General features: G+C 39.5%; 49 protein-coding genes (1 of these 49 cut by a window edge). 21 read left to right on the top strand and 28 right to left on the bottom strand.

What is annotated here, in order from left to right; genetic code table 11:
• The 5 genes from ftsY to GWJ05_RS06390 form a co-directional block, all read left to right on the top strand.
• Positions 1-1,178: signal recognition particle-docking protein FtsY (gene ftsY / locus GWJ05_RS06410; RefSeq protein WP_161681193.1), on the top strand; the 1,178-nt coding region annotated here is incomplete at its 5' end.
• Between the two features lie 5 nt (positions 1,179-1,183).
• The gene (gene ftsE / locus GWJ05_RS06405; protein ID WP_023583735.1) at positions 1,184-1,849 is read left to right on the top strand and encodes a cell division ATP-binding protein FtsE; all 666 of its coding nucleotides are present in this window, start codon (positions 1,184-1,186) and stop codon (positions 1,847-1,849) included.
• Positions 1,842-2,819 (top strand): permease-like cell division protein FtsX, encoded by a 978-nt coding sequence (gene ftsX / locus GWJ05_RS06400; protein WP_036933126.1) that lies wholly within the window; start codon positions 1,842-1,844, stop codon positions 2,817-2,819. Before ftsE ends, ftsX begins: the two co-directional genes overlap by 8 nt.
• Positions 2,820-3,242: 423 nt before the next feature.
• Positions 3,243-4,097, top strand: coding sequence for an RNA polymerase sigma factor RpoH (gene rpoH, locus GWJ05_RS06395; RefSeq protein WP_087802897.1), 855 nt, complete (start codon positions 3,243-3,245; stop codon positions 4,095-4,097).
• Between the two features lie 94 nt (positions 4,098-4,191).
• Entirely contained in the window at positions 4,192-5,352 is a 1,161-nt protein-coding gene (locus tag GWJ05_RS06390; protein WP_087802899.1) for a glycerate kinase, read from the top strand.
• 80 nt (positions 5,353-5,432) lie between these two features.
• Here the strand turns inward: GWJ05_RS06390 and panM are convergent, their stop codons facing one another.
• Both panM and GWJ05_RS06380 read right to left on the bottom strand, forming a co-directional pair.
• The gene (gene panM, locus GWJ05_RS06385; protein WP_036933123.1) at positions 5,433-5,840 is read right to left on the bottom strand and encodes an aspartate 1-decarboxylase autocleavage activator PanM; all 408 of its coding nucleotides are present in this window, start codon (positions 5,838-5,840) and stop codon (positions 5,433-5,435) included.
• An 11-nt stretch (positions 5,841-5,851) separates the two neighbouring features.
• Positions 5,852-7,039, bottom strand: a complete 1,188-nt coding sequence (locus GWJ05_RS06380; RefSeq protein ID WP_087802901.1) for an MFS transporter — start codon at positions 7,037-7,039, stop codon at positions 5,852-5,854.
• A gap of 118 nt (positions 7,040-7,157) precedes the next feature.
• Here GWJ05_RS06380 and GWJ05_RS06375 point away from each other — a divergent pair, with 118 nt between their 5' ends.
• Complete coding sequence (locus GWJ05_RS06375) at positions 7,158-7,625, top strand: MarR family winged helix-turn-helix transcriptional regulator (RefSeq protein ID WP_036933121.1); 468 nt, start codon at positions 7,158-7,160, stop codon at positions 7,623-7,625.
• A 53-nt stretch (positions 7,626-7,678) separates the two neighbouring features.
• Here the strand turns inward: GWJ05_RS06375 and GWJ05_RS06370 are convergent, their stop codons facing one another.
• The 5 genes from GWJ05_RS06370 to ugpB form a co-directional block, all read right to left on the bottom strand.
• Positions 7,679-8,431 (bottom strand): M48 family metallopeptidase, encoded by a 753-nt coding sequence (locus tag GWJ05_RS06370; protein ID WP_036933120.1) that lies wholly within the window; start codon positions 8,429-8,431, stop codon positions 7,679-7,681.
• Between the two features lie 499 nt (positions 8,432-8,930).
• The gene (gene ugpC, locus GWJ05_RS06365) at positions 8,931-10,031 is read right to left on the bottom strand and encodes a sn-glycerol-3-phosphate ABC transporter ATP-binding protein UgpC (protein WP_036933119.1); all 1,101 of its coding nucleotides are present in this window, start codon (positions 10,029-10,031) and stop codon (positions 8,931-8,933) included.
• Between the two features lies 1 nt (position 10,032).
• Positions 10,033-10,881 carry a sn-glycerol-3-phosphate ABC transporter permease UgpE gene (ugpE, locus tag GWJ05_RS06360; RefSeq protein WP_036933117.1) on the bottom strand — a complete coding sequence of 283 codons (849 nt, stop codon included), beginning with the start codon at positions 10,879-10,881 and terminating at the stop codon, positions 10,033-10,035.
• Entirely contained in the window at positions 10,881-11,765 is an 885-nt protein-coding gene (ugpA, locus tag GWJ05_RS06355; protein WP_036933116.1) for a sn-glycerol-3-phosphate ABC transporter permease UgpA, read from the bottom strand. Before ugpA ends, ugpE begins: the two co-directional genes overlap by 1 nt.
• 62 nt (positions 11,766-11,827) lie before the next feature.
• Positions 11,828-13,132 (bottom strand): sn-glycerol-3-phosphate ABC transporter substrate-binding protein UgpB, encoded by a 1,305-nt coding sequence (gene ugpB, locus GWJ05_RS06350; protein WP_161681191.1) that lies wholly within the window; start codon positions 13,130-13,132, stop codon positions 11,828-11,830.
• 174 nt (positions 13,133-13,306) lie between these two features.
• Between ugpB and GWJ05_RS06345 the strand changes: the two genes are divergently transcribed.
• Both GWJ05_RS06345 and GWJ05_RS06340 read left to right on the top strand, forming a co-directional pair.
• On the top strand, positions 13,307-14,041 hold the full coding sequence (locus tag GWJ05_RS06345; protein ID WP_036933114.1) for a glycerophosphodiester phosphodiesterase family protein: 735 nt from the start codon (positions 13,307-13,309) through the stop codon (positions 14,039-14,041).
• A 319-nt stretch (positions 14,042-14,360) separates the two neighbouring features.
• Positions 14,361-15,308: a carbamate kinase family protein gene (locus tag GWJ05_RS06340; RefSeq protein WP_036933112.1), complete on the top strand. Its 948-nt coding sequence runs from the start codon at positions 14,361-14,363 to the stop codon at positions 15,306-15,308.
• An 88-nt stretch (positions 15,309-15,396) separates the two neighbouring features.
• Here the strand turns inward: GWJ05_RS06340 and GWJ05_RS06335 are convergent, their stop codons facing one another.
• The gene (locus GWJ05_RS06335; protein WP_036933111.1) at positions 15,397-16,587 is read right to left on the bottom strand and encodes a cyanate transporter; all 1,191 of its coding nucleotides are present in this window, start codon (positions 16,585-16,587) and stop codon (positions 15,397-15,399) included.
• A gap of 327 nt (positions 16,588-16,914) precedes the next feature.
• On the opposite strand from GWJ05_RS06335, the gene GWJ05_RS06330 reads away from it, so the two are divergent.
• Entirely contained in the window at positions 16,915-17,880 is a 966-nt protein-coding gene (locus tag GWJ05_RS06330) for an acetyltransferase (RefSeq protein ID WP_161681189.1), read from the top strand.
• Positions 17,881-18,017: 137 nt separating this feature from the next.
• Here the strand turns inward: GWJ05_RS06330 and GWJ05_RS06325 are convergent, their stop codons facing one another.
• Together GWJ05_RS06325 and GWJ05_RS06320 are read right to left on the bottom strand one after the other, a co-directional pair.
• Complete coding sequence (locus GWJ05_RS06325; RefSeq protein WP_072024187.1) at positions 18,018-18,248, bottom strand: autotransporter outer membrane beta-barrel domain-containing protein; 231 nt, start codon at positions 18,246-18,248, stop codon at positions 18,018-18,020.
• Positions 18,249-18,420: 172 nt separating this feature from the next.
• Positions 18,421-19,176 carry a hypothetical protein gene (locus GWJ05_RS06320; protein ID WP_036933108.1) on the bottom strand — a complete coding sequence of 252 codons (756 nt, stop codon included), beginning with the start codon at positions 19,174-19,176 and terminating at the stop codon, positions 18,421-18,423.
• 146 nt (positions 19,177-19,322) lie between these two features.
• Between GWJ05_RS06320 and GWJ05_RS06315 the strand changes: the two genes are divergently transcribed.
• Positions 19,323-19,844 carry an SMI1/KNR4 family protein gene (locus GWJ05_RS06315; RefSeq protein WP_103005003.1) on the top strand — a complete coding sequence of 174 codons (522 nt, stop codon included), beginning with the start codon at positions 19,323-19,325 and terminating at the stop codon, positions 19,842-19,844.
• A 4-nt stretch (positions 19,845-19,848) separates the two neighbouring features.
• Here GWJ05_RS06315 and GWJ05_RS06310 read toward each other — a convergent pair whose 3' ends face one another.
• The 11 genes from GWJ05_RS06310 to acuI form a co-directional block, all read right to left on the bottom strand.
• Positions 19,849-20,601 (bottom strand): DUF3307 domain-containing protein, encoded by a 753-nt coding sequence (locus GWJ05_RS06310; protein WP_161681187.1) that lies wholly within the window; start codon positions 20,599-20,601, stop codon positions 19,849-19,851.
• A 1-nt stretch (position 20,602) separates the two neighbouring features.
• Complete coding sequence (locus GWJ05_RS06305; RefSeq protein ID WP_052038408.1) at positions 20,603-21,235, bottom strand: hypothetical protein; 633 nt, start codon at positions 21,233-21,235, stop codon at positions 20,603-20,605.
• Between the two features lie 186 nt (positions 21,236-21,421).
• A complete protein-coding gene (gene fis, locus GWJ05_RS06300; protein ID WP_004245342.1) occupies positions 21,422-21,718 on the bottom strand; it encodes a DNA-binding transcriptional regulator Fis in 297 nt (98 codons plus the stop codon).
• 20 nt (positions 21,719-21,738) lie between these two features.
• Positions 21,739-22,710 (bottom strand): tRNA dihydrouridine synthase DusB, encoded by a 972-nt coding sequence (dusB, locus tag GWJ05_RS06295; RefSeq protein WP_161681200.1) that lies wholly within the window; start codon positions 22,708-22,710, stop codon positions 21,739-21,741.
• Positions 22,711-23,032: 322 nt separating this feature from the next.
• On the bottom strand, positions 23,033-23,914 hold the full coding sequence (gene prmA, locus GWJ05_RS06290; RefSeq protein ID WP_161681185.1) for a 50S ribosomal protein L11 methyltransferase: 882 nt from the start codon (positions 23,912-23,914) through the stop codon (positions 23,033-23,035).
• A gap of 24 nt (positions 23,915-23,938) precedes the next feature.
• Positions 23,939-25,384: a sodium/pantothenate symporter gene (gene panF / locus GWJ05_RS06285; protein ID WP_036938694.1), complete on the bottom strand. Its 1,446-nt coding sequence runs from the start codon at positions 25,382-25,384 to the stop codon at positions 23,939-23,941.
• Complete coding sequence (locus tag GWJ05_RS06280; RefSeq protein ID WP_036933100.1) at positions 25,374-25,622, bottom strand: YhdT family protein; 249 nt, start codon at positions 25,620-25,622, stop codon at positions 25,374-25,376. The genes panF and GWJ05_RS06280 overlap by 11 nt, the downstream gene beginning before the upstream one ends.
• 272 nt (positions 25,623-25,894) lie before the next feature.
• On the bottom strand, positions 25,895-27,244 hold the full coding sequence (gene accC / locus GWJ05_RS06275) for an acetyl-CoA carboxylase biotin carboxylase subunit (protein WP_036933098.1): 1,350 nt from the start codon (positions 27,242-27,244) through the stop codon (positions 25,895-25,897).
• A gap of 12 nt (positions 27,245-27,256) precedes the next feature.
• Positions 27,257-27,727 (bottom strand): acetyl-CoA carboxylase biotin carboxyl carrier protein, encoded by a 471-nt coding sequence (gene accB / locus GWJ05_RS06270; RefSeq protein WP_036933097.1) that lies wholly within the window; start codon positions 27,725-27,727, stop codon positions 27,257-27,259.
• A gap of 33 nt (positions 27,728-27,760) precedes the next feature.
• On the bottom strand, positions 27,761-28,204 hold the full coding sequence (gene aroQ, locus GWJ05_RS06265; protein ID WP_006535378.1) for a type II 3-dehydroquinate dehydratase: 444 nt from the start codon (positions 28,202-28,204) through the stop codon (positions 27,761-27,763).
• Between the two features lie 430 nt (positions 28,205-28,634).
• On the bottom strand, positions 28,635-29,609 hold the full coding sequence (acuI, locus tag GWJ05_RS06260) for an acrylyl-CoA reductase (NADPH) (protein WP_036933096.1): 975 nt from the start codon (positions 29,607-29,609) through the stop codon (positions 28,635-28,637).
• 687 nt (positions 29,610-30,296) lie between these two features.
• On the opposite strand from acuI, the gene mreB reads away from it, so the two are divergent.
• The 10 genes from mreB to GWJ05_RS06210 all read left to right on the top strand — a co-directional run bounded on the left by mreB (position 30,297) and on the right by GWJ05_RS06210 (position 42,085).
• On the top strand, positions 30,297-31,340 hold the full coding sequence (mreB, locus tag GWJ05_RS06255; RefSeq protein WP_023582893.1) for a rod shape-determining protein MreB: 1,044 nt from the start codon (positions 30,297-30,299) through the stop codon (positions 31,338-31,340).
• Between the two features lie 91 nt (positions 31,341-31,431).
• Complete coding sequence (mreC, locus tag GWJ05_RS06250) at positions 31,432-32,472, top strand: rod shape-determining protein MreC (protein WP_036933095.1); 1,041 nt, start codon at positions 31,432-31,434, stop codon at positions 32,470-32,472.
• Between the two features lie 5 nt (positions 32,473-32,477).
• Positions 32,478-32,966: a rod shape-determining protein MreD gene (mreD, locus tag GWJ05_RS06245; protein WP_036933094.1), complete on the top strand. Its 489-nt coding sequence runs from the start codon at positions 32,478-32,480 to the stop codon at positions 32,964-32,966.
• A 51-nt stretch (positions 32,967-33,017) separates the two neighbouring features.
• Complete coding sequence (locus tag GWJ05_RS06240; protein ID WP_036933092.1) at positions 33,018-33,605, top strand: Maf family protein; 588 nt, start codon at positions 33,018-33,020, stop codon at positions 33,603-33,605.
• Positions 33,602-35,071 carry a ribonuclease G gene (gene rng / locus GWJ05_RS06235; RefSeq protein WP_036933091.1) on the top strand — a complete coding sequence of 490 codons (1,470 nt, stop codon included), beginning with the start codon at positions 33,602-33,604 and terminating at the stop codon, positions 35,069-35,071. The genes GWJ05_RS06240 and rng overlap by 4 nt, the downstream gene beginning before the upstream one ends.
• 45 nt (positions 35,072-35,116) lie before the next feature.
• Positions 35,117-38,917, top strand: coding sequence for an AsmA2 domain-containing protein YhdP (gene yhdP, locus GWJ05_RS06230; protein ID WP_161681183.1), 3,801 nt, complete (start codon positions 35,117-35,119; stop codon positions 38,915-38,917).
• The gene (gene nit1, locus GWJ05_RS06225; protein ID WP_036933089.1) at positions 38,914-39,774 is read left to right on the top strand and encodes a deaminated glutathione amidase; all 861 of its coding nucleotides are present in this window, start codon (positions 38,914-38,916) and stop codon (positions 39,772-39,774) included. The genes yhdP and nit1 overlap by 4 nt, the downstream gene beginning before the upstream one ends.
• Positions 39,771-41,216, top strand: coding sequence for a metalloprotease TldD (gene tldD, locus GWJ05_RS06220; protein WP_036933088.1), 1,446 nt, complete (start codon positions 39,771-39,773; stop codon positions 41,214-41,216). The genes nit1 and tldD overlap by 4 nt, the downstream gene beginning before the upstream one ends.
• Before the next feature lie 87 nt (positions 41,217-41,303).
• On the top strand, positions 41,304-41,804 hold the full coding sequence (locus tag GWJ05_RS06215) for a ribonuclease (protein ID WP_036933087.1): 501 nt from the start codon (positions 41,304-41,306) through the stop codon (positions 41,802-41,804).
• Entirely contained in the window at positions 41,804-42,085 is a 282-nt protein-coding gene (locus GWJ05_RS06210; RefSeq protein ID WP_103005007.1) for a barstar family protein, read from the top strand. Before GWJ05_RS06215 ends, GWJ05_RS06210 begins: the two co-directional genes overlap by 1 nt.
• A gap of 75 nt (positions 42,086-42,160) precedes the next feature.
• Here GWJ05_RS06210 and yjgA read toward each other — a convergent pair whose 3' ends face one another.
• Entirely contained in the window at positions 42,161-42,721 is a 561-nt protein-coding gene (gene yjgA, locus GWJ05_RS06205) for a ribosome biogenesis factor YjgA (protein ID WP_036938692.1), read from the bottom strand.
• 187 nt (positions 42,722-42,908) lie between these two features.
• On the opposite strand from yjgA, the gene pmbA reads away from it, so the two are divergent.
• Entirely contained in the window at positions 42,909-44,237 is a 1,329-nt protein-coding gene (pmbA, locus tag GWJ05_RS06200) for a metalloprotease PmbA (protein ID WP_161681181.1), read from the top strand.
• A gap of 117 nt (positions 44,238-44,354) precedes the next feature.
• Here pmbA and rnk read toward each other — a convergent pair whose 3' ends face one another.
• From rnk to rpoN, 6 genes are all read right to left on the bottom strand, one after another.
• Positions 44,355-44,765, bottom strand: a complete 411-nt coding sequence (gene rnk, locus GWJ05_RS06195; protein ID WP_036933082.1) for a nucleoside diphosphate kinase regulator — start codon at positions 44,763-44,765, stop codon at positions 44,355-44,357.
• 175 nt (positions 44,766-44,940) lie between these two features.
• Positions 44,941-45,213: a PTS phosphocarrier protein NPr gene (gene npr, locus GWJ05_RS06190; protein WP_036933080.1), complete on the bottom strand. Its 273-nt coding sequence runs from the start codon at positions 45,211-45,213 to the stop codon at positions 44,941-44,943.
• Entirely contained in the window at positions 45,210-46,064 is an 855-nt protein-coding gene (gene rapZ / locus GWJ05_RS06185) for an RNase adapter RapZ (RefSeq protein ID WP_023582880.1), read from the bottom strand. The genes npr and rapZ overlap by 4 nt, the downstream gene beginning before the upstream one ends.
• Before the next feature lie 78 nt (positions 46,065-46,142).
• Positions 46,143-46,610 carry a PTS IIA-like nitrogen regulatory protein PtsN gene (gene ptsN / locus GWJ05_RS06180; RefSeq protein WP_023582879.1) on the bottom strand — a complete coding sequence of 156 codons (468 nt, stop codon included), beginning with the start codon at positions 46,608-46,610 and terminating at the stop codon, positions 46,143-46,145.
• Positions 46,611-46,759: 149 nt separating this feature from the next.
• Positions 46,760-47,047, bottom strand: a complete 288-nt coding sequence (gene hpf / locus GWJ05_RS06175; RefSeq protein WP_036933079.1) for a ribosome hibernation promoting factor — start codon at positions 47,045-47,047, stop codon at positions 46,760-46,762.
• A 23-nt stretch (positions 47,048-47,070) separates the two neighbouring features.
• Positions 47,071-47,206, bottom strand: the 3' end of a protein-coding gene (rpoN, locus tag GWJ05_RS06170; protein WP_036933078.1) for an RNA polymerase factor sigma-54. Its footprint extends 1,346 nt past the window's final position; the window shows 136 of its 1,482 coding nt (coding positions 1,347-1,482); the start codon falls outside the window, past its right edge; it ends in the stop codon at positions 47,071-47,073.

Genomic DNA, 47,206 nt, shown 5'->3' with positions numbered 1-47,206 from the left:
GCCTTGCGCAAGAAGAAGCACAGCGTCAAGCTGAGCTCAACGCGGAACAAGAGCGTTTAGAGGTAGCACGTCAAGAAGCAGAGCGCGCAGAGCAAGCACGTTTAGAACAAGAACGTTTAGAACAAGAAGCTGAAGCTCAACGCCTTGCGCAAGAAGAAAACGAACGCCTTGCAATTGCACAAGCTGAAGCAGAAGATATTGAATCTTTACGCGAAGAAGTACTTGCAGATAAAGTTGTTGAGCAAGAAAAACCTAAAAAAGAAGGTTTCTTTAGCAGGTTGAAAAAAGGGTTGCTGAAAACCCGCCAGAACTTAGGTTCAGGATTCCTTAGTCTATTTCGTGGTAAGAAAATCGATGATGAGCTTTTTGAAGAGTTAGAAGAGCAACTCTTAATTGCTGATGTGGGAATGGAAACCACGACTAAAATCATCACCAGCCTGACCAAACACGCAACACATAAAGATCTTAAAGATGCTGAAGCCCTTTATGGCAAATTACGTGAAGAGATGGGCGAGATCTTAACGAAAGTTGATAAACCATTAAATATTGAAGGCAAAAAACCTTTTGTTATTTTAATGGTTGGCGTTAATGGTGTGGGTAAGACTACCACAATCGGAAAATTAGCTCGGCAATACCAAGCTGAAGGTAAGTCTGTCATGTTAGCTGCGGGGGATACCTTCCGTGCAGCTGCCGTTGAGCAGCTTCAAGTTTGGGGGGAGCGCAATAATATTCCTGTTGTAGCACAACATACTGGCGCTGATCCTGCATCGGTTATTTTCGATGCAATTCAATCAGCACAAGCAAAAGGTGTCGATGTTCTTATTGCTGATACTGCAGGACGATTGCAGAATAAATCCCATTTAATGGAAGAGCTGAAAAAAATCGTTCGTGTTATGAAGAAATTAGACGAAGAAGCACCACATGAGGTGATGCTGACGTTAGATGCAAGTACCGGACAAAATGCAGTAAGCCAGGCTAAACTCTTTAATGAAACAGTTGGGTTAACTGGATTAACATTGACTAAACTCGATGGTACAGCAAAAGGAGGCGTTATTTTCTCTATTGCTGATCAGTTTAGTATTCCTATTCGTTATATTGGGGTAGGTGAAGGTATTGAAGATCTACGTCCGTTTAAGGCCGACGATTTTATTGAGGCTCTGTTTGCCCGCGAGGAGTAGTTGTAATGATCCGCTTCGAACACGTCAGCAAGGCTTATTTAGGTGGAAGACAAGCATTACAAGGCGTTGATTTCCATCTTCGTCCTGGAGAGATGGCTTTTTTAACGGGTCACTCAGGTGCCGGTAAAAGTACATTGCTTAAGTTAATTTGTGGAATAGAACGCCCTAGTGATGGCGCTATTTGGTTCGCTGGACATGATATCAGCAGACTGAAAAATAGTGAGATCCCTTTTCTGCGTCGTCAAATTGGGATGATTTTTCAAGATCACCATCTATTGATGGACAGAACGGTTTATGACAATGTCTCTCTTCCACTGATTATTGCTGGCGCAAGTGAAGAGGATATTCGACGCAGAGTTTCCGCTGCTTTAGATAAAGTTGGGCTCTTGGATAAAGCTAAAAACTATCCAATCCAACTTTCTGGTGGTGAACAACAGCGTGTGGGGATTGCGCGTGCCGTTGTGAATAAACCAACAGTCTTACTTGCGGATGAACCAACGGGTAACCTTGATGGTGAGCTTTCAGAAGGCATAATGCGTCTTTTCGAGGAGTTTAATCGTGTTGGTGTCACCGTGTTAATGGCAACACATGATATGTCTTTGATAGAACGTAGAAATTATCGCATTCTTACATTAGGGCAAGGCAGAATGGTGGGAGGGCAAAATGGCTAAAGCAAAAAGTTCCCGTAAATCAATGCCAACGCCAGGTGCAAAAACTAAGGCGCTAAAAGGGGGAAGACGAGAACAATGGCGTTATGCATGGCGTAATACCATGGCTGACTTTTTGCGCCAACCGCTTTCTTCTTTTTTAACGGTAATGGTGGTCGCCATTTCATTAACATTACCTAGTATCTTTTATATTGTATGGAAAAATGTTTCAACGGCAGCAGAGCAGTGGTATCCCACCCCACAATTAACGGTTTATCTTGATAAATCCCTCGATGATTCATTAGCTGAAGCGACTATTAAAAAAATAGAAGCTCTAGAAAAAGTGGGTGAGGTGAACTACCTTTCACGACAAGACTCGCTGGTGGAATTCCGCTCTTGGTCTGGTTTTAGTAGTGCGTTGGATATGTTAGAAGAAAATCCATTACCAGCGGTGGCGATAGTGACACCTGTCATGGATCCGAGTGATCAACAATTGATGGTGAATTTACGTGACACAGTGACAAAAATACCCGGTGTTGATGAAGTCAGAATGGATGATAGTTGGTTTGCACGGCTCTCCACGTTAACTTCATTAGTAGGACAAATTGCCTTGGTGATTGGTACATTGATGGTTGTCGCTTTGTTACTGGTGATTGGTAACAGTGTACGCCTCAATATTTTCAGTCGTCGTGATACCATTAATGTGATGAAACTTATTGGTGCAACAGACGGTTTTATTATGCGACCTTTCCTCAATTGGGGATTGCTCCTAGGCTTTATTGGTGCTGTATTTGCACTGATTTTTTCTGCTCTATTAGTGTGGAAGCTTTCTGATGTAGTCACCCAAGCTGCAACGGTGTTTGGGACTTCTTTTTCTATTTCAGGATTAGGATTTGATGAGTCAATTATTCTTATACTCGTTGCAATGACAATTGGTTGGTTTGCAGCATGGTTGACGACAATGCAACATTTGCGTCAATTCACACCTGAATAATGGATTAGTCTCTTTATATTCTAAATAATTCAAGGTACAGCTAGGCGATAAATGTGAATAAATATTGTTAACAATGCTGTATCTTGATGTTTGACCAAAATATCTTTTTTTATTAGGCTGGGCTACGTTAATATCGTCACCCAGCCATTTTATCAACGTCTTGTCTCTGGCATAATAATGCACACAATCTTTTCTAAGACGAGCTAACGGTTGTATTTGCCTCTGCATGGAAAAGTACAAAGATATGTAAACATAGATGCGAGATGAACCTTTAATCTTTATGCTGGTCAAATAGTCGTTATGATAAAAACACATCGTAAAAAAACCTAACTGACTTCCTATTTAAGCTATATTTATAAGGCTCATCTGTTTTCCCTTACAGTAATTATCTTAATTATTTATTTGATTTTTATGAGGATTTGAATGACAAAAGAAATGCAATCCTTAGCATTGGTTCCGCAAGGCAGCATCGAAGCGTATATACGTGCAGCCAATTCCTATCCGATGTTAACCGCAGAGGAAGAAAAGGAACTCGCTGAACGGCTGCATTACGAGGGTGATCTGGATGCAGCAAGAACGCTTATCCTGTCACATCTGCGCTTCGTTATTCATGTTGCTCGCAGCTATTCTGGCTACGGTTTACCCCAAGCCGATCTTATCCAAGAAGGTAATATTGGTCTGATGAAAGCGGTGCGCCGTTTTAACCCAGAAGTGGGTGTCCGACTGGTCTCTTTTGCCGTACATTGGATCAAAGCAGAAATTCATGAATATGTGCTACGTAACTGGCGTATCGTGAAGGTCGCGACCACTAAATCTCAACGTAAACTGTTTTTTAATCTGCGAAAAAATAAAAAACGTTTAGGTTGGTTTAATCAAGATGAAGTGGAATTAGTCGCAAGAGAATTGGGTGTGTCAGAAAATGATGTCCGAGAAATGGAATCACGAATGTCAGCGCAAGACATGGCATTTGATATGACTGCTGATGATAATGATGACTCACATCCTATTGCTCCAGTACTCTTCTTAGAAGATAAGTCTTCAGACTTTGCCGACGGCATTGAGGAAGATAACTGGGATAATCATGCAACGGATAAACTGACGTCAGCAATTGAAACTCTTGATGAACGTAGCCAAGATATTATTCGTGCCCGTTGGCTAGATGATGATAACAAATCGACATTGCAAGATTTGGCGACAAAATATGGTGTATCTGCTGAACGTGTTCGCCAATTAGAAAAAAATGCGATGAAGAAATTGCGTTTAGCGATTGAAGATTAATCACATTTCAGACCATGTACACGCTCTCATAAAGTAGAGTATGTTATAAAAGCGATATGAAAATATCGCTTTTTTATTGCTTGGAGAATATAACGTGAAAATAGTTATCGCCCCTGATTCATTTAAAGAAAGTTTAAGTGCGAAAGAAGTTGCAACAGCAATAAAACAGGGGTTTTCACGCTATATACCAGATGCGCAATACAGTTGTATTCCTATGGCTGATGGGGGAGAAGGTACAGTCACATCATTGGTTGATGCAACGCAAGGGCGATTAATTACTACGCCAGTTTGCTCACCTTTAGGTAAACAAGTGATAGCAACGTGGGGTATCTTAGGCGACAACACCACCGCCGTAATTGAAATGGCGCAAGCTTCCGGTCTTCATCTTATTCCTTCATCTCAACGTGATCCCAATTTAACGACCAGTTATGGTACAGGGGAATTAATTAATGTCGCACTTGAAATGGGCGTTAAAAAAATTATTTTGGGGTTAGGGGGAAGTGCAACAAATGATGCTGGTGCGGGTATGATGCAAGCACTTGGTGTTAGACTTAAAGATAAACTTGGCTCTTCTTTACCTTTCGGTGGTCAGGCATTAGCACAGCTTCATTCTATTGATGTTACAAAACTTAACCCTAAGCTTAAGCACGTTGAGATTGAGATTGCTTGTGACGTAACAAATCCGTTGTGTGGAGAAAAAGGAGCATCAGCTATTTTTGGCCCGCAAAAAGGAGCGACCAAAGGCGATATTGCGCAACTTGATAACGCTTTACACCATTTTGGTACTTATCTTGAAAAAATGACGCAACGCAGTCTTATTAATATTGCGGGAAGTGGTGCTGCTGGTGGATTGGCATTGCCATTACTTGCTTTGACGCAAGCAACGCTTTCACCAGGTGTTGAATTGGTTGCTAAGGCGGTTGAATTAGAAAAATATTTTATTGATGCTGATTTAGTGATAACAGGAGAAGGCCGAATGGATAGCCAATCGGCACAAGGTAAAACGCCAATCGGGGTTGCCCTGCTCGCCAAAAAGTATCACCTTCCTGTTATTGCTTTGGTTGGTGGCTATTTACCTGATTATGATGTAGTTCATCAGCAGGGTATTGATGCTGTTTTCTCTATTGTACCGGGGGTTTCTACACTTTCTGATGCGCTTAATAATGCGCAATATAATCTTAGTGAGACAGCTTATAATGTGGCTAGGTTTTATGCTACTTGTCATACTTCAAGTGACTACGTTTACTCGCACTAGTCACATACTTATGTATGCTTCTAGCGATTTATTCACTTGTCGCCTAGCTACACTTTGAATTATTTAGAATAAGAACATTGTCAAATAGTTAGAACATAAAGATTAGGTTGTGGTGATGGACTAAATTGATGGTGTACTAAAAAAGCATGTGCAACATCATATCCATTTTCTTCTGCGGAGAAACTTATTGCCTGCCAATGGGAAATATTAGGATATGCAGATAAACATTGTGTCAGTAAATAATGTCCAACACCTCGACGACGAGTCACTTCTCTGACCATAAAATCAGTAATAACCGCTTTTTTATCCGATAATTTAACCCAGCAAGCAGCTAATAATCGCTCATTAAATCTTGCCACAAAGAGTATATTTTCGTTGCTGATCTCATTTGTTAGAGCTGATTGATAACGTGTATCTTGCCAAATTTTGCCTAAATCAATCCGGTCTTGTTCAGAGAGCTGTGCCAGTTTTTCAATGGTTAATTTCATTAAATATCCTGTTAGTTTGCAGTTTGTTTTTTTTCTTTTAATGAAGACATTAAGGTCTTAATAGTGAAACACAATGCCAAACTCGTTAAGATCACACAAGAATAAAAGACATATTTATAGTTATTGTCAGTCACAAAATAGACTGAAATCATAGGGCCAGCCGCCATTCCACAATAACGAATAAAGTTATAAATCCCCATTGCAGTTGCCCTCATCGAGCCAAAATGACTTGCTAATAATGTAGTGTGTGTGGGCATGGTTAAGCCTAAAGAAAGCCCATATACCACAGTTAAGGCAAGCATGACAGGTAATGATATTTGCCAAAAGAGTGCAAATAACGTCAACATAACTAGGTTGATACAAGAGGTAATAATCACACCATATTCAGCACTAAATAAATGGCAAATTCTACGGTAAAGATAGCTACCTAAGACAAGTGCAATCGACATAGGCATATATAATCCACCTATTTCAGTACTGTTAAGTTGATAGAGGTGAAAGGCAATTAAGGGTAAAAAAACCAGTAGACAAAAATAGTTATAAAACACCATAAAACTCATGACAAATACAGATTTACCTTCAGGCGCTATAAGCACTTGTTGCATTGCTGATAAGCTTTTAAAAGTTTCTTTCTGTTTCGGACGTGTTTCAGGTAAATAAAAGAGATGTGTGGTCAGTAATAGGATACCGATAACAGCCAAGAAAATAAAAATACCTTGATATTGATAATGTTGTGCTAAATATCCACCTAATAAAGGGCCACAAGCCGGAGCTAGTGCTAATAGCATTTGATACGACCCCATCGCTTTAGCGCGATCGTTTCCTTGATAAAGATCGCCAAGAATAGTAGCAGCTACCACGGGAATGGCTGCAATACCGATAGCTTGGATCACACGCCAAAAAATCAATAAGCCAATAGAGTCAGACCAAACACAACCTAATGCACCCACAATAGAAACGGCTAACCCACCGAGTAAAATTGGTTTTCTTCCCCATTTATCAATCAATGAACCATAAAATAGTTGCATAACAGCCATAGCAAAAGTAAATGCAGATACCGTCAGATTAACCAGTGATAACGTGGTATTAAATTGCTGTTGGATCAAGGGAAGTACGGGGGTATAAATATTTTGTGCTAAAGAGCCTAACAGTGCGCTAAAGCAAATGAGATAAAACAAACTGCGGATTGATAATTTCATTATATTGCCTCTTATTATCTATTTTGTTTCCATGGAAACAAAATAGATAATAGCGATATTTTGATTATTGTAAATACTTTTGGTACTATTTTTTAAATATTTTTTCCAAGGAAACAAAATGGCAAAAGAGAATATAACAACACAAGACTTGTTAAACGGGTTAAGTGATTTCTTGCATCTTAAAGATGAGTATGTTGATGAGGAGCATAAAAAAGTATTAGAAGAAAAGGGGTTAGAGAATTATTCACTCACTGAATTGCATGTTATTCATTGTATTGGTGAGGAGAGCATGAGAAATCTCACAACTATCAGTGAATATATGGCAATGACTCGAGGAGCTGTCTCAAAAATTTGTAGTCGGTTACAAAAGAAAGGTGCGATTGAAAAAATAAAATTGGCCGATAATCAAAAAGAGATCTTTTTTATCTTAACCTCGGAAGGAGAACGGCTTTTTCATGCGCATGAGGTGTTACATCAGCAATCTCAAGCAAGATGGTCTGCGTTATTTGAACAATATGATCAGCATGAAAAGCGGGCGATTAAACGCTTTTTTACTGATGTTGTGGCTCACTTTCGCCATTCGTAACCGATAAGCCTGAAAAGAAAACCCCCATACCGTGGGATATAGGGGCAAGATAATTATTTCTTATCTGTAGCGATACGATTACGGATATTATCCGCGCGCTCTTTTGATGGAGGGTGAGAGTCAAACATACTTGAATCACCACCACCTAATTTAGCGAGTTTCTCAAAGCCTGTCACTAAGCCCGCAGTATTAACACCACGTTTTTTCAGCAGATCGTAAGAGAAATTATCAGCTTCTGATTCTTGATGTTGTGAGAATTGGGCGTTAACTAATTTTTGACCCATTTCCGCTAATTGAGAGCTACTTAGTTGTGCTGCAACTCCACCTGCCGATGCTGCTGCTGTACGTGCTGCGACTGTTGCATGTGCAACTTGAATGGCTTTACGAGTATGACCTAAGGCAACATGGCCCATCTCGTGACCTAAAACACCTTCGACTTCATTATCTGTCATTAGATCCATTAAACCACTGTAAACACGAACACAGCCATTAGCCATTGCCCATGCGTTCACATCTTTAGTCATGTAAACTTTGTAATTTACAGGTGTACCGTTAACTTCATTACCTAATGCTTTAGCGATGTTATTTAAGCGTTTGGTGTAGTTACTGTTTGCAGGTGCAACTTTATTTTGAGCATCCATCTCTTTACAAGCGTCATTTGTTAGCGCTTTGATATCATCATCGCTTAATGTTGCTGCTTGAAAAAGTTGAGTACCCGATTGAGTCAGCATATCGGTATTGAGGTTTTGACAACCAGAGAGTAGTGCTGCTGATACCATCACTGTAGCAAGTAATTTAATTTTCATTTTTTAATTAAGTCCTTTTCTGCTTGGCAGTTTATATAATTGCAGATCAAATTCGAGCAGAAGAATAACAGTGCTTATCTATTGGTGCAATATAGGTATTTTATGAAAAGGATATTAGATTAATATCTATTTTTTTCTTTTTGTAGCAAAAATGTATTATTTTTTCCATGCTTAATATGAGAGAAAAAAAACGGATTAATAATTTTAACTTGTTTAAAATTAAGAGAATTAATTAATAGACTCAGCTTTAGAAGATAAGCTTTATTGGTTAAATATTATATAAATCATTTAATTGTACTCACATTAAGTGTCAGTAATCTTATTTTTTATTTATTTAGAGGAAGATCAAAGGAACACTGTATTTAGAGTGATTTTTTATTTGTTTAATTCTGACAAAATTTATATTTTTGACATTTATTGCTTTGGTTTAAATAAATAGCGATGCTCAACACATCGCTATTCAGATTAAACTGAAAGTGAATAAAATGATATCAATATCTTATGAAACCATTAATTCACTGATAAGCATAAAAGGGCGATTAATGCGTTTCCCCGTTTGCTCATCAAAGAAATGTAGGTTTTCAGGATGGATCGTAAGACCTATTTTATGACCAATATTAACACCATGATCGTTCGGTGCGCGAATAACGATAGATTGTTTTTGTTTGCCACAGGTAGTGGCATAAATTAAAACATCAGCACCTAATGCTTCAATAAATTCAACCTCAACATGAAAAAGAGCATGTTGATGGCTAATGAGTAAATGCTCAGGACGCAAACCTAATTTAATGGCTTGATAAGGAAGGTGCTGAGATGAAACAGGAATATGGCCATCCGCGACTTCAATCACACCATGATTAATCGGAGTGTCTAAAATATTCATTGCAGGAGAACCCATAAAAGTGGCAACAAATACAGAGGCTGGGCTTTCGTAAATATCTAACGGGGTACCCACTTGTTCTATATTGCCTTGATTTAGCACTACCAGCTTATCGGCTAATGTCATTGCTTCAACTTGATCATGTGTCACGTAAATTGAAGTTGTTGAGAGCTTTCGTTGTAGCTTTTTAATCTCTAGGCGCATTTGTACACGTAATTTTGCATCAAGGTTAGAGAGTGGCTCATCAAATAAAAAGACTTTAGGTTTACGGACAATCGCCCGGCCCATTGCCACTCGTTGTCGTTGTCCACCGGAGAGCTCTTTGGGTTTTCTATCAAGTAAATGGCTGATTTCCAGCATTTGAGCAGCATTTGCGACGAGTTCTTCAATCTTTGCTTTTGGTGTTTTTCGATTACGCAAGCCATATGCCATGTTGTTATAAACCGACATATGAGGGTAAAGGGCATAGTTTTGAAACACCATAGCGATATCACGCTCACTGGGTTCATGTTCATTAACACGCAAATGATCAATAAGTAAATCGCCTTGTGTAATGGTTTCTAACCCTGCAATCATTCGCAGTAATGTTGATTTGCCGCAGCCACTGGGGCCGACTAATACCACCATTTCACCTTGCTCAATAGAAAGATTTAATTTTGAAATGGCTTGATGCCCATTCGGATAACGTTTCTCTAAATTAGTGAGAGTGACGGTTGTCATGTTATTTCTCCGTATCAATAAAGCCTTTTACAAAGGCTCTTTGCATCAGAATGACGATAAAGACAGGAGGCAACATCGCAATTAACGTGGTTGCCATAATTTTGTTCCATTCAATAACACCATCAGAAACCGCAACCATCTGTTTTATCCCCATCACAATAGTGTAGTAGTGGGTATCTGTTGTGATCAGCATTGGCCAAAGATATTGATTCCAGCCATAAATAAATGTGATAACAAATAGGGCGGCAATATTGGTACGTGAAAGAGGAAGTAAGATGGTGAAAAAGAATCTTATTGGGCCTGCGCCATCGATTTTAGCTGCTTCAATGAGCTCAGGAGTGATAGTAAGAAAGAATTGGCGGAATAAAAAAGTAGCGGTAGCACTGGCAATTAATGGAACTGTTAGTCCCGCATAAGAGTTCAGCATATTAAGGTTAGTGACAACCTCAAATGTTGGCATAATACGGACTTCAACAGGCAACATTAGCGTAAAAAAGATAGTCCAAAAGGCAAGCATACGACCAGGAAAGCGAAAAAATACGACAGCATAAGCCGATAAAATCGAAATCACTAATTTCCCGATGGTGATCACTAATGCCATAATTAGTGAATTCAACAACATACTGTTAATGGAAATAGCACTATTTTGTGTTGTACCTACTTGTGACAATAGTGTTTTAAAAATGCTTAAGCCTTCCGTACCGAACCAAAGGGGCGATCCTGTGGCAAACTCGGTATTTTGATGTGTTGTTGCGACAAGTGCTATCCAAACAGGGAATGCTACAGAAAGAATGCCAACAATGAGAATAAAGTGGCAAAAAGCATGAAATAAAGGTCTGCGTTCAACCATCAGTAAGCCACCTTTTTCTCAACATAACGAAATTGGATCACGGTTAATATCGCGACAATAAACATCAAAATAACGGATTGTGCTGCGGAGGAGCCTAAATCTAATCCCACAAAACCGTCGTTATAAACTTTATACACTAAAGTTGATGTGCTACTGCCAGGGCCACCTTGTGTCATGGCATGGATAATGGCGAAAGTATCAAAAAAAGCGTAGGCAAAATTCACGACCAGTAAGAAAAAAGTGGTCGGTGAAATGAGCGGGAAACTTATCGTTATAAAACGTTTAATAGGCCCGCTACCATCAATAGCGGCCGCTTCTAACAATGATTTAGGAACAGATTGTAAGGCGGCGAGGAAAAACAAAAAGTTATAGCTCACTTGTTTCCAGGTTGCTGTTAAAATCACCATCCACATAGCGTGGTGTGTATTAAGTACGGGATCCCAATTAATTCCTATTTTCTTTAATTGTTGGCTTAATACACCAATTGTGGGATCAAGCATAAATAACCAAAGGAAGCCGGCGATAACCGGCGCAATGGCGTAGGGGGAAATTAATATCGTGCGATAAAACAGCTTACCTCGTAAAATTTGTTCGGCAATGCCGGCCAACACAAGTGCAGATAGCATAGAAAGAAAGACAACACTGGTGCTAAAAATTAATGTCGTGATTAAACTGTCAAAATAGTAACGATTGCTAAATAAACGCTGAAAATTTTCGAAGCCGACAAACTCACTACTTAGGCCAAACGCATCTTCTAATTGAAATGACTGAAAGAAAGCTTGTCCTGCTGGCCAAATAAAAAAGATAAGCGTAATAGCCAATTGAGGAAAAATTAGCGCTAGAGGTAACCATTTTTGTTTAAAATAAATGGATTGAGAAGCCATACAGTATCCAGTAAATCGATAAAAACAGAAGGCGAGTTGTTAAGCTCGCCTGATAAACGTGATTATTGAGTCCGTTCAAAACGGTGTAATTGTTCATTTCCACGCTTGACAGCATTATCCAATGCAACTTGAGCGCTCTGTTTTCCTGACCATACTTTTTCTAACTCTTCATCAACAATTTCTCGTGTTTGCAGGAAATTACCGAAGCGTAATCCTTTGGAGTTTGCGGTAGGCTCTGAAGTTGTCATTTGCAAGATCGCGGTATCTGCTCCAGGGTTTTTCTGATAAAAACCTTGTTGTTGTGTCAACGCGTAAGCCGCTTTAGTGACAGGAAGGTAGCCAGTTGCTTGGTGCCAATCGGCTTGTACTTCGGGACTTGAAAGATAGGTAAAGAATTTTGCTACGCCATCATATTCTGCATCAGGACGCCCTGACATAACCCATAACGATGCGCCCCCAATAATCGTATTGGCGGGTTTTTGTACAAGTGTATCGTCATAAGGTAATTGGCTAACACCAATATCAATTCCTTTCATATTCTCTTTAATACCCGCAAAACCGGCTGATGATTCCATCACCATGGCGCATTCTTGGGTATAAAATAGAGGCATAGAGTCGGACTGGCGTCCGCCATATTTGAAAATGCCCGATTTAGACCAATCTGCCATTTGTTGAATATGCGCAACGAAAGGGGCTTTATTAAATAGGAAAGTAGTATCAAAGCCATCAAAACCATTATTTTTGGTAGCAATAGGTAAATTATTACGCGCCCCAAAGTTTTCTATTTGTGTCCATGATTGCCATGTGGTGGTAAAACCACATTTCACACCTGAGTCGAGTAATTTTTGAGACACTGTCTCCATTTCTTTCCATGTTTTAGGAGGGTGATCTACACCTGCTTTTTTAAAGAGAGCCTTGTTGTAATAAAGGACGGGGGTTGAGCTATTAAAAGGCAGTGACATCATTTTGCCATCGCTGGTGGTGTAATAGCCCGTGACTGTAGATAAATAGCTATTAGGATCAAAAGGCTCGTTGGTTTTTTCCATTAATTGGTAAACAGGAAAAACCGCTTTTTTAGCGCCCATCATGCTGGCTGTACCAACTTCAAAAACTTGGACAATAGCGGGTTGGTTTTTAGCGCGAAACGAAGCAACTGCGCTAGTCATGGTTTCGGCATAAGTGCCTTTATAAACAGGCTTTATTTCATATTCAGATTGGCTCGCATTAAAGTCAGATGCGATTTGATTAACTTTCTGACCAAGCGCACCTCCCATTGCATGCCACCATTCAATTTGTGTTTTTGCGTGTGTAGGTGAAGCAAAGAGTGTCATCGCAACAGCAAGGCCCGTTATTGATTTTATCGACATGCAGTATTTCCTTTTAAATCGAGAGTTAAAGGTGCAATCTAGTTTGCGAATTACCCTAAATGTTATTTATGACAAAGGGGTGACAATTAAATGAAGACTTATTGATGGTGTGATTGTCAAATTGCTGTCATAAATGGTTGTCATGATGTCGGCACAAATGAAAAGGAGAGAGAAATGAAAATAGCTGCTCACCGAGGCTTTTCTGGAAAAGCCCCTGAAAATACGTTAGCTGCGTTTAAAATGGCGATTGATTTTGGGTGCGAATGGATTGAGACGGATGTGCAATTAACGGCAGATTATGTTCCTGTGCTTATTCATGATAAAACGGTTAATCGCTGTACTAATGGGCAAGGTGCTGTGCGTTTTCATACCTTGGATGATCTGCATCATCTTGATGCGGGGAGTTGGTTTAGTTCGCTTTATCAAGGTGAGAAAATTCCCTCTTTAAGACAAGGATTACAGTTAATTAAGCGTTCAGGAACAAAACTGAATATCGAGCTGAAAACATGGCCAGATGATGATATTGAACGCTTATGTTTAGCGGTCTCTGACATGATAAAAAGCGCAGATATTCCAAATGAGCAAATTTTGTTTTCTTCTTTTGATACACAAGCTTTAATCGTGATGAAGCGATATCTACCTTTTATTCGAAGAGGGCAATTATGGGATGAGATCCCCGCTAATGCGTTAGAAATATTAAAAGCCATTGATGGTTTTAGTGTGCATTGTAATTACAAATACCTCACACAAGAACAAGCGCAATGGTTAAAACAGGCCGGCTATGAAATTTATTGTTATACCCCGAATGATCCTGAAGAGGTAAAAGATTTTGAGCAATGGGGTGTTGATATGTTAATTACTGATATGCCTGATGTTTATCAACAGGATATTGATGATATAGCAAAATGAAAAGGCACTAACTATCCCGCTTATTTGTATTGAATAAGGCGTGATCTGTTGGATGACGCCTTTTATCTCCTTTCTTCCTCATTCTATTTACTGAAATTAAATAAGAGAAATATTGAGTAATAGATGTTTTATTTACATTCTCTGCTATTATCCTGCGCAATTAATGAATAGATATTGTTCAATACGATAATATTTATCTCATTAAAAGATAAAAATGGGGAGCGTGGTTAACGATATGGTGACCAGATTAATCCAACTTCTGAAAGTGGAGGTGAGTTATTTCTACTTTAATTGCCAATAATATGACTGAGAGTGAAATATGAAAGAACTCGTTGTTGTTGCCATTGGAGGCAACAGTATTATTAAAGACAATGCCAGCCAGTCTATCGCTCATCAAGAACAAGCAGTACAAGAGGTTGCGGCCCATATTAGTGATATGGTGGCTGAAGGGTATAATATTGTTCTTACTCATGGTAACGGGCCACAAGTCGGGCTTGATTTACGCCGTGCGGAAGTTGCCCATGTACAAGAAGGTTTACCATTAACACCATTAGCCAATTGTGTTGCAGACACACAAGGGGGTATTGGTTATTTAATACAACAAGCGTTAACCAATCAGCTTCGTGTTCAACAAAATAAACAAGCTATTACCATTATCTCGCAAGTTGAAGTGAATAAAAACGATCCTAATTTTGTTTCTCCGACAAAACCTATCGGTGCTTTTTTTTCTGAGAAAGAAATGGTGCAATTACAACAAGAAAACCCTCAATGGCATTTTGTTGAAGATTCTGGTCGAGGATATCGCCGTGTTGTTGCCTCTCCAATTCCACAACATGTGATTGAATCTAAGGCAATTAAGTCACTATCAGAATGTGGCTATGTCGTGATTGCTGTAGGGGGGGGCGGTATTCCAGTTATCAAGAATGAACATGGTAATTACCAAAGTGTTGATGCGGTTATTGATAAAGATCTGTCCTCAACATTACTAGCAAAAGAATTACATGCAGATATTCTTATCATCACAACAGGCGTTGAAAAAGTCTGCATTCATTTCGGAAAACCAGAACAAAAAGCATTAGGTGAAACCTCGGTTGAAGAAATGACCCAATATATGCATGAGGGGCATTTTCCACCAGGCAGTATGCTTCCTAAAATCGAAGCGAGTTTGTCATTTTTAGCAGCTGGCGGGAAACGTGTGATTATCACAACGCCAGAAAAATTGGCTTCAGCCTTAAAAGGTGAAACAGGAACGCATATTGTTGCTTAATCATCTCCATTAGTCGTGTTCAATTATATCTTTGATAAGCGCCTTATCTGTAAAAAGTTAGGCGCTTATTTTATTTTTAATGGATGATTTAAATAGTGTGATTGGCAGGATAAGCTTTCGCATAATGTCGTGGATTGAGTCGTAAAAATAATCCTATCGTAATAATGACTAAAATGGCATGAAATGCCCACGCATAAGTAAAGCTTCCATCAGGTTGGCGCAATAGTACAGCAACCAATGGCCCAAATGCGGCAATAATAAAACCGCCACCTTGCATTAATGCTGATAGTGCACCAGCTTGTGCCGGATCAGGGATGTGATCGAGTGCGACGATCATCATCATGGAAAAACATCCTCCTAAGCCACAGCCTAAGAAAATACTCCAAAGATAAGGGGCACTCATAGGGATCGTCATTATTGAGCCAAATCCGATAAATTGGCTTAGTAATGTTAGCATCAGCCAAAAACGCCGATCGTGATTTTTAGCCGCTAAGAATGGAATGATTAATGCTGCCGATGCTTGAAAAAGGGAAAGAATAGCAACAAGAGAGCCACTTTGGGCACTTGGCATTCCTAGCGATTGATAAAAAGGTGCTAGCCATGTCACCACCGAAGCATATCCCGCATTAACACAACCAAATCCTAAGATAAGTAACCCTGTTCTAGGTCGCCAGATCAAGGTATTTAGTGATATTTTATTGGCAGAGGTGTTGCTATTTTTAATAGAAAAAAGAATAGCAATAAATGCAAAGCTAGCAGGAAGGGCAAACCACGCCAAAGCACTTTGCCAATGACCATTGGGGGCTGTGAGAAGAGGAGAAAGTTGTGCACCTAGTGCACCTCCTCCCATTAGCATGGCGGAATATAGCCCCATCATGACAGGTGTTCTATTTCCAAACCATCCTTTAATAATGCCAGGAAATACTGCTTGAATATAGGCGACACTTAACCCACAAAAGAGTGCAGTCAGTAATAGTTGATGGCCATCAGACACAAAAGCACGAGAAAATGAGCCGATAAGCAACATTAACATTGCGACTAAAAGCCCTTTACGTACTTGAATATAAGGTTGTAAAAAAGGAACGATTAACGCGCCTATTCCCATTAACAGCATGGGCAATAGTGTGAGTAATGAGACTTGGCTATAACTCATACCTGTTGAGGCAATAATATTATCAATAACAGGGCCAGGGCCGGTTAAAAAAGGGCGTAAGTTTATCCCGACTAAAATAATCGTCAGGACAATCTGCCATGTTTTTTTTCGTGGTAAGGCAGTCATGGTAATTCTCTGATAAACATAAATATTGTCTATTGTATAGACAATATTTGTATAAACAAATGGCAACAGTAAAGATTTTATTGCCTGATAATTAAAAGAACATTAATACAATTGATAAAATGAGATTTTTTTAAGTTGAAATTGGCATTATCGGCAGAATATTGAACTAGGCTCTGAGTGATATATTTTCGAATACCAATTTTACCAGTTATTTCTTAAGTCGTTTTATCTAGAGGGTATTTAGTTTCTTTTATATTAAGATTAGCAGGAATGTGTAAATTGGTTTACTATTCTATATAGAAAAATATAAATAACCAAGGTAAATTAATGTTGAGTATGGACGAGATTAAACAACCCTATTGGCCTACATTAAAATTGATATTAAGCTCCCTTATTGTTTTTAGTTTTTATTTAAAACAAAGTCAGTTACATGATTTTTCATTATTGATTAATGTATTCGATTTAACATTAATTCCTATGTTTGTTTTTATTATCGCTTTTATTAGCAAAAAAGGAACATGGGAAAGTTGGCGTAATAATTTATTAGCTTCCTTAGTAATTTATGGTACTTTTCAAACTATTGATATGATCCCCCTCTATTATTCAGGGCAATTTGATCTTAATACTTACCTTATTTTTCCGCAAAATGGTGTCTGGTTTTTTCTAGCTACACCAATTTGGCAAGCTTTTTTTCTACTGTTACCTTCTTATATCAAAAATAATAAACTAATATTATTATCTCTTTTGTTTGTGAGTGTACTGTTATCTTATCTAACGAAAGGTTATGAAACAAAATTATCTACCTTTTTTGCTATAGTACAATATTTCCCATTTTTTATTATTGCTTATTTGGTAGACCAACGAACTATCGCTAAAATTAAAGATAAACCTCTATTCGTGATTGTTTTATTAAGCTTACTATCACTATATATACTTTATTATTCTTCTGACATTAATTCTTTTATTATAAAGTATTTAGAGTTAAATATATTTATAGAAAATTTAATAACATATATTATCTCTTTATTGATTAGTATTATTTTAAGTGCAGGGATTATTTACATTGCACCGACAACTCCAAAATACGCCTCTCTTGGCAATAATGCGTTAGGCGTTTATTTAATTCATCCCATCATTTGCTTTATCCTCTTACAAGGGATAATGTTTTCCCATTTATCACTTACATTTCCAATGGTATTAGCTCTCACTGTTATCACCATTAGCCTGGCACTATTATTGGCATCAATTAAGATGATTCATTGGTTTATTAGTCCAACTTTTAATGCTCGATAGCCAAATCAACAAAAGAGAAGAAAATTGAAGTAGAACAATAATATTGATACAAAATTGTTAGTTACTTTCTAAAAGAAACAATATTAATTTTAGCTAAGTTCTAATATAAAAATGATGTTCTATTCAGACTGAGCTATTTACCAGTTATAGTTATAACCAACTTGCCCACCTATTTGTTGGTAATCATGTGAACCTTTTTGAACATTAAAATGAATAAATAAGCTTGATGAGTCATTCACATTTCCTTGTAAGCCTATTTTTAATTCATCAATATTTTTACCGATATCACTACTTTCTTTGTCGCCATTTAAAACCACTTCATTATCCATTCCGTTGCATAACCAGTTAGCTTCAACAAATGGTAACAACCCTTTTGGTTACTGTTTATTACCATAAAAATTATAGATGATAACTATCTTTAATAATATAAAGTCGATGAAGTTCAGGGTGCTATTTGATTGATAGAGATAAACATTGCCTTTTATTAAAGAAATGTTTATCTAAATAGAATATTGATGCTGGAATTAAAAATAATTCAATTTATGATTGGTTCTCATCTATATAACTCAATTTCCATTGTTTTATTTGGCTTTTGGGGTTAATTAATGTGAATTTATAGTGTTCAAAATGAGAAAGTACTTTTTTAAATTCAACCGTCGCTTTATCTAAATCCCATGATTTAGGGAAGTAAAAACCATCAAAAGAAATATTTTCTAATCTTGCAATAAATTGATGGATGAACTCATCAAATCCCCCATAAGTTAGTGCGATTTTTCCACTCCAATTAATGTGATAAGTGTTATCTTGTTGACGTTGAAAGTGAATTTGATGATTTTTGCATTCATCATGCCCTAATAAATAAATACTAAATGCAGAGATTTCGGTTGGCTCATCATTGTCTTCAGAATTATTTATTTGTGGTGCAGTATCAAGATTAAATTGGTATGTGATAAATTTGTCAAAATCAAAAGGAACTTCGCCTGTACTCAGTAAAATGCCTTTTTCATCTGACCAAAATGTTGAAGAGAGAGTGCAACGATGATAATTATCCCAGACGATCCTAGATTGCCAATCAACAAGGCTGGTATATTCTTCCTCATCCTCTAACTCATCTTCGTCTATATCATCAGGGTAATCCTTGCCTTCACTTAAATAGTAACTGGCACTTCTAAGATGCAGATCAAACCAAAGTTGACCATATTTATCTAATCGCCCTGACCAGACAAATTCTTCAATGTTATGAGGTTTAGGGTAAGCGCTATTAATAAAAGTAATAGTACGTAATGGTGTGGTCATGGTTTATATTCTTGTTAATGTAAGTTTGTTTACTAGGATCATAAAGTGATAAATAGTAACCTGATTATGATAAAAATAATGCTTACTCTAAAATACCATAAATTACATTGTGTAATAGACTTTAAATAAGTGAGAAAGTGATGTTAATGGCATTAAATCAACAATTACCTATTCCTTCTACAACGCATGAAAATGGGAAAGGAGAGAGATGGCCATTAATTGATGGAAAATACGTTTTTCCACAAGACTATATCGCGTTAATTACGCAATATGGCTCAGGCTTGATAGCCGATTTCATAACGTTATTTAATCCCTTTAGTAAAAACGAATATATTGAATTTTTTCAACAAAAAGAGTGGATCCTTGAAGATTTTAATTCATTAATCAATGATGATCCTGACGATTATACTTTTGTTCTGTATCCAAAACAGAATGGGCTTTTGCCTATTGGAGTGACAGATAATGGAGACACTCTTTTTTGGGTTGTTTCATCAGAAAATAGTGAGCTTTGGACAATAGCAATTATTCCATCCAGAGCCGCTGAGGTGGAATTTATTGCAGAAAATCTAACGGGATTTTTAGAAGGTGTGTTATCAAAACGAATACGTTGCCAATCATTTCCGGCGGTGTTTCCATCAGAGAATATAATGTTTATTTCGAGCAGTTGATTGGTTATTTCCCTATGGGTAACTGCGTGACAAGGTATGTTGTGGCAAGACCGATAAGGATGGAGATACTAAAGCTGATAAGCGTACCCAACATAACATATTCTGTGAGTTTTTTATCTTGATCATTTTGTAATTCGCCAAATCTAAATATAGATTTGGCTGCTAATAAAAAACCAATTGCTGCAAATTGGTTTAAAAGAATGAAGGTTAAAATAAGCATTCTTTCTAAGTAACCAATAGATTGGCCAGCAGAAACGAGAGTTGAGCCTTCTTCTGCGACAGGTGTCCATTTCTTGAGTAACATATAAATAAGGATAGAAATAGGTTTTAAAATAATGATGTAGGCAAGAATAACAATAAGATATTTATAGTTAATATTTTTAAAATTAAGGAGATGGAATATTTGCGTGTGCTGATCAACGAGTATTATCCATAAAAAGGTAATCACGAATAAATGAAGAGCTTGATCAATAATAAACCATCTTAAAGAGTTATCAGTATAAGATTTTCCAAGATCAAAAAGATAATGTGTTATTAATACAATCAAACTGTAAATGCAAATAAAGCTAAAACTTATCTCAGACATTAAAACTAGAATAATAAAAGTTATCCCACCTTGTAGTAGTGAGTGTAAGTAAAGCTCTTTAGATTTGTAATGTAGAATATTTCGCGCTTCTATCCATGCTTTCGGTTGTAAATAAAAATCAAAAGTAATATGAGCAATATAGAGAAAAATAAGAAGCGTGAAATTATACATATTAGTAAGCCTTGTTAATTAAATAATTAAAGTATTGAATATATTCATCTATTAACTGGTAGTGGCTAGCGTTTAATAATCTAGTAATATTACTTCTCGATTTTTTTAACTCATCAGCAATAGCATAGTGAGATTTATCTTTATTGACCATGTATTTAAGTAAAACTTGCGCCTGTGATCGAGTAATTTCTTTGAGTTGTATATTTAGATACTTAGTGACTAAAGTAATGTTTTGTTGGAAATCTGAGCTAGATGCCGATATTGTCAAAATTTCATTTTTCATTTTATCGAGTCCTTCACCAGACAAAATAAACGCCTCGCCAATTGAGGTTCTTACATCATTGCGCAATGAGTCAATTTTACCGATGCCAATACTTTGACGGGCACTGATTTCTATATTTGACGTTTTTAGTGCCAATTGGATAACAATAGCGACTTTGATAGCATCCGTCGCTTGCAAGCAAACAATCTGAAAAGAATCACCTCGGTATCGATCATATTTAATTGGTAACTGCGCTGAGAGTAGCTGAACTGTTTGCTCTAAAGTGTAGAGCATAAGATCATAGCTTTGGATGGGGATATTTTTAGAATCGATAATATCGCCTGTAATGACACTTACGATCTCTTTATTCATCTTTTGGCTCTTGTTATTTTGTGGGAATAGTATCATGTTACCATATTTGGTAACATGGCATTATGTTACCATATTTGGTAACACGAACATTAACGTTATAAATAAAGAGTGAAAAATTAGCAACAAAAAAGCCTTTTCTGAAAACCAGAAAAGGCTTTTTATAAAAATAGACCTAACTGACTAGGATCAGTTCATGCCGTATTTTTTCAGTTTTTTACGCAGTGTGCCGCGGTTAATGCCCATCATTTGTGCCGCACGCGTTTGGTTGCCACGGGTGTATTGCATTACCATGTCCAACAATGGCTGTTCAACTTCAGCCAATACCAGCTCATATAAGTCATTAACATCTTGACCGTTTAATTGAGCAAAATAGTTCTTCAGTGCTTGTTTAACTGAGTCACGTAAAGGTTTTTGGGTCACCTGATCTTGTGAATTTACGGTGGCAACTGTTAGTACGTCTGAATTTACGCGTTGTTCGAACATAGTTCTGTCAGCTCTTTTATTTATTTACGCAAAAAATTTTCGAAATATGCTTCCAACGCCTCCAGCTGTTCGCTGGCATCCTCTATGGCGTTGAAGGAGCGCCGAAACTGGTCATCAGGGGCATGTTCCTTGAGATACCAAGAGACATGCTTGCGTGCAATGCGAGTTCCTTTGCCTTGACCGTAAAAGTCGTGCAACTCACGCACATGCTTTTGCATTATTTGTTGTACCTCTACAATCGGTAGAGGGGGCAACAGTTCACCTGTGTCCAGATAGTGCTGGATTTCCCGAAAGATCCAGGGTCTTCCCTGAGCAGCGCGACCGATCATCAAAGCATCGGCTCCAGTGTAGTCTAATACTGCTCTGGCTTTTAGCGGGTCTGTTATGTCTCCATTCGCAATAATGGGAATAGAAACATTCTGCTTAACTGTCCGAATACTGTCGTATTCGGCTTCACCTTTGAACAAACACTCGCGTGTACGTCCATGAATAGTGAGAGCCTGAATACCACAACGTTCAGCCAATTTGGCAATCTCTACACAGTTACGTTCATCAGGTGACCAGCCAGTACGGATCTTGAGAGTAACAGGTACATCTACCGCGTTAACCACAGCAGAGAGGATCTCTGCGACAAGGTCGGGATGACGAAGTAGTGCTGAACCCGCTAGCTTTTTATTCACCTTTTTTGCAGGGCAACCCATGTTAATGTCGATAATTTGAGCGCCACTGTCTGCGTTTATTTTCGCAGCTGCCGCCATATCAACGGGATCACTTCCTGCAATTTGTACGGAGCGGATCCCTAATTCATCACTATGTACCATTCGTAACCGAGACTTGTCTGTCTGCCAAACCTGAGGGTTGGAAGACAGCATTTCAGAAACTGTCATACTCGCACCCATGTCATAGCAAAGCGACCGAAAAGGTCGGTCTGTAACGCCAGCCATAGGCGCAGCGATAAGGCAATTTTTTAACTGATACTGTCCGATTCGCATAGATGAAAAAGAGGGCCAAACTGTGACTGCAAGGGCGCGTATATTACGCATTTTTTGCCAGATATGAAAGGACAAAGTTTAACCAAATTGCGAAAAAAAGTTACTTTTTTATACTTGATTTTTTATGAACTCACTATTTAGTTAATAAAAACAATGCATTACATATTTTTAATAATTTAAAATTTGATGATACAGAATTGATAAACAAGCGAAACTAAGTAAAGTTTATCAGGCAAAAATGTGATTAATGCCTGATAAACAATAATTAAGTGAAATTTTAACGTATTGAGATTATCTCGATTTGGTTAATATTTAAACACTGTTATTTTTTCATACCGGTAATACGACACCATTCTTCTTTTTCAGCCACTGGATCTAAATGAAATAATTCTTCATAGGCAGCAACAACACCGTCGGCCTGTGTCGCTAATACGCCAGAAAGGCCAAGATGCCCTCCTTGGCGAGGCAGTGTACTGATAACTGGTGCGAGTTCACGCAGTGGACCCGCTAAAATATTTGCCACGACAACATCAGCACTGAGATTATCGGGCTGGTCTTTTGCAAGATACAGTGTGAGTGCGTCAGATACACCATTACGTTGTGCATTATCACGGCTTGCTTGGATGGCTTGCGGATCGATATCAATACCAATCGCTTTTGTTGCACCTAGCTTCAAGGCCGCAATCGCTAAAATCCCAGAGCCACAACCAAAGTCAATAACCGTTTTACCTTCTAAATCTAAGCCATCAAGCCACTGAAGGCATAATGAGGTTGTAGGGTGGGTACCTGTACCAAACGCAAGACCAGGGTCTAGCATGACGTTGACAGCGTTAGGATCAGGTACTTCTCGCCAGCTTGGGCAAATCCATAAACGTTCACCAAAGCGCATAGGGTGGAAATTATCCATCCATTCACGCTCCCAATCTTTGTCTTCAAGTTGTTCAATTTTGTGCAGGAAGCCTTGACCTAGCAGTGGCGTATTTTCTAGCATAGCCACAACGATTTTCATGTCAGTTTCTGCATCATATAAACCGATAACATCAGTATCACCCCATAGACGAGTTTCACCCGGCAAAGGTTCAAAGATAGGTGTATCGTGACTATCTTGGAATGTCACTGAAACGGCACCGCTTTCAACTAACTCATCACCAATAGCTTCTGCATTAGTGGCGGTTGCATTAAGTCTTAATTGTATCCAAGGCATAATTAATCTCTTTAAAAAACGAATTCACTGTAATGATGCTGATTGTGGCAGAGTATGCTCTCCAAATCGATTAGCAACAAGAAATGCCACTAAACTGAATAACAGTGACGGAACAATAGGGTGGAATCCTGCGATTTGAATATTAAATGTGGCGAGAGTTGCATAGAGTGTGGCACCTGTGATCATACCCGCAATCGCGCCATAACGATTCGCTTTATCCCAATAAAGACCAAGAACTAAAGGCCATAAGAACACTGCCTGTAAACCACCGAAAGCAAGTAAATTAAGCCAGATTATCATTGATGGTGGGTCCCATGCAGCAAACAGCAGTAATACACCTAAAATTAAGGTCGAAAGACTGGATAAACGGGCTATACGCTTTTCATTTGTGATCGCGTGAGGGGCAAGATTAAGATAAAGATCTTTGACCAAAGTTGCTGATGATTGTAAAAGCTGAGCGTTAATCGTTGACATAATGGCAGCCATAGGGGCCGCAAGGAAAATACCAGCAGCAAAAGGCGGTAATACATCAACCATTAATGTTGGGATCACCTGATCGGGAACGGTAAGATTAGGAATGAGCGCCCGACCTAATGCACCCGCAAAGTGCATACCAAACATTAAGAGAGACATCACGATAGTGCCAATGATGATCCCTTTGTGCATGGCTTTACTGTCTTTATAAGAGATGCAACGTACCGCAGTATGCGGCAAGCCTATTACACCAAAACAGACTAGCACCCAGAATGAAGCCATAAAAGGCCCCGTTAGAATGCCATCTGCACCTTGAGGTGAGGTTAATGCAGGATCGATGGCATTGAGTTTTTGTATCGCAACATCCAAGCCACCTGCTTTATAGATAATGGCAACCAGCAGGATAAAGGTGCCAAGTAGCATCACAAGGCCTTGTAAAGCATCGTTTAATACGCTGGCTCTAAATCCACCGATTGCGGTATACAGTGCAATGGAGATCCCAAAAATAAGCAAACCAAACTCATAAGGGATACCAGCTGCGGTTTCTAATAAACGTGCGCCTCCGATAAACTGTACTGTCATGGCACCAACAAAGGCAACTAATAGACTTAAGCTGGCAAACCAAACAAGAAAACGACTTTTGTAACGTGCATATAGCATGTCATTTAAGGTTACGGCATTATAACGGCGGGCTAAAATGGCAAACTTTTTCCCCAAGACCCCTAGAGAAAGCCAAATTGCAGGTAGCTGGATCATTGAGAGTAATACCCAACCGATACCGTATTTATAAGCAGCGCCAGGCCCACCAATAAAAGAACTCGCACTGACGTAAGTGGCGGTAATGGTCATGGCTAACACAAAGCCTCCCATTGACCGATTACCTAAAAAATATTCATTGAGAAACTCGCCTTTTTCGCGTTTACGATAGGCGTATGCTGAGAGGAGAAAAACCAGCAAAAGGTAGCCAACCAATGGCACAATAACCTCAATTTGCATCGTCATGCTTATCTCCTAATGGCATATCTTTGAAGAAGTAACGCACCATCAAATAGCACAGCAAAAAAAACAAAACAGGCAAAAATAAACATGAAAGCTCAAACCAAATAGGTAAACCTGTAATGCCAAGTGTGTTATCCGGTAAATAGGCGGTAACCAACCAACCCAACAAATAGATAAAAGTTAAAATAAGGGCTAAAAGGGCTTCTTTGTGGGCCTGAACAAAACGTTTGTCCATCTGTTCTCCCAATTTTAATAGGGTTAAAAATGAATGGATGGATTGTACGGGAAAGTGAGTATTGATTCAGTGAAAAATTAGTCATAAGGTCACTGATGAATTCTAAAAATAATTATCTTATTGTTTTTAAATGGATTATAACCTTGTCTCTGTTGAGTGTTATGAGAGAAATAAAACTCTCTAAAGGGTTTCCGATTAAATACTCATCAGAAGATCAGCAATAAAAAAGGCATAGTGATTAAACTATGCCTTTTCTGGTTAAGTGAGGAGGATTACTTCTCAGTTAAACCTAAACGCTTTTCAAGGTAGTGAATATTTGTACCACCTTTTTGGAATTGCTCATCATTCATAATGAACTGGTGCAGTTCAATATTGGTTTTGATACCGTCAATGATAAGTTCTGCCAGGGCATTTTTCATCCGAGAGATCGCGATTTCGCGTGTTTCACCGTAAGTGATCAATTTACCAATCATTGAATCATAGTGAGGCGGAACAGTATAACCTGCGTAAATATGCGATTCCCAACGTACGCCAAATCCACCCGGTGAGTGGAAGCGAGTGATCGTTCCAGGGCTCGGCATGAATGTTTTTGGATCTTCTGCGTTGATACGGCATTCTACAGCATGACCATGAACGTTAACTTGCTCTTGTGTTACTGATAAAGGTAAGCCAGATGCAATACGTAACTGTTCTTTAATTAAGTCGATGCCAGTGATCATCTCAGTTACTGGATGTTCTACCTGAATACGGGTGTTCATCTCAATAAAGTAGAATTCACCATTTTCATACAGGAATTCGAAGGTACCCGCACCGCGATAGCCGATTTCAATACAGGCGTTCGCACAGCGTTCACCAATATTTTTACGAATTTCAGGAGTGATACCTGGTGCTGGTGCTTCTTCAACCACTTTTTGGTGACGGCGTTGCATTGAACAATCACGTTCAGCCAAATAGATAGCATTACCTTGACCATCAGCCATGACTTGAATTTCGATATGGCGTGGGTTTTCAAGGTATTTTTCCATGTATACCATGTCGTTGCTAAATGCGGCTTTTGCTTCCGCACGCGTCATTGTAATGGATTGTTCCAGATCTTTTTCAGAACGAACAACCCGCATACCACGTCCACCACCGCCACCAGAGGCTTTGATGATAACTGGGTAGCCAATACGTTTAGCAATTTCGATATTTTTTGCCGAGTCGTTACCTAAAGGACCATCTGATCCTGGTACACAAGGAACACCTGCTTTTTTCATCGCTTCGATAGCCGAAACTTTGTCACCCATCAGGCGGATGGTTTCAGCTTTTGGACCGATAAAAATAAAGCCAGAGCGTTCAACTTGCTCTGCAAAATCAGCATTTTCAGATAGGAAGCCGTATCCTGGATGGATAGCTTGTGCGCCACTGATCTCTGCTGCTGCAATGATTGCAGGGATATTTAGGTAACTTTTTGCTGAAGCAGCGGGACCAATACAGATAGTCTCGTCTGCCAGCAGAACGTGTTTTAAATCACGGTCTGCCGTGGAGTGAACTGCAACTGCTTTGATCCCAAGCTCTTTACATGCTCTTAGGATACGCAGTGCTATCTCACCACGGTTGGCAATGAGGATTTTTTCTAGCATGGACCTGCCTCGTTATTCGATAACAAAGAGTGGAGCGTCAAACTCAACGTTGTCGCCATCTTGGCAAAGGATAGATTTAACAACACCCGCTTTGTCAGATTCAATCTGGTTCATCATTTTCATTGCTTCAACGATGCACAGAGTATCGCCGACATTGACTTGCTGACCGACTTCAACAAATTTCTTAGCTTCAGGGCTTGGTGAGCGATAGAACGTTCCGACCATTGGTGAATGAACAACGTGACCGCTAATTTCTTGCGTTGGTGTAGCTGCTGGTGTTTCTGGCGCTACAGGCGCAACTGCATTTGCTAATGCAGGTTGAGGTGCCGCTGGTGCCGCAAAATATTGCTGAGGAGCCATTTGACCTTGTAGGCCAGAGTTACGACTAATACGTACTGACTCTTCACCTTCAGAAATTTCCAGTTCAGAAATGCCAGACTCTTCGACTAGCTCGATCAGTTTTTTAATTTTACGAATATCCATGAGTTGATTCCGTACTCTTTTTGATGTTTTTTATTAAGACAAGCGGCTGACCGCTGCCTGTAAAGCAAACCGATAACCTTCTGCACCTAATCCACAGATTACGCCTGTTGCGATATCAGAGAGATATGAATGGTGGCGGAAAGGCTCTCGACTGTAGACATTGGATAGGTGAATTTCAATAAATGGAATATTCACCCCTAATAATGCATCACGCAGCGCAACACTGGTATGCGTGAAAGCGGCTGGGTTGATTAATATGTAATCGACATTTCCCCGAGCTGCATGAATTTTATTTATCAGCTCAAATTCAGCATTCGACTGAAAATGGCTGAGTTTCACATTTAATGCCTGAGCATCTGCTGACAAACTTTGAACGATATCATCCAGAGTTAAGTGTCCGTAGGTTTCCGGCTCTCTTGTTCCAAGCAGGTTTAAATTCGGACCATTCAGGAGCAAAATATGAAAATTTTCCGACATTATGCTTCTATCTCCGTCAATTCGTCAACGAAATGACAAAATAACCTGTGCTTTTCGTTTTGTCATCTTTTATTGTATCCAATGTTACGATACATATCACAAAGTCCGACATTATAGACATTTCACAGAAGATAACAGCAAAATACTGGTCTAATCAGGGAAGGAAGGGTTTATTTTGATGAAAAGTTAAAAGTTTTTACGGGATTGTAAACGTCTGAAAGTGAAATAAACAAGCGATTAAAAAATAATCATAACATCACGTTATTTATTGATGTCACTGGAAATCTGTGCTTCTTTGAGATAGATCCTCAATATATGTTGCAAATGTGATCTGCATCACAAATTAACATCCATTTCACACGAAAAGAAGTTTATTCTGGCATTAAATGAGGTGAATTAATGCCAGAAATAAGCAGATAAAATCTCTAAATTAGAGCTTTACTAAGGTTCTTCCTGTGACTTGATTATCCATAATCATTTGGGCATAACGTGGAACTTCATCAAGTGCGATTTCTGTCATCGCCTGTTGATAGAACGTTTCTGGCAGTAATTTCAGTAAACGTTGCCAAACTTGGGCACGTTTTTCTGCAGGGAAATAAACAGAATCGACACCCTGCAAGCGAACATTACGTAAAATAAAAGGCATCACGGTTGTTGGTAAAGAGAAACCTCCCGCTAACCCACAAGCCGCTACTGTGCCGTTATAGTTTGTTTGTGACAGAATATTGGCAAGAATTTGCCCACCTACGGTATCAATTGCACCTGCCCAGCGTTGCTTATCTAAAGCTCTTCCCGCGGGTTCAAATTCTTCACGAGTGATAATATTTTTGGCACCAAGTTTGCGTAAATAGTCATGATTACTTGCTCTGCCACTTAGTGCGGTAACTTGATAACCTAATGCTGTTAGTAAACTAATGGCGGTACTTCCGACACCACCGCTGGCTCCAGTGACTAAAATATCACCACTTTCAGGAGTGACACCGCCTTGCTCTAGTGCCATTACACAAAGCATCGCGGTAAAACCCGCAGTCCCAATTATCATGGCATTTTTTAAAGAAAGCCCTTCAGGTACAGCGGTGAGCCAATCACCTTTTACACCTGCTTTTTGAGCAAGGCCTCCCCAGTGATTTTCACCTACTCCCCAGCCGGTTAATAAAACATGTTGGCCAATATGAAAACGAGGATCTTCACTATGATGAACGACACCTGAAAAATCGATACCTGGAACCATTGGGAGTTGGCGCAATATTTTTCCTTTTCCAGTGATCGCTAATCCATCTTTATAATTGAGTGTAGAGTAATGGATATCGACAATAACTTCATGAATAGGCAGTTTTTTTTCATCGATATCTTGCACATTGGCATTGAGTTTATCGTCTTGCTGTTCAACTATTAATGCTTTCATCTTGACCCCTTATCGATTTCTATTTGTTTCATGATAAGTGATTTTTTAGATCTCGTCGTGATTGCGCACAATATCTATTGTAATAATGAGACAAATAATCCTTTTTTAGTGTATAAACGGGGATTCTACGTTTATTGGTACAGAGATTATTCTGAGTTTTATATCTTGGTTATTAGATAATACCGTTAATGTTTGATGATGGGATAAAATAAGCATTTCCCTTTGTGACTCGAAATAAAGATAATGCATTGTTTTTGAAGTATTCGAGGTGGGTACTTTGATTATTTTCTCCGTCAAGTTTTGTCGGTGAAACACTATTTAATATCAATAGAGACAGAGTGCTTATTTAAATGAATAAATTTTATTTGAACTTGCAGTGATGCTTTTGAGTCACAGTTTGGCAACGAAGTGAGATTTTTCTTTATTGATATAAGCGTTGTTTGTATTGTTACATAAGTTAAATATGAATAGCGTAGGATTGAAATTATGCGTTAATCGTTCTAATTAGCCCATTTTTATGCAGTTTTTTTCTGCTCCAATTGGGAAAAGTAACGTAGAATATTGTGCCTTTATGATTATTTACGTGTCCACTTTAATCTAAGTAGTGAATCGCGCCTTGTCGCTGCTTATTGTGGTTGATAGAGTAGACGGATTTTTCCGTCCCGGCTTGCAGGATTATCCTTTCGTATGTTTAAAAAATTTCGTGGCATGTTTTCCAACGATTTGTCTATTGACTTGGGTACCGCCAATACCCTTATTTATGTCAAAGGGCAGGGTATTGTTCTCGATGAACCCTCCGTTGTCGCTATTCGTCAAGATCGCGCTGGCACATCAAAAAGTGTTGCTGCTGTAGGGCATGAAGCCAAACAGATGTTAGGGCGTACACCTGGGAATATCGCTGCTATCCGTCCAATGAAGGACGGTGTGATTGCTGATTTTTATGTAACCGAAAAAATGCTTCAGCACTTCATAAAACAGGTTCATAACAATAGCTTTATGCGTCCAAGTCCTCGTGTATTGGTTTGTGTTCCTGTTGGGGCAACTCAAGTAGAACGTAGAGCTATTCGTGAATCTGCATTAAGTGCGGGTGCTCGCGAAGTATTTTTAATTGAAGAGCCTATGTCTGCGGCAATTGGTGCAGGTTTACCTGTTTCTGAAGCAACAGGCTCAATGGTGGTTGATATCGGTGGTGGTACAACAGAAGTTGCAGTTATTTCATTAAATGGTGTGGTTTACTCCTCTTCTGTCCGTATCGGAGGGGACCGTTTTGATGAAGCCATCATTAACTATGTGCGTCGTAACTATGGTTCACTGATTGGTGAAGCAACTGCTGAGCGTATTAAGCACGATATTGGTTCTGCTTATCCTTCCGATGAAGTTAATGAAATTGAAGTTCGTGGTCGTAACCTTGCAGAAGGTGTACCTCGTAGCTTTACATTAAACTCTAATGAAATCCTTGAGGCATTACAGGAGCCATTAACGGGTATCGTCAGCGCGGTTATGGTTGCATTAGAGCAATGTCCGCCAGAATTGGCGTCTGATATTTCAGAGCGAGGCATGGTATTAACGGGAGGCGGTGCGTTATTACGTAACCTTGACCGTTTGTTAATGGAAGAAACTGGTATTCCTGTAATTGTTGCTGAAGATCCATTGACTTGTGTTGCGCGTGGCGGTGGTAAAGCATTAGAAATGATCGATATGCACGGTGGCGATCTGTTTAGCGAAGATTGAGATTAATTCTAACAAGGGAGAATGGATTCCCCCTTGGTGAGAATATTAACACCTGTTCTTTTACTTCTCCGTGTGAGTGATCTTAGAGTTTATGAAGCCAATTTTTAGTCGGGGCCCTTCCCTGCAACTAAGATTAATAATCGCCGTGGTTATTGCTATCTCTTTATTGATTGCTGATAACCGTATTGGTGCATTTTCTAAAGTCCGCCAGTATCTTGATACTGCTGTTAGTCCCTTCTATTTTCTTGCAAATGGTCCACGTCGTTTTCTTGATCAAATTTCTGAAACGTTTGCAACACGTGAGCGTTTACAATTTGAAAATCAGGCTTTGAGAAAAGAGTTGTTAGTTCGCAGTGGCGAAAGCCAATTATTAGAGCAATTTAAGCAAGAGAATGCCCGTTTACGAGAATTACTTGGTTCACCTCTTCGTCAAAATGAACAAATGACAGTTACACAAGTTTTATCTGGTAATAGTACGCCTTATCGAGATCAAGTGGTTATTGATAAAGGAACCAATGATGGCGTCTATGAAGGACAACCTGTTATTAGTGATAAAGGCGTGGTAGGTCAAGTCATTGCCGTAAGTGAGCTCACGAGTCGAGTACTATTAATTTGTGATACTTCTCATGCATTACCAGTACAAGTTTTACGCAATGATATTCGTGTGATTGCTTCTGGTGCGGGGTGTGCTGATGATTTATTGCTAGAAGCTTTACCTGCTAATATTGATATTCGTGTAGGTGATGTTTTAGTAACATCGGGACTTGGTGGACGTTTTCCTGAAGGATATCCAGTTGGTGTTGTTGCTTCTGTTAAGGTTGATAATCAACGCGCTTACTCTGTGATTAATGTTCGTCCTTCTGCTGAATTACAACGTTTACGTTATTTACTTTTATTATGGAATGCATCAGATAAAACTGGAGAACCTCCGTTGCCTTCAGAGGTGTATCACGCGGCGAATGAGCGTTTAATGCAACTGATGCCACAAGTTCTTCCTAATTATGAACAAGCTGGGCCTCCGCTCCCTCGTTCTATGTCTCAAGAGCCATTAGAGAATACGCCAGAGGCAAGTAACAAGAATCCACCGCCGGTCTCAACACCTGCTACACCTAGTACAACAAGAAGTAGGTAACCTCGATGAATCCTTATCAAAGTCGTGGACGTTGGATTGTTTGGCTCTCTTTTCTTATCGCATTAGTTTTACAAATTATGCCATGGCCAGAACAATTAGAAGTGTATCGACCTATTTGGCCAATGTTGTTTCTAATTTATTGGATAACGGCTATTCCTCATCGTGTCAGTGTCGGAACTGCATTTGTATTAGGTATGATTATGGACCTAGTCCAAGGAACGACCTTGGGTGTTAATGCGTTGGCCTATACGTTAGTGAGTTATGTGATTGCTTTCAAATATCAGCTTTTTTGTAATTTAGCTTTATGGCAACAAGCACTGGTGGTGATGTTAAGTGTTGTCGTTGTCGATCTCGCTGTATTTTGGGCAGAATTTTTACTTTCACCCGTGACTTTTCACCCTCAAGTATTCTGGAATAGCCCAGTCAGTGGTATTCTTTGGCCATGGCTTTATTTTTTACTTCGCAAAGTCCGTCACCAGTTTTCAGTTCACTAAGTTAATTGGCTCATGGCGGCTTTTTGCGTTACCGTCATGAGGATATTATCTGTGACCACGCTTTATCTTGCATCCAGCTCACCAAGAAGACGTGAACTTCTCGCGTTATTAGATGTTGAATTTAGTATTATCACACCGGCTATTGATGAAATTTGGCAACAAGGTGAAACACCAGAAGATTATGTCCTTCGTTTGGCGAAAGAAAAATCACAAGAAGGTGTGCGACAAGCACCCTATGATTATCCTGTTTTAGGCTCTGATACCATTGTGGTTTATGATGGTCATATTCTTGAAAAACCGCGTGATAAAGCCCATGCAGCACAAATCTTACGCTCGCTTTCAGGTGCAACTCATCAAGTGATGACGGCAATTGCGGTCTCTGATAGCACACATACATTGAGTCAATTAGTTGTCACGCACGTCACTTTTAGAAAGATGACAGAGGGTGAGATTAGCGCGTATATTGAGTCAGGAGAGCCAATGGATAAAGCTGGTGCTTACGGTATTCAAGGAAAAGGAGGCCGTTTCGTTCAACGGATTGAGGGGAGTTATCATGCTGTTGTCGGATTGCCACTTGTTGAAACCGAAGCATTGATAGCTCAATTTTCGTCTCTAGCTAATGAGAAGGATATTTCATGACAGCAGAGTTATTAGTGAATGTGACGCCATCTGAAACTCGTGTTGCTTATATTCGCGGAGGCATACTTCAAGAAATTCATGTCGAAAGAGAAGCGAAACGAGGTATCGTCGGAAACATCTACAAAGGTCGGGTAAGTCGCGTATTACCCGGGATGCAAGCTGCATTTATTGACATCGGGCTAGATAAAGCCGCTTTTCTACATGCTTCTGATATTATGCCTCACACTGAATGTATTGCAGGTGAAGAGCAGAAGAAATTTAATGTTCGTGATATTGCGCAATTAGTCCATCAAGGCCAAGATTTAATTGTACAAGTGGTTAAGGATCCTCTCGGAACCAAAGGTGCCCGACTGACCACCGATATTACGTTACCTTCTCGTTACTTAGTTTTTATGCCTGGAGCCTCTCATGTGGGAGTTTCTCAACGAATTGATAGTGAAGAAGAACGTGAACGCTTAAAACAATTGGTTGAAGAATATTGCGATGAAAATGGCGGTTTTATTATTCGTACTGCCGCTGAAGGAGTAGGTGAGCACGAAATTAAACAAGATGCCGCTTTTCTTAAACGCTTATGGAATAAAATTATTGAGCGCAAGAAAAGAAATAAAACCCGCATTCAAATTTATGGTGAGTTGGCTTTAGCACAACGTATTTTACGTGACTTTGCTGGTTCTGAATTAGATAGCATACGTGTTGATTCTAAATTAACGTATCATCAACTACAGGAATTTATTGGTGAATATATTCCTGAGTTAACTGCTAAGCTTGAATTGCATCAAGGGAACCAACCTATTTTTGATCTCTATGGTGTTGAAAATGAAATTCAACGAGCTTTAGAGCGTAAAGTGGAATTGAAGTCAGGCGGTTATCTGATTATTGATCAAACTGAGGCAATGACCACTATTGATATCAATACGGGAGCATTTGTTGGTCACCGAAATTTAGAAGAAACCATTTTTAATACTAATATTGAAGCAAGCCAAGCTATTGCTCGACAATTACGGTTACGTAATTTAGGTGGCATCATTATTATTGACTTTATTGATATGAATAATGATGAACATAAACGCAGGGTGTTGGCATCGCTTGAACAAGCACTAAGTAAAGATAGGGTGAAAACAACAATTAACGGTTTTTCTCAACTCGGCTTAGTGGAAATGACACGTAAAAGAACACGAGAAAGCCTTGAACATGTGCTTTGTGATGATTGCCCAACTTGTCAAGGACGAGGTACGGTAAAATCAGTCGAAACAGTCTGCTATGAAATTTTGCGTGAAATAGTGCGTGTACATAAAACAATTGATGCGGATAGATTCCTAGTTTATGCCTCTACAGCAGTTGCTGAAGCCTTAAAAGGTGATGAATCTCATGCATTAGCTGAGGTTGAAATTTTCGTGGGTAAACAAGTAAAAGTGCAAACTGAGCTACTTTATAGTCAGGAGCAATTTGATGTGGTGATGATGTAATGGATTCGCCTTCCTAATGAATATGATGGCAGAAAGGAGACAAGAATGAAGCGGCTGCCTAACTACCTGTTAGTTATAACAGTTTTTTGCCTCATCGTTTTTGCCTTGGTGTTAAGCGGGTTTCGCTATTTTCTGCCTCGTTTAGATAATTATCGCCCTGAAATAGAAACGTATTTAACAAAGCAACTCAATAGCCCTGTCTCAATGACGAAAATCAGAGGGACGTGGCAGAATTTTGGCCCAGATATTCAAGTCGATGGGCTGAATATTACTAACAAAGATGTGAACGTTACGGTAGAAAAAGTGACTTTTTCTTTTGATGTATGGCGTTCATTATTCACTCTTCGTCCTCATTTTCGTGAACTCACCTTTAAACGGTTATATGTTGATTATCAACGTCCCATTTTTACAGGGCAAAGTGGTGATATTACGTTAACTGAACCTGATGATATCTCTTCACTTTTCCTTGAACAGTTTGACCGTTTTAAACTGGTTGAAAGCCGTTTTGTTTTTTTAACGCCATCGGGGGATACCAGTACACTGCATGTACCTGAATTGATGTGGTTAAACAAAAAAAATCGTCACCGTGCTCAAGGTGAGATCACGCTTGATACACCAATAAATCACTATGGCGGTTTAAAGGTACGTCTTGACCTGTATACCACAAATAAAGGCTTAATTGATAACGGCAAGGTATTTCTTACCGCAGATGAAATTGATATCTCACCCTGGCTTAGCCAGTGGGTAAAAAAGAATAGTGGATTAGGTGAAGCGAAAGCCAGCTTATCTAACTGGATTGATATTACCCACGGACGGATTACGGGAAGCCAATTACAAATTCATCAAGGTGAGATGGATTGGAGTAGCGATGGAACTTCGCACATATTAAATGTTGAAGATTTAATATTACGTATGAGAAGGCAAGAGAATGGTTGGCTTGCTGATATCCCTTATACCCGAAAAATCACAATGGATGGTGAGGAATGGCCTGATGGCTATTTAGCTGTGCTTTATCAACCTAAAGAAAAACAGCATGATGAAGCATGGCGTATTCGTGCCAAAAATATTGAGTTAGATAGGCTGTATGCCGTATTACCGTTATTCTCATTTTTAACACCAGATTTTGTGCGTCAATGGCAGTATCGACAATTTTCAGGCATGGTTAATGATTTTGCCTTAGATCTTACTCCCGAAAACTTTGAGAAAAGTTTGATTAAACTCTCCTGGGAAAATGTCGGCTGGAAACGTTGGCAAGAGATCCCATCAGTACAACATTTCAGTGGGCAATTAAAAGGAAGTGTGCAAAATGGCGAACTTAGCTTTGCCTTAGCGGACAGTCAAATAGATACCGGTGATTTATTTAAAGCCCCACTGAATATAGAAAAAGGGAAAGGCACGGTTTATTGGCAACATTCTGGAGACAGCTTATCTCTTTGGAGTAAAGGGGTCGATATTCAAGCAACATCTGCATGGGTAGCGGGTGATTTTCGTTATGAGAAACAAGGTGAAGATCAGCAACTTTCCATATTGTCTGGTGTAAGAGTCACAAATGCCGGCGATACATGGCGTTATCTGCCTGAGAAGTATGTAGGTAAAGAACTGACTCAGTATCTTTCAGATGCGATTATTGCGGGTAATATCGATAATGGAACATTTATTTTTCATGGTGATCCAGCCGATTTTCCTTTTGATAATCATAAAGGTTGGTTTCAAGTTTATGCGCCAGTGAAACAGGCTACGTTCAAATTTGATAGTGAATGGCCAGCATTATTTGATCTCGATATTAATTTAGATTTTAAAAATGATGGTTTATGGATGTCATCGTCAAAAGCCAAAGTAGGGAACGCGGTCGCTACAAATTTAAGTGCGGTGATTGAACGTTATCAACAGGAAAAAATCTTAATTAACGCAGATATTCAAGCAACAGGTGATGAACTGAAAGCGTATTTCTTAGATTCTCAAATGGCGAGTATTGGGCATACTCTTGAAGAGCTTAACGTTGCCGGAAAAATTAATGGCACATTGAAGCTCGATATTCCTTTTGATGGTGATGATGTCGTTGCGTCAGGTGAGATTAATTTAAAAAATAATGATGTCACTTTAAATTTTATGGATACCACATTAAAGGGGGTTAGCGGGCAATTCCGTTACCATAATGACAAACTTGAAAGTGATATATTAACGGCCAATTGGTTTGGTCAGCCACTCGTATTTTCATTTAAAAGCCACAATACTGCGGATAATTATCAAGTGGATGTCGGCTTAAAAGGTCAGTGGGATATTCAAAAAATTCAGGGGTTACCTAGCGATATTCAGCAGAAATTGAGTGGAGTATTTCCTTGGAATGGTAACGTTAATGTTAAAATCCCCGAACAAGGGGATGTCGATTATCAAGTCGACTTAACGGGGAATATTAATTCATTAAAAAGTAAATTAACAGTACCTGAAACTCAGGATCTAAAAAACTCACCGCCTATTGTGATTTCAGCAAGCGGTAATAGTGAAACTTTAACTGTGAATGCTAACGCTGAAAAACAGTGGAAACTCAATAGCCAATGGGGGTTAGGTAAACAACTTCGTTTATTACAAGGTAACCTTGTTTCTTCTACCCTCAAATTACCTGAGTTAAGCCCACAACAGCGTTTAACCATTGCTCTTAAAGGACTCGATGGTGATAAATGGTTACCGACATTAATCGCATTTTCATCATTAACACCTTCTGAAAATGCAGTGAGTTTCCCTGATAATGTACATATCAGCTTACCTGATTTAAATTTTGCAGGGCAAAAATGGAATAACCCACAAACTGAAATTATGCGAGTTAATGATGGCGTAAAATTGGCATTCTCAGGAAGTGAATTACGAGGCGATGTGTTTATTCCTGAAACCTCGGTACCTTGGCTAGTTAATATTAATTATCTCTATTTTAATGGTGCTTCCTCTTCTCAAGAAGAAAAACCGTTAAAAATGGCCAATATTCCTGATCCTAATGGATTGAAGTTTTCAGTGAAAAATATCCCTTCTATTGATTTTGAGTGCCGAGAGTGTTGGATCAATGGCTTACTCCTAGGGAAAATTAAAGGCTCGTTAAAACAAAACAAGGGCGCTTTATTTTTAACTGACGGTAAATTAGAAAATAGCAGTGGTGAACTTAATGTTAATGGCGAGTGGTCTGAAGATCTGGACGGAAATAACACCACAAAATTAACAGGTAAGCTTAAAGCTGATGAAATTGATGAAATGGCAGCTTATTTGGGGTATATCGTTCCTATTTTGCAATCTCCTCTTTCCGCCGATTTTTCATTACAGTGGCATGATACACCATGGAATTTTAATATCGTGAGATTAAATGGTGATATCAAATCGGTTTTAGGCAAAGGGCGCATAGAGAAAGTGGATGTAGGACAAGCGGGTAAATTACTGCGACTAGTGAGTTTTGATGCGCTTTTACGTAAATTGCAGTTTGATTTTAGAGATACTTTCAGTGAGCATTTTGAATATGATTCGATTAAAAGTGAAATTACGATTAATCAAGGTATTATGAATGCAGAGAGTGTTCGTGTTGATGGTGTTATTGCTGATATTGCGATAAGTGGGAAAGTGGATTTACTCGAACGTAAAATGGATCTACAAGTTGTCGTCACCCCAGAAATTTCAGCTACAGTTGGTGTTGCCACAGCTTTCGCAATAAACCCAATTGCAGGCGCCGCAGTATTTGCGGCATCAAAGGTGCTGGGGCCACTTTGGAGTAAGATTTCAGTTATCCGTTATCATGTGACCGGCACTATGGAACAACCCAAAATTGACGAAGTACTGCGTCAGCTTAAGGAGAATCAGGCGTTATGAAAAAAGTTAATGTCGCACTTTTGCAACTTTGTAGCGGAAAAAACACAAAAAATAATCTGGCGCAAATCGAGCAACAGATTAAGCAATTACCCGATTCAGTGAAGCTGGTATTAACACCTGAAAATGCGTTACTTTTTTCGAACGCTAAAGATTACCATAAACACGCTGAAATTCAGGGCGATGGGCCGTTACAAAATGCCATTGCTAAAATGGCCCAGCGTTACAAAGTGTGGATCTTAGTGGGCTCTATGCCTTTGGTTAGTCGTGACTCTCCTGATCAAATTACCAGCAGTAGTTTGGTCTTTGATGATGAAGGTGTTATCCGTGCTCGTTATGACAAAATTCATATGTTTGATGTGAGTATTGACGATGAGCAAGGGGAATATAATGAATCTTCTATTTATCAACGTGGTGAACGCCTAACCGTGGTTGATACTCCTGTCGGAAAGCTAGGCTTAACTATCTGTTATGACCTCCGTTTCCCTGGTATTTTCCAAGCATTAAGAGAGAAAGGTGCCGAGATTATCTCTGTACCAGCAGCTTTTACTCGTTTAACGGGAAAAGCACACTGGGAGCCGTTGTTACGTGCTCGTGCGATTGAGAATCAGTGTATTATTTTAGCGCCTGCACAAGTGGGTACACATGATACGCGCCGGACTTGGGGTCATACCATAGCTATTGATGGTTGGGGAAAGGTCTTGAAAAAGAACCCTGATGCCGTTAGTGCGCTAACACTCAATATTGGTGTCGAGAGTTTACATGGTATGCGTGAACAGATACGGGTCGTGAAACATAACCGCTTTCGCCCGAAACTGACCCACTTAATCAAAAAAATTAAGGATAAAGAAGAATTATGAGTTTAGCTGTTGTCAGCGAAAGTCTGTTGGAAGCAAACAAACTTAGTTTAGATGATTTAGCATCAACACTAGAGCAGCTTGCACAGCGTCAAATTGATTATGGTGATCTTTATTTTCAATCAAGTTACCACGAAGCTTGGGTACTTGATGATCAGATTATTAAAGATGGCTCTTATAATATTGACCAAGGGGTTGGTGTCAGAGCAATTTATGGCGAAAAAACCGGTTTTGCTTATGCTGACCAATTAACGCTTAATGCACTTAATCAAAGTGCGCATGCTGCGCGAAGCATTGTTCAGGCTAAGGGGAATGGTCGTATCCATACTTTAGGTGCTATTCAACATTCTCCGCTGTACAGCTTAAATGATCCGTTACAAAGCCTTTCTCGTGAAGAGAAAATTGCACTATTACATGAAGTAGATAAAGTCGCACGTGCTGAAGATAAGCGTGTTAAACAGGTTAATGCCTCATTAACGGGTGTTTATGAACATGTGCTTGTGGCCGCAACCGATGGCACGTTAGCGGCCGATGTACGCCCTTTAGTTCGCCTTTCTGTTAGCGTGCTGGTGGAAGAAGACGGCAAACGTGAACGCGGTGCCAGTGGTGGTGGCGGTCGTTTTGGTTATGACTACTTCTTAACGAACGTTGGTGGTGAAAGCCATGCCGTAACTTATGCGCGTGAAGCTGTGCGTATGGCATTAGTGAACTTATCTGCAATAGCCGCACCTGCGGGAACAATGCCTGTGGTATTAGGCGCGGGATGGCCGGGGGTATTATTGCATGAGGCTGTGGGGCATGGTTTAGAAGGTGATTTTAACCGTCGTGAAACCTCTGTATTTTCAGGACGTCTTGGTGAAAAGGTCACTTCTGAGCTTTGTACTATTGTTGATGATGGCACAATTGAAGGGCGTCGTGGCTCTATTGCCATTGACGATGAAGGTGTTCCAGGTCAATACAATGTCTTAATCGAAAACGGTATCTTAAAAGGTTATATGCAAGACAAGATGAACGCTCGTTTAATGGGCGTTGCACCGACGGGAAATGGTCGTCGTGAGTCTTATGCACATCTTCCTATGCCTCGTATGACCAATACTTACATGCTAGCGGGTAAATCGTCACCAGAAGAAATTATTGCAAGTGTTGATCGCGGTATTTATGCACCTAACTTTGGTGGCGGTCAGGTGGATATCACATCAGGTAAATTTGTTTTCTCAACCTCAGAAGCTTATTTAATCGAGAATGGCAAAATAACAAAACCAATTAAAGGGGCCACGCTGATTGGCTCAGGTATTGAAGCCATGCAGCAAGTCTCAATGGTGGGTAACGATCTCGCATTAGATAAAGGCGTCGGTGTTTGTGGTAAAGAGGGGCAAAGCTTGCCTGTTGGTGTAGGGCAGCCAACCTTAAAGCTTGATAAAATTACTGTAGGTGGTACGGCTTAATTATTGCTATCGTTATCTATACGTATTTATTAAACTCCATCTCTTGATGGAGTTTTTTTATTCTAGCGACAATGAAGGTGCAAATTTATGGGCAAGCGTTTATTACCAGTTATTATTGTTATTGCGGTTTTATTTGGTGTTCTTTATAAGGGGTTACTGCCTGAAAATAAAACATCAGTATCTTCATCTTCTACCTCTATTTCATCATTACCTCATAATAGCACCGATAAGCCGGCACAAATCCCACTGTCTATTGATGAAAAAACGCAAGCTAACGCAGTGGCTAACTATTTACAACGTCATCAGCAACTACCTGATTTTTATCTCACTAAAAAAGAAGCCAGAGAAAAAGGTTGGAATGCAAAAGCGGGTAATTTATGTGATGTATTACCAGGAAAGGCGATCGGTGGCGATCGCTTTATGAACCGTGAAAAACAGCTACCTGAAGAAGCAGGACGCCTGTGGTATGAAGCTGATGTAAATTATCAATGTGGTCATCGAGGTAGTGACAGATTACTCTATTCGAATGATGGGCTGATTTATATCACCACCGATCATTACCGTACAATGACAAAGGTGGCTCCTTAATGAAACAGGTTATTTTTGATTTTAAGATGCTGGCAGATAGAGACGCTTTTTATCGGGATTTTGCACTGCAATTTCAGTTAGATGAGCATTTTGGCAATAACTTAGATGCATTATGGGATGCGTTAGTGGGGGACATTGAATTACCAGTAAAAATTATTTTCAAGCATTTACCTTACCATTCTAGCGATTTTCAACCTTTAGTAGCGTTAATGCAAGAAGCGCAAAACGAGCTAGGTAAAGCATTATTGAGCTTTAGTTGTGAGCATAACAGTCAAAAATAGCAAAATATAGAAACAGGCACCTGAAAATCGCAGTGGTGGTGTCGTTTTACACTGCGTTTTCAGGGGGATCAGGTATTATGCTGATTCTGATAAATCTTTGAGGTATTGAAACAATAAGCGGAATGATTTTGGTGGTTTATTCGTTTCTTTTTCTTTTTTAGCATTACGGATAAGTGTACGTAATTGCTGGCGATCAGCCATTGGGTAAAGAGCGACCACTTCTTCAATGACTTCATTACCCCCTTCGACAAGACGAATTCGCAGATCTTCAAGTTTATGTAGCACTAAGATCTGTTGGTTGTGGCGGTTTTTTAGTTTATCAAGTGCTTGGCGTATCGGCTCTTCGTCCACATTACGTAATAATTTTCCAATATATTGAATTTGGCGGCGACGTGCTTCACGCTGTACTTTTTGTGCTAATTGAATAGAGGCTAATAATTTCTCATCTAATGGTATACGCTCTAATTCTTGCGCACTTAATTCAACTAATTCAGTACCCAATTTTTTGAGTGCTTCAGCATCACGTTTAATTTCGCTTTTGCTGACCCAGATAATTTCTTCCTCTTCTTCCTCTTCTGACGAGGTATCGTCAAATTCAGGGTTGAGGTAATGCCACTCTTCAGGCTGCTTTGCCATAATAAAAATTCCTGTTGCAGAGTAAGCCGGGAGTGTGATTTGGTGAATGACCAAAAGCCCGACGGGTGATAACATTCATATATCTTCTATTGTAACTGGGAAAATCGCTTGTTGACCACCTGTCAATTGATTTACTTTGCTAAAAATAAGTAAAAAGTGATGTTCTCCTTAGGAAAAATGGTTCTCAATGAATAATTCAGATCAGGTAAAACAGCTTGAAGACGCCGTCTCGCTTGCATTAGAGCTGGCAGCAAAACAGTGTGATGGGGCTGAAGTCGCTATTAATAAATCAACGGGTATTAGTGTTAGTACCCGCTATGGTGAAGTTGAAAATGTTGAATTTAACAGTGATGGTGCGCTAGGCATTACGGTTTATCAACAACAACGTAAAGGTAGCGCATCTTCAACAGACTTGAGTGCTGATGCGATTAAACGCGCAGTACAAGCTGCGGTAGATATTGCGCGTTATACCTCTGTTGATCCTTGTGCAGGCCCTGCTGATAAAGAGTTATTAGCATTTGATGCTCCTTTTCTTGATCTTTACCATCCTACTGATGTGACTGCGGATAAGGCAATAGAGTTAGCCTCAAGAGCAGAAAAAGCTGCTTTAGACAGTGATAGTCGTATTATTAATACAGAAGGCGGTAGCTTTAATAGTCACAGTGGAACCCGTGTATTTGGTAATAGTCTTGGTTTATTAAAAAGTTATTCATCTTCACGTTATTCTATGTCGAGTTGTGTCATTGCTCGTGATGGTGAGGATATGGAGCGTGATTATGCGTACACCATTAGTCGCCGCTTTGAAGGTCTAGAATCACCTGAATGGGTAGGAAAAGAGTGTGCTCGCCGTACGTTATCTCGACTTGCACCTCGTAAACTCTCTACGATGAAAGCCCCAGTTATTTTTGCCGCTGATGTTGCAACGGGGATTTTTGGCCATTTAGTCGCTGCAATCAGCGGTAGCATGATTTATCGTGGATCTTCTTGTCTATTAGATAGTTTAGGTAAACAAATTTTCCCTCAATGGCTCAATATTCAAGAGCGCCCTCATATGTTGAGTGGTTTAGCATCAACACCTTTTGATAGTGAAGGTGTGCGTACAATAGATGCTGAAATTATTAAAGATGGTGTATTACAAGAGTGGCTGTTAACAACCTATTCAGCAAGAAAATTAGGGTTAAAAAGTAATGGGCATGCAGGTGGGATCCATAACTGGTATATCCCAGGACAAGGTTTATCGTTTGATGCTCTGTTAAAAGAGATGGGAACAGGCCTTGTTGTTACAGAATTGATGGGACAAGGTGTCAGTACAGTAACCGGTGACTATTCTCGCGGTGCTAGCGGTTTTTGGGTTGAAAATGGTGAAATTCAGTACCCTGTCAGTGAAGTGACTATTGCAGGTAATTTAAAAGAGATGTGGGCGAACATTGCCACTATGGGGGACGATATTGAGAAACGCAGTAATATTCAGTGTGGCTCTTTATTGTTACCAGAAATGAGTATTGCGGGCGAGTAAATTTTAGATACCTTCTCTACCTTTAATCTCAGCCCGTGATGGGCTGAGATATCGCGTTTATCGGTGTGCTTTTCAAATTGAGAAGATAAAAAATAAGACGCGAACCTTCAGCTCTGCTTAACGGTGTAATTCACCAGCAGCTTCAGGTTGGTATAGAATTTCTAGTACTTTAACTTTCGTTTCAAGGCCATTAGGCAACTTCCAACTGATCTCGTCATTAATTGCCAAACCCAGTAACGCAGCACCCATTGGTGCCATAACTGAAAGTTCAGTAGTGCTGTCTTTTAATGAAGCGGGGTACACTAAAGTACGAGTACGCTCTTCATTATTTTTTAAGTCCATAAAGCGGACTTTACTGTTCATTGTGACAATGTTAGCAGGGATATCAGCTGGTGTAACAATGTCAGCACGATCTAATTCTTCATTCAAGGCTTCAGCAATGGGGCTATCTGCAAAGGCCGGTTGCTCTAGCAATGAATCTAAACGTTCAGCATCAAGTTCGTTGATGATAATTGTTGGCTTTGTCATACCACACTCCAATTTATTCCAATGCAAAACAACACCCCCACGGGTGAGGTGGGGGTGTTGTTAAACTCATATAAGAGATAATAGGCGGTTCTGTATAAAAAAGAAAGAGACCATGATCACAGTCTCTTTCGGGTTATTTAGTTAAGAAACGCTACTCTATTGTTTTCTATTACGATTATTCTTCATCAAACCCTGATTCAAATAATGCAATAATCGCATCAATAGCTTCATTTTCGTCGCTACCTGTCACTTCTATATCAATTTGACTGCCTTGCTCTGAATCTAACATCAGCATAGCAATCACACTATCTGCTTGCGCTTCAACACCTTCGTTATTGCGTAAAATCACTGTTGATTGAAATGTTTTCACTAAATCAAACAACTTCATTGCAGGCCGTGCATGTATGCCAAGTCGATTTTTTATCGCAACTTGTCGGTGTTGGGTCATTTGCGTTTTTCTAGTGTTCTGTGTCGTGATTGTACGTTTTTCCCTCTAGAGCGGAAATAGTCGGCGAGTTGCTCTGCAACATAAACAGAACGGTGTTTGCCTCCTGTACAACCAATCGCGACTGTTAGATAGCTACGGTTATTGGTTTCTAACATCGGCAACCAGAGTTCAAGATAGCTTCTGGTTTGATAAATAAAGTTATGAACTTCAGTGTGTCTATCTAAAAATGCCGCAACAGGGCGATCAAGGCCCGTCATCGGGCGCAGTTTAGGATCCCAATGTGGATTCGGTAAGAAACGCACATCAAAAACATAATCTGCATCAATAGGAATACCATGTTTAAATCCAAAGGATTCAAAGACCATCGTTAATTCACGCTCGCGCTTACCTAATAAGCGAGTACGTAACATTTCTGCGAGCTCATGAACGGACATTTCTGACGTATCAATGATAAGATCTGCTCGTGATCGCAATGGCTCAAGCAGATCACTTTCGGTATCAATAGCCATTTCTAATGAAAGGTTTTTGGTCGAAAGTGGGTGTAAACGTCGTGTATCACTATAACGACGAATTAAGGTATTTCTATCTGCGTCTAAAAATAAGAGTTGTGGAGAATATTCAGCGGGTAAACTTTCCAGCGCTTTCTCGAAGATCTCCGGCGACTCTGGCATATTTCGGACGTCAATACTGACAGCGGCAGCAGAAGCATCACGTTCAGCCAGTGTTTTTGCGAGCTCAGGTAAAAGATCAACAGGCAAGTTATCAACACAATAAAATCCCATGTCTTCAAGCGCACGCAAAGCAACTGACTTACCTGAACCAGAGCGTCCGCTGACTATCATCAGCACCATGAGGTAGCTCCCTATAATTTCCCAGTGATGAATATCATTCCACTGTATGCTATTCGCGTCCCAACAAACCCGTAGGGGTTATTCTGTGATAATCTGATAAAGCTCTTCATCACTTTGTGCGGAGCGTAGTCGGCGACATAAATTTTTGTCTGCCAACTGTTTTGCAATCAAAGACAGTGTGTGTAAATGTTCCTTACATTGTGTTGCAGGAACGAGTAATGCGAACAACAAATCGACAGGTTGATTATCAATAGCGTCGAAGGCAATAGGTTCGCTTAAGTGAAGAAACACACCAACTACTTTTTCTGTTTCATCACTTTCAATACGTCCATGAGGGATAGCTAACCCCCCCCCAATCCCTGTTGTACCGACTTTTTCGCGCGTCAATAAGGCTTCAAATATCAGTGTTTCGGGTAAATTAAGTGCTTTTGCTGCGTTTTCACTGATAATTTCTAACGCGCGCTTTTTACTCGTGCAGTGTACATCATTATGCGTACATGCCAGAGAAAGTACGTCGCTAATATTCATCTTTGTATCGTTGTTCATTGTCTTATTCACTTAGACCAGCAAACCAGATGTCACAAGGTGGCATCTGGTTTTTTGTTACTGATATTGATTAGGCGTTGGCTTGAACCGAGTCATAAACAACGCAGTAACTTCGCCGATTGTATCCCCATTTCACAATGGGAAATGAATTAATGTTGTCTCAGTTTATCTTTGTGTTTGGTTAATTGACGAGCCAGTTTATCCATCAATCCATCAATTGCTGCGTACATATCTTCTGCTTCAGCAGAGGCATGTAATTCACCGCCATTAACTTGAATGGTCGCTTCAGCGATTTTATTCACTTTTTCGACTTTCAGGATAACCTGAACGTTATTAATTTTGTCAAAGAACTGAGGTAATTTCGCGCTTTTTGCTTTGACGGTCTCACGCAGAGCATCAGTTAATTCAATGTTATGACCAGTGATTTGAAGTTCCATAGTGTCTTCCTTCTCAATTATGCTCAAACCAACTCTTTGCGTTGGTTTGAAGGCGGGATGGATAATGACTCTCTATATTTCGCAACAGTACGTCGAGCAACTTGTATGCCAAGCTCTGCGAGCATATCAGCCAGTTTACTATCACTCAGTGGTTTCGCT

Source organism: Proteus sp. G2626 (assembly GCF_009915985.1).
Classification (GTDB): domain Bacteria; phylum Pseudomonadota; class Gammaproteobacteria; order Enterobacterales; family Enterobacteriaceae; genus Proteus; species Proteus vulgaris.
Note: the sequence above shows the minus strand (reverse complement) of the source record. Positions and strands in the feature narration are given on the sequence as shown.

Coding starts and splice junctions, on each gene's coding strand:
- ftsE (WP_023583735.1), top strand. CDS start 1,184: ATGATCCGCTTCGAACACGTCAGCAAGGCTTATTTAGGTGGAAGACAA.
- ftsX (WP_036933126.1), top strand. CDS start 1,842: ATGGCTAAAGCAAAAAGTTCCCGTAAATCAATGCCAACGCCAGGTGCA.
- rpoH (WP_087802897.1), top strand. CDS start 3,243: ATGACAAAAGAAATGCAATCCTTAGCATTGGTTCCGCAAGGCAGCATC.
- panM (WP_036933123.1), bottom strand. CDS start 5,840: ATGAAATTAACCATTGAAAAACTGGCACAGCTCTCTGAACAAGACCGG.
- GWJ05_RS06380 (WP_087802901.1), bottom strand. CDS start 7,039: ATGAAATTATCAATCCGCAGTTTGTTTTATCTCATTTGCTTTAGCGCA.
- GWJ05_RS06375 (WP_036933121.1), top strand. CDS start 7,158: ATGGCAAAAGAGAATATAACAACACAAGACTTGTTAAACGGGTTAAGT.
- GWJ05_RS06370 (WP_036933120.1), bottom strand. CDS start 8,431: ATGAAAATTAAATTACTTGCTACAGTGATGGTATCAGCAGCACTACTC.
- ugpC (WP_036933119.1), bottom strand. CDS start 10,031: ATGACAACCGTCACTCTCACTAATTTAGAGAAACGTTATCCGAATGGG.
- ugpE (WP_036933117.1), bottom strand. CDS start 10,881: ATGGTTGAACGCAGACCTTTATTTCATGCTTTTTGCCACTTTATTCTC.
- ugpA (WP_036933116.1), bottom strand. CDS start 11,765: ATGGCTTCTCAATCCATTTATTTTAAACAAAAATGGTTACCTCTAGCG.
- ugpB (WP_161681191.1), bottom strand. CDS start 13,132: ATGTCGATAAAATCAATAACGGGCCTTGCTGTTGCGATGACACTCTTT.
- GWJ05_RS06345 (WP_036933114.1), top strand. CDS start 13,307: ATGAAAATAGCTGCTCACCGAGGCTTTTCTGGAAAAGCCCCTGAAAAT.
- GWJ05_RS06340 (WP_036933112.1), top strand. CDS start 14,361: ATGAAAGAACTCGTTGTTGTTGCCATTGGAGGCAACAGTATTATTAAA.
- GWJ05_RS06335 (WP_036933111.1), bottom strand. CDS start 16,587: ATGACTGCCTTACCACGAAAAAAAACATGGCAGATTGTCCTGACGATT.
- GWJ05_RS06330 (WP_161681189.1), top strand. CDS start 16,915: ATGTTGAGTATGGACGAGATTAAACAACCCTATTGGCCTACATTAAAA.
- GWJ05_RS06320 (WP_036933108.1), bottom strand. CDS start 19,176: ATGACCACACCATTACGTACTATTACTTTTATTAATAGCGCTTACCCT.
- GWJ05_RS06315 (WP_103005003.1), top strand. CDS start 19,323: ATGGCATTAAATCAACAATTACCTATTCCTTCTACAACGCATGAAAAT.
- GWJ05_RS06310 (WP_161681187.1), bottom strand. CDS start 20,601: ATGTATAATTTCACGCTTCTTATTTTTCTCTATATTGCTCATATTACT.
- GWJ05_RS06305 (WP_052038408.1), bottom strand. CDS start 21,235: ATGAATAAAGAGATCGTAAGTGTCATTACAGGCGATATTATCGATTCT.
- fis (WP_004245342.1), bottom strand. CDS start 21,718: ATGTTCGAACAACGCGTAAATTCAGACGTACTAACAGTTGCCACCGTA.
- dusB (WP_161681200.1), bottom strand. CDS start 22,710: ATGCGAATCGGACAGTATCAGTTAAAAAATTGCCTTATCGCTGCGCCT.
- prmA (WP_161681185.1), bottom strand. CDS start 23,914: ATGCCTTGGATACAATTAAGACTTAATGCAACCGCCACTAATGCAGAA.
- panF (WP_036938694.1), bottom strand. CDS start 25,384: ATGCAAATTGAGGTTATTGTGCCATTGGTTGGCTACCTTTTGCTGGTT.
- GWJ05_RS06280 (WP_036933100.1), bottom strand. CDS start 25,622: ATGGACAAACGTTTTGTTCAGGCCCACAAAGAAGCCCTTTTAGCCCTT.
- accC (WP_036933098.1), bottom strand. CDS start 27,244: ATGCTAGAAAAAATCCTCATTGCCAACCGTGGTGAGATAGCACTGCGT.
- accB (WP_036933097.1), bottom strand. CDS start 27,727: ATGGATATTCGTAAAATTAAAAAACTGATCGAGCTAGTCGAAGAGTCT.
- aroQ (WP_006535378.1), bottom strand. CDS start 28,204: ATGTCGGAAAATTTTCATATTTTGCTCCTGAATGGTCCGAATTTAAAC.
- acuI (WP_036933096.1), bottom strand. CDS start 29,609: ATGAAAGCATTAATAGTTGAACAGCAAGACGATAAACTCAATGCCAAT.
- mreB (WP_023582893.1), top strand. CDS start 30,297: ATGTTTAAAAAATTTCGTGGCATGTTTTCCAACGATTTGTCTATTGAC.
- mreC (WP_036933095.1), top strand. CDS start 31,432: ATGAAGCCAATTTTTAGTCGGGGCCCTTCCCTGCAACTAAGATTAATA.
- mreD (WP_036933094.1), top strand. CDS start 32,478: ATGAATCCTTATCAAAGTCGTGGACGTTGGATTGTTTGGCTCTCTTTT.
- rng (WP_036933091.1), top strand. CDS start 33,602: ATGACAGCAGAGTTATTAGTGAATGTGACGCCATCTGAAACTCGTGTT.
- yhdP (WP_161681183.1), top strand. CDS start 35,117: ATGAAGCGGCTGCCTAACTACCTGTTAGTTATAACAGTTTTTTGCCTC.
- nit1 (WP_036933089.1), top strand. CDS start 38,914: ATGAAAAAAGTTAATGTCGCACTTTTGCAACTTTGTAGCGGAAAAAAC.
- tldD (WP_036933088.1), top strand. CDS start 39,771: ATGAGTTTAGCTGTTGTCAGCGAAAGTCTGTTGGAAGCAAACAAACTT.
- GWJ05_RS06215 (WP_036933087.1), top strand. CDS start 41,304: ATGGGCAAGCGTTTATTACCAGTTATTATTGTTATTGCGGTTTTATTT.
- GWJ05_RS06210 (WP_103005007.1), top strand. CDS start 41,804: ATGAAACAGGTTATTTTTGATTTTAAGATGCTGGCAGATAGAGACGCT.
- yjgA (WP_036938692.1), bottom strand. CDS start 42,721: ATGGCAAAGCAGCCTGAAGAGTGGCATTACCTCAACCCTGAATTTGAC.
- pmbA (WP_161681181.1), top strand. CDS start 42,909: ATGAATAATTCAGATCAGGTAAAACAGCTTGAAGACGCCGTCTCGCTT.
- rnk (WP_036933082.1), bottom strand. CDS start 44,765: ATGACAAAGCCAACAATTATCATCAACGAACTTGATGCTGAACGTTTA.
- npr (WP_036933080.1), bottom strand. CDS start 45,213: ATGACCCAACACCGACAAGTTGCGATAAAAAATCGACTTGGCATACAT.
- rapZ (WP_023582880.1), bottom strand. CDS start 46,064: ATGGTGCTGATGATAGTCAGCGGACGCTCTGGTTCAGGTAAGTCAGTT.
- ptsN (WP_023582879.1), bottom strand. CDS start 46,610: ATGAACAACGATACAAAGATGAATATTAGCGACGTACTTTCTCTGGCA.
- hpf (WP_036933079.1), bottom strand. CDS start 47,047: ATGGAACTTCAAATCACTGGTCATAACATTGAATTAACTGATGCTCTG.